Source organism: Elioraea sp. (genome assembly GCF_022842375.1).
In the GTDB taxonomy this organism is placed as follows: domain Bacteria; phylum Pseudomonadota; class Alphaproteobacteria; order Acetobacterales; family Acetobacteraceae; genus Elioraea_A.
The window spans coordinates 1-44,573 of sequence record NZ_JALHPR010000031.1; the positions used below are offsets into that span (position 1 = coordinate 1).

Sequence of the window (44,573 nt, forward strand, 5' to 3'; positions counted from 1 at the left end):
CGGCGGCGGCGGCTGTTCGCCCGGGCGGAGCAACAGGAACGCGGCGATGCCTGCGGCCAGCACCGCGGCGCCGCCGCCGGCGATCAGCCCGACAGGGGCGCCCTTCTTGTGCGGCGCGGCTGCCGCTTGCGGCATCGGCTGGGCGGCCGCAGGTCGCGCGGCGGCGGGTGCAGGGCGTGAGACGACCGTTGCCTCGGCATCGTCACCGCCGAGCAGGCCCAGGAGCGGGTCGGGTGCGTCGCCCTCTTCCATCGCCGAGTCCAGCGCGGCACGGAAGGCCTGGGCGTTCTCGAACCGCTCGCCGGGCCGCTTTGCCATCGCACGGCGAACCACGGCATCGAGCGGCGCCGGAACCTGGCCCGCGATCTCCGACGGGCGCGGCGGCTCGACGTTCAGCACCTTGTGCATGATGGCGGTGAGATTGCCCTCGAACGGCTTGTCGCCGGTCAGCAACTGATAGAGCACCACGCCCGCGGAATAGAGGTCGGTCCGAAGGTCGACGGGCTCGCCGCGGAACTGTTCGGGCGACATGTAGGCCGGCGTGCCGAGGACGGTGCCGGCCTGCGTCATCGTCGAGCTCTCGATGCGCGCGATGCCGAAATCGGCCACCTTCACCTGGCCCGCCTTGGTCAGCATCATGTTGGCGGGCTTGATGTCGCGGTGCACCACGCCCTTCTCGTGGGCGTGGCCGAGCGCGGCGAGCAGCTCGTCCATCACGCGCACGACCTGCGGCAGCGGCAGGCGCTCACCGGCTTCGAGGCGGTTCTTCAACGATCCGCCATCGACATGTTCCATCACGATGTAGGCAAGCTCGCCCTGCTCGCCATAGTCGTAGACGGCAACGATGTTGGGGTGCGAAAGCCGCCCTGCCGCCTGCGCCTCGCGCTTGAACCGCGCGATCTCCTCGGCGGCCTCCGCGTCATGCGCCTCGAGGCGGACGGTCTTGATCGCGACGATGCGGTCGATCACCGGGTCGCGGGCGCGCCAGACGGTGCCGGCGGCGCCCTTGCCGATCGCCTTCTCGATCTCGTACTTGCCGAGACGCTCGAGCTCCATCCGCCACCCGTTCCCGCTGAGGAACTGCCCCTATACCGCGCAACCGGTTAATGCGGAAGGATCGCCCTTCACCCGGCCGGCCTGCCGAAGCGGCCGCCATCGCCGATCATCGCGAAGCCTGCCCAGAAGAACGGATGCGCGAACACGGGCGGCAGCCGCCCGGCACCGGCTTCGGCGATCATGCCGAGCTGAGCATCGCGGAGCGCATCGGCCGCCAGCGCCGTGCCGCCGGCCAGCCTTCGAAGCGTGTCGGCCACGAGGAAGGCCGAAGCCGTATCGTCGACCGACCAGTGGGTGACGATGAGGCCACGCGCACCGGCGAAGAAGAAGGCGCGCGCGAGGCCCGACAGGCTCTCGCCTGCAGCCCCACCAGCCTGCCCGGCAGGCCCGCCCGAGTTGCAGGCCGACAGGATCGCGAGGTCGGCATCCATAGCAAGGCCGAGGATGTCGCTCGCCGTCAGGAACCCGGCCGCGGCACCTGCGCCCGCGGGCGTCGAGGCGAGTATCGCGGGTTCGGAGAGGCAGCGGATCTCAGCCGGGAGCACGGCGTGGGCGGCGAAATGCACGATGCGGTAATCGGCGAGCCTGCGCTGTCGCACCGCATCGGGAACGAAGGCAGCCCCGGTAACGACATCCGAAGTGGGGGCGGCAAGCAGGCGTCGTGCTGCCTCCACCTCCGCCCGCGTGCCGGGCAGCGCGCCGAGCGCGCGCACGGAAGCCGCATCTGTCGCGCAACGGTCAGGCGGGAAGCTCGCCGCCACCTGCTGTGTCGAGGCGGGAACAAAATCGCCGAACCCGAGATAGGGGTTGCGCGCGCGCGATGGTGTCGTGGCGCGGCGAAGGCTGACGAAGCTCTGCACCGAGGGAACATGCGTCACTGCCATCCGCGCGAGCAGCCAGTCAGGTGCGGCACCCGCCGCCGGCGCGGTGACGGGCAGCAGGCCGAAGGGAAGCGACAGCAGCGGGCCCGAGGGAACGACGACCAGGCGGTTGGCTGCCGTCACGCGCGCCTCGACGCCTCCGAACAGCGCACGCCACAGCGCATGTGCGGAGGCCGCGTCGAACTCCGGCACGCGGGGCGCTCCCCCTGGCCCGTCAAAGCGAAGCTCGGTTGACGCGCGGATGCGGCCGACCAGCGCGGCGAGTTCCGCCTCCTTCTGCGTGATCCGCCCGGCAGCGATGCCGCTTCCGTCGAGCAGAAGGAGGTGGCCGCCCGCCGCACCCGGGACGATCAGCGCGAGCGCCTCGCCCGGACCGAGGCGGGCGCGCGCCTCCTCCGCCGTCGTGGTGCCGAGCACGAGCTGCCGGTACCCCGGTGCTGCCGCCTGGACCTCCTCCTCCGCCGCGGCGCGCTGGGCCTGCGCTTCCGCGATCTCACGATCGAGCGCGGCGATGGCACGCGCATCACGCTCGGCCCCGGCGGGTTCCGCCGCTGCATCGCGCTGCGCGAACAGCGCCGACAGCCGCTCCTCTGTGTCCTGCAGGCGCCGGATCGCCGCGCCCACGCCGCTGTCGCCCGAGGACGCGCCGAGCCTGGCGGTCGCCTGCGCGATCAGCCGTGCGGTCAGCCCGCCACGGATCAGCTGTGCCGCCTCGAACATCTCGGCAGCGATCGGTGAAGGGTCGCGCGCCGTGGCGGCTTCCTCGGCCAGCACGTCGAGATAGGGCATCACGGCATCGTCGGAGAGGCCGAGGCGGCGCTCGCGCAGGATGCGCGCACCGTCGCGGAAGGCGGCGAGCGCCTCTGCCCGCTGGCCCGATGCGGCAAGGGCAGCGCCGGCCTGGAACCGGGCGATCGCGACGGGCCGCTCCTCCGGCAGGGCGCGGGAGAACAGGCGCGCACTCTCGCCGAACAGCGTCGCCGCGCGCGGCTGGTCGCCCCGGCTCGACACGGCCTCGCCTTCGGTGCGGGCGGCGCGCGCGACGAGGATGGGGTTGTCGGGCGCGAATGTGCGGACGAGGCCGCGCACCTCGCGCGAGACTGCCTCGGCTTCCGCCGCGCGGCCCTGGCGCCGCAGGATGATCGCGGTGTAGCGGCGCGCCTCGGCGTAGGCAGCGATCGTCTCGAGCATGATCGGGTTGGCGAGCAGCGACCGGTCCGCCGCCGCTGCCTCGGCCAGTGCCACGGAGGCTGAGGCCCGCGGCCCGCCCTCACGGCTTGCCAGCACTCCTGGCGGCAACTGTGCGGCAAACCCCGCGGTCGCGCGCGTGATGAGCCGCTCGGCCTCGGCGAGGTTGCGCTGGTTGCCCGCATGCATCGCCCGATAGTGCAGGAGCCGTGGTGCGAGCAGGCCATCGGCCGAACGCGGGGCCTGCGCCGCGGCGCGCGCGAACAGCGCATCGGCCTCGAGCATCCGCCCCTGGTTCGAGAGCTGGAGTGCTAGCGCCATCGCGGCCGTCGCCCCGCCGGGGTTGTCGGGGCCGAGCACCCGCTCATGCAGCGCAAGTGCCGCGCGATAGGCATTCTCGGCGGCTGCGAAATTCTCGACGCGGTTGAGCTCCGAGCCGAGCCGCATCAGGTCCTCGAAGCGACCGATATCGGTCGAGGTGAAGCTTTCGGTGGCGAGACGGTTGGCGACGAGGGCGAGTGCGGCCGATCGTGAGCCTGCCGTCTCGGGCACCGATGCGCCGCCGAGCACCGCGGCGGCTCCCTCGATCGCGGGCAGGGCAGGGAGCACGCCATCGGCCATCACCACGCCGGCGGAGGTGCGCGCGAGCACCGCGAGATGCGGCCAGCCGCCCGCCCGGCGCGTGCACTCGAACAGCAGCGCCTGGTCACCACCCAGGATGGTGGTCTGGCGTGGTGTGCCGCAGGAGGCGCGGCTGTCGAGGCCACGGCGCCAGGCACCGTCGGCGGCGAGCGCGGCGAGATCACCGCCCGGCGCGAGGAAGAGCCGCGCCGAGGGCTGCTGCCAGCCGCCGCAGAAGAGCTCGAAGCCACGGGCACCCTCTGGGTCGCCCTCGCGGTGGCGGGCGGGCTGGATCACGCAGGCCTCGCCCTGCGCATTCAGCCCGACAGGGCGCGAGGCGGCGGCAACGGGGCCGCGCCCGCCCGTGACATAGGCCTCTGGCGGCGGCGTGTCGCAGCCCGCGAGAAATGCGGCGAGACCGAGCGCTGCCAGCCGGACGATGCTCAAGGATCCTCGTCCGCCACGTCGGAGAGCGGCAGGTCGATGTCATCGCCGACGCGATCGGCGGTCAGCACCGGGAAGTCGCGCGGCTGCGTGCTGACGAAACTGATGGTGGTGGGGAAATTCAGGCAGTTCGGGCTGCTGACGGGGCAGTTGTTCAGCCGCGCGGTGGCCGAGGCGTCGGTCGTGCGGCCGAGGCTTGCCGCGTTCGGGCCGCAGACGCCGTTGACGCAGCCCGAGAGGTCGGTCGCACCGCGCAGGATGACGAGGCCGAGGCGAGCGACGTTGATCGTGCCCGTTGCCGTGCCACGGTCGACGATGATGAACAGCGCCGAGGAGGGAGCGACGAGATTGCCGAGCCCGATCGGGTTCGCGGTCTGGCCGAGGGGGGCGGTGAAGCGCTCGATCTGGGTGAACTGCGCGGCGTCGGGCAGGCCGCCGACATCGCCGCGCACGCGCGAGGCATCCGTCAGCTCGCCCGACGCGCGCGAGGACACCACGACGGTCGGCCTGTTGCCGGGGCTGAGCGGGTTCACGCGCGTCGTGCCAGTGAACTCGACGGGGCCCGACGCGGCGAACACGACGTGGTCACGCGCCAGGTAGGTGCCCCCCGTGACCGAAAGGGCCGGGCCGCCGCTGCCCGCGCGCAGGTCGATCAGCGGTGCGGAGAGCGTCTGGTCGCCGACCGAGAGGGCACCATCGGCGAACAGCAGGATTCCCGGGGCGTTGCTGGTGGTGATGTCCGCCCCGACCGCGATCGCGCCGCCGCCCTGGGTGGTGACCGTGACCGCGCCGCTGCCGCCATCGACAGCGCCGGCGATCGCGAGGTCGGCGGCATTGACGAGGGTGAAGCCGCCGCCGCCCGTGTTCGTCCAGCCTGCCAGCGTGGCGATCGTGTTGCCGCTGGACCCGAACACGGCGCCGCCGTTCGACGTGCCGGCGAGGGTCGCCGCGGCAAGCCCGCCCGTGGCCGTCTGGCTGATCGCGCCGTCGACCGCGAGGACGAGCGCGCCTGCCGTCTCGACGCGCCCGTCGACCACCAGCGGGCCGGTGCTGCGAAGGCCGATGCGGCCCCCCGCGGCATCGCTCACGGCGCCGAGCGAGGCGATGGCGTTGTTGGCCTGCTCGAGCGTGATACCGCCGGCGGCCGACGCCTCGAGACGCGCGGCCGAGATCGCGTCGTTCTGGGTGATCGTGCCGCCGGAGGAGAGGGTCAGCGTACCGTTGGCCGCGACGGCGCCGTCGAGCACGAGCGGTGCGGCGGTGGCGAGCCGAACATCGCCGGCCGACGCGCTGACGGGGCCGAAGGCGTCGATCGTGTTCGTGGCGGAGAACAGAGAGACGCCGCCGGGCGCGGTGGCCGTGACGCGCGGGGCGGTGATGCTGCCGGCCGCACCCTGGGTGATCGACACCGACGAAGCGAGGTCGAGCCTGGCGGCGAGCGTGACGGCGCCGTCGAGTGCGAGAGCCGTCGTCGTGGCGAGCGCGAGCCCGCCCGCGCCGTCATTCCATTCGCCGAGGCCACGGATCGCGTTGGTGCCGCTGACGAGCGTCGTGCTGCCGATCGCCGACCCGGTGAGTGCCGCGGTGGCGATGGTGGTCCCGCCCGCCTGCGCCAGGGTGCCGCCGACGGTCAGGGAGAGGGGGCCTGCGAGGGTTACGTCGCCGGTGATCGAGAGCGGGCCTGCGCTGCGCATCGCGAACCCGCCGGTGCCGTCGGTCCACGGCCCGAGTGCGGCGATGGGATGTGCCGTGGTGCCGAGGTCGCTGCCGCCGATGGCGCTGCCGGTCAGCACGGCGGCGGTGAGCGTCGTGCCGGCACCGGCCGTGATCGCGCCGCCGGAGGCAAGCGAGAGAGCGCCCAGGGTCGAGATCGCGCCGTCGAGCGCGAGCGGGCCGGTCGTTCCGAGTGCGAGCCCACTCGTCGCGGAGAACTGGCCGAGCGTGCCGATGCTGTTGGCTGCGTCCGCGAGTGCGAGGTTGCCTGCGCTGCCGGTCAGCCGCGCGGCGGTGAGCGTGCCGGCGCCGGTCTGCGTCACCGCGCTGCCGGCGGTGAGGCTGAGCGTTCCGCCCGCTGCGGTCACGGGGGCCTGGATCGCCATCGTCGTGCCTGAGGCGAGCGTCACTGCGCTGCCCTGCACGCCGGCCTGGATCGACAGCGGGCCCGAGGTGGCGAGGCTGACGGGGCCGGTGGCAGCGGTCGCGCCATCGATCACGGCGAGGGAGTTCGTGGTGTTGCCGAGGGCGATGGCCCCGCCTGCGGTCGCTCGCAGCCGCGAGGCGGAAAGGCTGCTGCCCTGCGTGATCGCACCGCCCGACACCAGGTCGAGCAGGCCCGCGCGCCCGATGACGTTGGTCGCACCCGTCACGGTGATCGGGCCGGAGGTTGCATTGCCGATGCGCAGCGTTCCGGTTCCGGCATCGACGCGCGCAAGCTGCACCTGGCCGAGCACGAGGCCGCCGCCGCCGCCGCCGAGCGCGATCGCGCTGCCCGGCGTGCGGGGAACGATGCTGACCAAGCCGTTGGTCGCGCGGAGCGCGCCGGCGACGTTGAGCGCATCGGTCGTGATCGCCAGCGTTCGCCCGGTGCCCGCGGCAAGCGTGCCGCTGGCCGAGAGGCTCGGCGTGGTGATCGTCGCGTCGCGCCCGGCGGTCACGCCGGCGAGCGAGGCGAGGGTCGTCGCGGTGATGGCGACATCGCGGCTGGCCCCGATCGTGCCGGATGCGGACAGGTCCGGGGCCGAGATCGTCACGTCGTTTCCGGCGGTCACGCCGGCGAGCGAGGCGAGGGTCGTCGCGGTGATGGCGACATTGCGGCTGGCCCCGATCGTGCCGGATGCGGACAGGTCCGGGGCCGAGATCGTCGCGTCGCGCCCGGCGGTCACGCCGGCGAGCGAGGCGAGGGTCGTCGCGGTGATGGCGACATCGCGGCTGGCCCCGATCGTGCCGGATGCGGACAGGTCTGGGGCCGAGATCGTCACGTCGTTTACGGCGGTCACGTCGGCGAGGGAGGCGAGGGTCGTCGCGGTGATGGCGACATCGCCATCGGCGGCGATCGTGCCGGTTGCCGAGATCGTGGCGCCCGACAGCGTCACGTCACCATCGGCTGCGCTGATCCCTGCGAGGGTGAGCGACGTGCCGGTGACGGTGACGTCGCCCACCGCGGCGGTGACGGTGCCCGTGGTCACGCCGTCCCCGGTGATGGTGACCGGCCCGCCGCTCGATGAGACGCCGGCGGTGGTGATGGTGCCCGTCGTCGCGGTGATGGAGACGCCGTCGAAGCCGCTCGCTGGACCAGCGAGGGCAACGTCCATGTCGCCCGTGACGGTGAGCGTGCCGCTTGACGCGGTGACACCCTGTGCCGTGACGCTGCCAGCCGTCGCTGTCACCGTCGCATTGGTTTCGGCGGAGACGTTGCCCGACAGCGCCACGCCGGCCTGCCCCGTGACCGTGACGGCGCCGCCCGAGGAGGTCGCGCCAGCGGCAGCGACCTGGCCCGCAGTGGCGGTGATCGTGACACCGCTCGCACCCGAGGCAGTGCCTGAGAGGGTGACGTTGTTCGCCGCCGTGATCGAGACAGGCCCCCCGAGGGCGGAGACGGAGGCCGCGGCGATGCTGCCGCCGCTGGACGCGAGCGTCACGCCATCGAAACCGCTGACGAGGGCACCGAGCGACACGCCATTCGCGCCGCTGATCGATGCGACGCCGCCGGTCGCCGTGACGGGGGCGTCGACGGTGGTCGTCAGCGTGCCGCCGCTGCTCGCGAGCGTCACCGTGCTGCCCGTGACGGCACCGGTGACGGAGAGGCCGGCGGCACTCGACACGACGACGGGGCCGCCAGAAGCGGTTGCGCCTGCAAGCGTCGCGAAGCTGTTGTCGGTGCGGTTGAGTGTCAGCCCGTCGGACCCGGCGGAGGCCGTGACGCTCGAGGCTGTGATGCCGGCGCTCTGGCTCAGCCCGGCGCCCGCCTGGAAGCTCGCGCTGCCAGGCACCACCACCGGTCCGCCGACGTCGAGCGCGCCAATGGTCCGGAAGGCGAAGCTGCCGCCGCCCGCGGCGATCGTCGCCCCGGCAAGCACTGGCACGGTGTTGGCTGCCGTCGCCAGCGCGATGGCGGACCCTGTGCCGGTGACGGAGACGGTGACGGAGGGTGCGGTGATCGTTCCGGCAGCGGTCTGGGTTATGGATCCCTCGGCGGCGAGCGTGACGCCGCCCGTCGCACCAACCGGGGCGCGGAGCGCGATGCCGCCGGCGGTGTTGCCGAGGGAGAGCGTTCCTGCCGCCGTCACCGCGCCATCGACCGCGAGGCCGTCGGGCGCGGGGGCCTTCGTGACGAGGTTGAACGCCCCGGCCGTCGTCGTCGAGGCGAGGAGCGTGCCGACGGCGTTCTGCGAGTCATTCAGCGTCACGCTCGACCCGGACGCGGCGAGCCGCGCGACGGTCAGCGGGCCCTGCTGCGTCACCGCCCCGCCTGAGCGGAGGTCGAGCGTCGTGGCGCGCGGCGAGGCGATGGTGAGGCCGCTGGCCAGGGTGATCGCGCCGGTTGCCGCGCCGTTGCCGACCTGGAGCGTTCCGGTGCCGGTCGAAACCCGTGCGAGCAGGGCGGCGTCGACGAGGAAGGCGCCACCGGCCCCGACGACGTTGCCCACCGCCATCGCCCGCCCCGCGGTGAACGGCGCGAGGGCAACCCTGCCGCCAGTTGCTCTGACGTTGCCGGTGAGCGTGAGGCTGTCGGCGGTGAGCGAGGCGGTGCGGCCGGCGCCGGCGGTCAGGGCAGCGGCGGTGAGCGCCGGTGCGGCGAGCGTGAGATCGCCCGCCGTCGTCACGCTCGGCTCGATCGTCAGCGGCACGCTGCTCGCGAGGCTGATGCTCCCTGTGCTGGAGAGCGTGGTGACGAGGGGAATGGCGTTGCCGGCGTTGTTGAGCGTGATCCCGTCAGGGCCGGTAACCTGCAGGCTCGCGACCGAGATCGTTCCGGCGGTGGACTGCGAGACCGACGCACCGGTGCCGGTGGTCAGCACGAGTCCGCCCGCGGGAGCGGTGATGGCCGCGTTGACGGCGATGTCGTTCGTCGCCAGCAGCGTCAGCGTTGTCGCGGCGGACCAGCTGACGGGCTGCAAGACAGTGATCCGCCCCGAGCCCGAACCGTCGACCGCCGTTGTCAGCGTGACGTTGTTCAGCCCCAGCGCCTGGGCGAGATCGGCGGCGCTGAGCTGCACGCCAGCGACGTCCTGTCCTGGCACGAGGACGCCGTTCTCGAAGGTGGCGCCGCTCGTCTCGTTCGTGATGTCGATGCTGATCGGGTCGAGCAGCCACTGGCCCATCGCTCCGCGCGGGGCGGAGGTGTCGATGCGCGCGCCGATGAGCGAGACGGTGCGCACGCCGGAGGTCTCGACGAAGCCACCGTTGCCGCCCTGGGGGCCGCCGCGCGCGGTGAGCGTGCCGTGGATGAAGGCGGTGTCGTCGGCCCACACCACCACCGTGCCGCCGTTGCCCGCGGCCGTGGCATCGGCGCGGATGCTCGCGCCCTGCGCGACGCTGGCACGCTCAGCCCGTGGCGTCGGGCCAGTGCCCTGCACGCCGCCGCCGACCAGGACCTGGCCGCCGCCGGAACCGCCTGAAGCATCAATCCGCGCGCCCTGGCCAACGGTCACCTGACGCCCCGTCACCGTCACCGCGCCGCCGCGCGCCGTGGCGGAAGTGACGTCGACCGTCCCGCTGACACGCGCCTCGCCGCCGCGCGCGGCAACCGCGACGCGCCCGCCCTCGCGCGCGGTGATCGTGCCGCCGGCCTCGACGAGGGATTGCACGAGCTGGCCCGCGGCCTCGGCCGTGATCAGCACCGTGCCGCCCTCGGCCGCAATGGTGCCGCTGTTCGACGCAGCCGGGCCACCGGTCGCCGTCGTCGGCCGCCGCACTTCGAGCGAGAGCAGCCCATCGCCGTGCAGGTCGAGCGCATAGGTCTCGGCCCCACCGATCACGACGCGGCCGAGCTTCGCCTCGATCGTGCCGCGGTTGGCGGCCTGTGGTGCCACGAGCGCCGCGAGCCCGCCCTGGGCAACGGTGATGCGGCCCTCGTTGGTCACCTGCGCGCCCGGCCGCGGCGCCTGGTCGAACACCATGCGGCCGGCCATGAAGTTCTCGTTCGAGATGTTCGCCGCCGACGCCACGAGGGCGCCGACATCGACGCGCGCCGTCGGCGTGAACACGATGCCCGACTGGTTGACGATCGCGACCTGGCCGTTGGCGCTGATCCGCCCCGCGATCACGGAGGCATCGGGGCCGGTGACGCGGTTGAGCGCGATCGCCGCGGCATTGGGCTGCTGGAACTGCACATGCCCGCCCTGGCCGACGGAGAAGCTGTTCCAGTCGATCGCGGTGCGCTGCGTCGTCTGCGTGATCACGCGCGTCGCGGCATCGGGGGCGGCGATGGTGGCCGAGCCCGCGACGACGCGCCCGCCCGTCGGCATCGTTGGAGGCTGGGGAGGGAGCGGTTGTGCAGGTGTCGGCGCCTGAGCGTGCGCGGGGCCGAGCAGCGCGGCCGTGGCGACGGAGGCGAGCAGCACCGCGCGCATCGCCCGCGCGGCATGGCCGTCACCACCGTCAGCGCCGTCTCCGGCCCGTGCCACGCGCCCCTCCTTGCCCCGGTGCAGTGCGCCCTGCGTGTTCGCCGCAGGGGCGGGTTAACGAAGCGTTAGGAAACCATTGCGGGCGTTCCCGCGCAAGGAACGCAATCGCGGGAAGTGATCCGTGTCACGTCGTTCGGCACATCCGTATGGCGGCGACCACGCGGGTGTCGGTGCGCCGCCTGCAGGCGTGCTCAGAACCGTACCAGCAGACGCCAGTAGCCGGCCCAGCGCTTCAGCTCCTCGTCGGGGTCGCCGGTGCGCTGGGGGTCGAGCGTCAGGCGCCGCGCGGCTTCGAACGCGCCCTGCACGCTGTCGGTGAAGGTGACGCGCAGGCCGCCGCCGAACGAGGCGATGCGGCGGTTGATGTCGTCTGGCTGCACCTCGAAGGCCTGGCCGAGATCGTAGAACCCGTAGAGCTGGTAGCCGATCGGCCGCGTCGCATCCGGCAGGGCGGCATCGGCGAGGCTGGTGAACTGCAGCTCGATGCTGCCCGCGATCGCGCGGTCACCGGTGATCTCGCCGTTGTAGAAGCCGCGGCCAAAGCGCGTGCCGCCGAAGAAGAACTTCTCCGAGGGCGGCAGGATGTCATCGGTCCACTGCGCGCCGAGCGTGCCCTGGAGCGCGAAGCTGCTCGCCTCGCCGAAGCTGAGCAGCGTCTGGGTCCGCGAGAGCTCTCCCGAGATCTTGAGAAAGTCGACCACGCTGCCCTGCCGGCCGGGCAACGGGTTGTCGTTCCGCTTCGCCCCGAGCCCGGCGACGCCGCGGCTGATGCGGATCGACGCCGAATTGGTGGCAGACCGGCTGGCACCGGCGAGCGTGTCGAGCAGCACGCCATCGAACCCGCCGCGGAAGATCCTGAGCTGGTCGTCGCTCACCCGCTCCGGGTTGTCCTCGCCCACCTCGACCTTGTTGTCATAGCCGTCGAAGGCGCCGACGGCGAACAGGCTGTAGGCGCGCCGGCGAAGGATGGGATAGGTCAGCGCCGCGCCGAACACGCGCGTGGCACCGGCATAGCCGAGCTGGCGAAGCTCCTCCGACGGGCCTGAGTCGCCGCCGCCGAAATAGGCGCGGAGCTTGAGCCCGCTGCCGCCGAGGAAGGTCTCGAACCCGGCCTGGCCGAAGCGAAGGGTGCCGCCGGAGGAGTAGTAGGCCAGCGCCTCCGTCCTCTCGCCCCAGGAAGTGAAGCTGTTCAGCCCGAATACGCCGATCGCCTGCTCGGGGCCGGAGAAGCGCGGGCCGCGGTTGTCGGCCGTGAGGAACCCGTCATAGGCGGACCGCGTGACCTGCGCGACGAGCTGCAGCGCGCCGGGCTCGCCATTGGCGGGGCGGAGCACGGCGCGCACCGAGATGCCGGGAATGTCCTGCACCAGCAGCAGGTGCCGTTCGAGCGTGGCGATGTCGATCGGCTTGTGTGCGGTCAGCCGGTTCAGGAAGCGCAGCACCTGCACCCCCGCAGGCCCGACGTCACCGTCGAGCAGAACCTCGGCGATATGGCCTTCGGTGACCTGGAGCGTCAGCGCCGCGCCCGCTTGCCCGGGATCGAGCACGGCGCGGACGGCGCTGAACACATAGCCTTCCGCCCGGTAGAGGGCGAGCAGCCTGTCGCGCGCGCTGGTGATGCGCGCGACGGGAACGGCAGGGCCGGTCAGCCCCTCGAGGAAGGGGGCGAGGCGGGAGGCGCTGAACACCGTCGCCCCGGCGATCGAGGCAGCAGCGACGGCGACCACCCCGGCAGGCTCGGCCGGCAGGGCGCCCGGGGCGGCGGGCGATGCCTCGGGCGCAACGCCTGGCAGCGCCGGGGTCGGCAGCATGCGCTGCACGGGCGATCCCGGCGGGGCGGCTAGCGGGGCCTGGGCCATGGCATGACGATCGCCGCCCGCCACGCCCCCCAAGGACGCGACCGCGACCAGAAGCGCCAGGTGATGCCGGATTCGAACCGCGATGCCCATGCTTCTCCGTCGTTGCCGCCCCCACGGCGAGAGGACAATGGCCAATGGGGCGCGCCACGCCAAGTGCCCGATGGCCGATCGGTGCACGGGCGCGTAACATCGTGGCACCCGCAACACGCTCCGGACGCATCCATGGCCGCTGCCCCCGTGATTCCGCTCGACCCCGCGCGCCGAGATGCCGCGATCGCCCGCCTGCGCCCGCTGTTCGGCGAGCGGCTGTCGACCGCCGCGGCGGTGCGCGAGCAGCATGGGCGTGACGAATCGTGGCACGCGCCCGCCCCGCCCGATGCCGTCGTGTTCGCGGAATCGGTGTCTGACGTGCAGGCGGTGGTGCTGGTCTGCGCAGCCGAAGGCGTGCCGGTGATCCCGTTCGGCACGGGAACGAGCCTCGAGGGGCATGTCGCCGCGCTCCGGGGCGGCATCAGCCTCGATGTGTCGCGGATGAACCGCATCCTCCGCCTCTCGCCGGAGGACATGGACGTGACGGTCGAGCCTGGCGTGACGCGGAAGGCGCTGAACGCGCATCTGCGCGACCAGGGGCTGTTCTTCCCGATCGACCCCGGCGCCGATGCCTCGCTCGGCGGCATGGCGTCCACCCGCGCCTCGGGCACCAACGCCGTGCGCTACGGCACGATGCGCGAGGCGGTGCTGTCGCTCGAGGTGGTGCTGGCCGACGGGCGGCTGATCCGCACCGCCAGGCGAGCGCGGAAATCCTCCTCCGGCTATGACCTCACGCGGCTCTTCGTCGGCTCGGAGGGAACGCTCGGCGTGATCGTCTCGGTCACGCTCAGGCTGCACGGCATCCCCGAGCGCATCGCCTCCGCGGTGTGTTCCTTCGCCGACATCGGCGGGGCGGTGGCGGCGACGATCGAGGCGATCCAGGCGCAGGTGCCGCTCGCGCGGATCGAGCTGCTCGACGAGGTGCAGATGGATGCCTGCAACCGCTTCTCGAAGCTCGACTACCCGGTGGCGCCGACGCTGTTCCTCGAGTTCCACGGCAGCGACGCCGCGGTCGAGGAGCAGATCGCCACCGTCGAGGCGATCGCCGCCCATCACGGTGGCGGATCGTTCCGCTTCGCCCATGCCGCCGAGGAACGGAGCGCACTGTGGCAAGCGCGGCACGAGGCCTACTACGCGGCACTGGCGCTGCGCCCCGGTGCGAAGGGCTGGCCGACCGATGTGTGCGTGCCGATCTCAAGGCTCGCCGAATGCGTGCTCGCCACCAAGGCCGACCTTGCCGCGAACGGGCTGCTTGCACCGCTGGTCGGGCATGTGGGCGACGGCAATTTCCACCTCGTCTTCCTCGTCGACCCCGACAACGAGGCAGAGCTCGCGGCGGCGGCGGCGGCGAATGACAGGCTGGTGATGCGCGCGCTGGACATGGACGGCACCTGCTCTGGCGAGCATGGCGTCGGCTATGGGAAAATGCCGTTCCTGCTCGCCGAGCATGGCGAGGCGCTGGCGGTGATGGGGGCGGTCAAGCGTGCGCTCGACCCCGCCGGCATCATGAACCCTGGCAAGATCGTGCCGCTTTCGCCCTCCTGGCCGCTCAACGGGTGAGGGGGGCGGGGGCTCTCAACGCCTGATCGGCGGCGAGCGCTGTCAGTGCCTCGCGTGCCCCTCGGGCAAGTGCCGCATCCCCTGCCGCACGCCCGGCCGCCTCGGCGGCGGTGAGCCAGGTGCGGGCATCGCGTGCGTTGCCCTCCGCCGCCGCACTCCGCCCGGCGCGCAGCCAGAGATCACCTGCCGCACGGCCATCCCCCATTGCGCGCGCGGCTTCTGCTTCCAGCGCCAGCGCGCGCGCCATGCCTGGATAGTCGCGCACCTCCTGGCGCGCGGCGGCAGCGGCGGCGAAGCGTGCGCGGGCCGATGTCGTGTCTCCACTGAACAGTGCGCGTCGGCCATCGAGTTCGGCGCGGTCGGCCCTGCTGTCGAAGTCCGGTCCGTCGGGGATTGCGGCCCGGGCGGTATCAAGTGCGGCAGCATCGCGCGCATCGGCAGCGACCAGGCCCTCGATGAAGCGGGCGCGGGGTGCGCCGTCACCGGTCGTGATCGCCCGGGTGAGGGTGACGGCACCCGCCCCGTTGCCGAGGCGCCAGAGGGCAGCGGCTTCGGCGAGCGTCAGCGCATCGGGAATGGCGGCCCCACGGCGGGCAAGGTCAGCGCGCGCCTGTGCTGCCGTCGCGCGCGCCGGCTCGCTCTGCCCGAGGCGAAGCTGGGCGGCGGCAAGCCCCGTCGCATTGTCGGCGATCGGGCCCGCCTCGTCGCGCGCATAGGCACGCGTCAGCGCCTGCTGGAACAGCTCCGACGCCTGCTCGGGCCTGTCCTGCCGCCAGGCGAGCAGGGCCGCGCGGGACAGGCGATCGAGCGTGGGGTCAGGCGGATCTGGCGGGATCGTGCCGCCGCAGGCAGCGAGCACGACAAGAAGGGGAAGGGCGCGCCTCATGGCCGCACCTCCGTCGGCGGCACGCGGGTGGGTTCGGGCGCGCCCCTGCCGCCGCCGAGGATCGGGTTGGCGCGAAGTGCGACGAGCAGGCGTTCGAGCTCGAGCGAGGCCTGCTGTACCTGCGTCAGCAGCCCCGGCAGCACCGCGGTGGCGGAGGCAACGTCGCGCGCGATCCGCGGGGCCTGCGGCGTGGCACGGGCAAGATCCGCGCTCGCGCTCCTGACATTGGCGAGCGCTGCCTCGGCCGTCGAGAGAAGGCCGGGAAGCCCCTCGGCGGCCGTGCCGGCGGAGGCGACGACGCGGCGCACATCGGCCACCGCCGCGTTCGCCTCAGCCAGCGTGCGGTCAAGCTGTGCGGCGGCGGTCTCGAGTTCGCGCGCGAGCGTATCGTCGGCCAGCAGCCGCCCGACCGTTCCCTGGCCCTCGGCGAGGCGATCGACGACCACGGCGCTCGCCTTGGTGATGCGCGCAAGGTCATCGACCATCGGCACGAGCTTGGCGCGGAGCTCCTCGATCAGCTGGCCGATCGTCTCGGTCGGGGCCTGCTCGCGCGTGACCTCGAGCACGGCGTAGTCCCAGTCGAGCATCTCGCCGGTGCCGCGCGTGATCTCGAGGAACGAGGCCCCGGCGACGCCGAACTGGCGGCGGATGAACACGCGGCTGTCGCGGCGGACGAAGGTGTCCATCCCCTGGCTCAGCCGCACCTGGGCGTAGAGTTGCTGGCGCGGATCGATCACGATCCGCCGCACATCGCCCGCGCGCGTTCCGAGCACCTCGACCGACGCGCCGGCCGAGAGGCCCGACGTCCCCTCGGGCGGCAGCACGACACGCAGCGTCAGCGCAGGCGTGAGCAGCGGGCCGAGCACGCCGGCCTGGAGCACGGCGCCGACGAAGACAGCGATCGCGGCGAGCACGAGCCCACCGACCCATTCGTTGACATGGCGCATCGAGGCGGGCCCGCTCATGGAAGCTTGCTCATGGCGCGCGCACGCCGATGGGCAGCAGCATGCCGTGCATCAAGCGCAGCCGCTCCGTCACCGGCACGGAGCGGTCAAGCGCGACGGCATTGCCCTGCGTGAGCCACAGCACCGCGCCGCCGCGGTCGCGCACGGCGCGGATCGCCGCCATCAGGATGCGCAACAGGTCCTCGCCACCTTCGGCCGTCGGCTCCTCGAGGATGACGAGGGAGGGCTCGTTCAGGAAGGCGCGGGCAAGCCCCGCGCGGTGCAGGTCGGCCGCCGACATGTCGTCTGCCAGCGCCGTCGGCAGGCCAGGCAGGCCGAACGTGCTGGCAAGCCGCGCCGCCTCGTCCCTCAGCGCCCGGCGCGATCGCCCGGTGTGGTAGAGTGGTGCGAGCAGGATGTTGTCGGCGACCGGGAGATCGGGGATCCAGGCGCCTGCGGCGAAGAGCCGCCCGATCCGTCCGCGCATCGCCCCGGCATGCTCGGACGCGACCTCCGCCCAGTCACGGCCCTGGAACAGCACGCGGCCTTCGGCCGCGCGGTTGAGGCCGACGGCCGCGTCGGCGAAGGCGCGGCGTCGGCGCGGCCCGCGCATGTCGGCGAGAACGAGGCTGCCCGGCATGAGGGTGACGGTGACCGGCGCGGTGAGTCCGCCGGCCGGCTCGATCGCGAGCCGGGCCTCGATGAACGAGAGCACGGGTGTCCCTGTGTCCATCGCCTCAGAGCACCATGCTGATGATGCCGGAGACGGCGAGTGCGGCGAGCACCATCAGCGCGAAGCCTTGCGGCACGAGCTGCGTCGGCCGCAGGGCGAGCGCGGGGGCGCCGAACACGATGGCACAGGCGACGAGGGAAACGACAAGGCCGATCATCAGCCCCTTCAGGGGCAGGAGGATGAAGTTCGACGGACCCATGGCGCGCAGCACGTTGTCCAGGAAGTCGAACAGGCTCAGTTCCGCCGGGCTGATCGCGAGCGCTGCTCCCCATCCGGCAATCAGCGCGGTGGCAACGAACAGGATCGTCAGCGTCACGCCGGCCACGGCGGAGGCGAGCACGCGCGGCATCACGAGCAGCGACAGCGGGTCGATCCCCTGCGCGTCGAGGGCCGCGATCTGCCCGCCGCGAGAGAGCGTGCCGAGCGCGATCAGCGTCGCGGTGCCGGACCGGCCGAGCACGAGCAGGCCGACGACGATGGGCGCCACCTCGCGCACCAGCACGGTAGTCAGCAGTGGGCCGACGAGGCTCTCCTGCCCGAACGTGCCGAGCCAGTAGAGCGCCTGGAACACCATGCCGAGCCCGACCAGTACGGCGGCGACGAGGACCGAGGGCAGCGCGCGCACGCCCGCATCGTAGACGGCGTGGCGGAAGGAATCGCGCACTGGCCGTCGCCAGGAGGTGGCGCGGAATGCGTGCGCGGTAACGGCGGCACCGAGGCCCGCGACGAAGGCAAGCCAGCGCGCGGCATCGACCGTCGGCTCGCCGACGGCGGCCAGCCGATCGCGAACCCATGCGAGCTTGCGGCTGCCCGCCGCGGCAAGGCTCATGCCCGACCGGCGAGCAGGAAGGTGGCCATCTCGCCGGCACCTGGGACCCAGAACCGGCCGCGTGGGCGGAACATGAACCGCTCGCCGATCCGCGCATGCACGGCCTCGGTCAGCTGTACCGACCCTGGCGGGGCGGAGGCTGCCATCGCCTCGGCCGCGCGCACCGCCTCGCCCCAGATGTTGTAGGTGCGCGCCCCGGTGCCGACGGTGCTGCCGATCACCGGCCCCGTATCGATGCCGATGCGGAACAGGAGCGCGTGGTCGAGCGAGGAGAAGAGCTGCGCGCAACGCTCGGCGACATCGAGGCCGAGGCCCACGATCGCCTCCGCTGCCCCGTCCGCGCGGTTGCCGAAGCCATCGGCGACGACGACGCTGTCGCCCATCACCCGCACATAGGCGATGCTGCATGCGGTCGCCGCATCCTCGACGATCCTCACCACCTGGTCGACCAGCGCGCAGCCGCCGGCCTGCGCCACGGGCTCGGCGAGGGCGAGGGCATCGGACAACCTCAGCACCATCACCGTGACGGCTGGAAACACCTCGGCCGCAAGACCGCGCTGGTCGAGCCTGCTGGCCGCCGCCCTGGCAGCGACCTCGCTGATGCGTTCGGGCGCGAGCGCACCGTTGCCCCGCGCCTGGGCTGCTGGCGGTGGCGGCAGCGGGACGGCTGGGCCGCCGCCGCCACCGCCTGCTGCCTGCCGCACCAGGCTGGGCTCGGCGCGCGCAGCGGAAGGCCGCGCCTCGGAGGTCGTGAGGCGTGATGCCGCGATGCCGGCGATGGCAAGGGCGAAGCCGGTCGCCTGTCCCTGCGGCACCAGGGCCGTCGCGCGATCCTCGACGAGAAGCACGCCGACCAGCCCGTGCCCGCGCATCATCGGCACGACGAGAACTTGCTGCGTGCCTGCCTCGGCGAGCAGCGACACGGCGAGTTCGGTCGTGCGCGGATCAGCCGCGGCGTTGGCCACCTCGAACGGGTCGCCGCGCATGATGGCCGCGAAGAAGCGCGGGTGCTCATCGCGCCGAAGCCGCTGGCCGGCGCCATGCACGCCAGCCGCCGTGTCATAGATGTCGTCGCACCGGAGCGAACCGCCATTGCCGGCGACCTGCCAGAGGCTTGCCCGGCGCGCCTGCAGCGTGTCGGAGAGCGCGCCCGTCAGCAACGCGAGGCCCTCGTCGCGCGAGGGATCGTACACCGAGGGCGCGCGTGCGAGCTGCGACAACGTCTGCACCTGGGCTGTCATCGTGCGCGTCCTGCGCTCGAGCATCCGTTCCATGCTGTCCGCCCTGAGGCCCTGGCGGATCAGCAGCACCGCGAGCCCGAGGGCCACGATCACCACGATCGCGCCGACCACCGCCGTCAACCGGCTGGTCGAGCCGACGAAGCCGACGAATTCCTCCTCCGGCGCGGTAATGAGGAGCGACCAGCTGCCGTCGCCCGCCTCGTTCATGCGCGCCCAAATGGCGATGTGCGAGGTGCCGTCGATCGCGAAGGTGAAGCGCTGATGGCCGTTCACTCGCATCAGGCTGTAGGCGCGCAACAGCACGGGGTCGTTCAGCGCGTCGAGCCGCGAGCGAATGATCTCGCCACCCTGCTCGATCACCGCGCGACCAGCATCCGGATAGGCGACGACGCGGCCGTCACGGTCGACGATCATCGCCCGGCCGCTATGGCCGATCGACAGCGTGCGGAGGAAGGCGCTCAGCGCATCGAGGCGGATGTCGACGCCGAACACGCCGCGCAGCTCGCCCGCCTTGCGGAACGCGACGGAGGCGGTGATGCCGGGGGTACGGTCGGTGAAGAAGACGTAGGGATCGGTCCAGGCCACGCCCGGCCGCTCGACAGCGCCGGTGTACCAGGGGCGCGTGCGGGGATCGAACGTATCGGTCGGATCGTCCTCGCGCGCGATCTCGTTGTTGTCCCCGTCACGGCGGATCCAGGTGACACTGCGCGGCCCCGGCGCATTGTCGATCACCTTGGTGTCGATGCCGCCCCGCTCGTTCCGCCGCTGCAGCACGTAGTTGCCATTGGGCGCGGCGAGGGAGACGAGGGCGATCGAGGGCACGTTGGCGAGCAGGTGCATCGCCAGGTTCTCGGCTGTCTGCCGCGTCGTGGCCTCGGCGATCGCGCCTTCGCCGTACACGGCATGGAGCAGCTTCAGCGCCCGCGCCGCAGGGTCGAGCCACTGCGCGACCTGCACCTCGATTCGCTTCTCGAGGCCTGCCAGGACGTCGTCGGACAGCGCGAGCGCACCGCGGCGGTTGCTCTCATGGCTGGCGACCAGGAGGCCGATCACCGAGAGGAACAGCAGCGATGCGGCGACGATGGGTGCGATCACGCGGGTGAGCCGCCGTCGCGCCGCGCGGCGCTGCTCGGCGGGATCAACCCCAAGATCAACGAGTTCGGCCTCGCTCATGCGCCGATCCTGCGCGCAGGCTGGCCGCCGAGGCAAGGCCGCGGGGAAGGGGGGGCTCGCCTGCCCCCCCCAGCCGCGCCGCGGTCAGCCGATCAGGCTGTCGACCGCGTAGGTCGTGCCGCCGGCAGTGAGGAAGGCCACCCCGAAGAGAAGGTCGGTGCCCTCGTCGCCGTTGGCGAGATCGCTGTCCGCCACCTCGATGCCGCCACCGGCGAGTGCGGTGATCGTGTAGCCGCTGAGCGGGCCGTCATAGCGGGCCGTGTCGCGGCCGGTGCCCTGGAGAACGTCATCGCCCTCGCCGAGGCGGACGGTGGCGGTGGCGAATGCATCGAAGAAGCTCCGCGCGAAGCTCTCCGCCGCATAGGCCCTGCTTGCCGCCGTGATGGCCACGACATCGTCACCAGCGCCGGTGTCGATCGCAAAGAGGTTCGACCAGACCCGCTCGTTGCTGTCGGCACCGATGACGATCGCATCGTCGCCAGCGCCGGTCTCGATCGAGCCGCGCTTGCTGCCGTCGATCACGAGCGTGAGATCGGTGCCGCTGTCGCCGAGCGCGACATTGACGTCGACCCAGCCCTCGATGGTGAGTGCCCCACCGGTGAAGTCGGTGATCGACAGCACCTTGATCGCGTTCCACGGGGCCTTGTGCGCGAGGGTCGCGGCGCCGTCGTCCCAGGTCAGGGAAACGAGCGCATCGTCGCCGTCGAGGGTCACGCCGTTGGCGAACGCCGCGCCGAACACGTCGACGTCGCCGTTCTCCTCGGCGAAGCGGCCGAGCGTATCGCCGGTGCTGTCATCGTCCGACGCGCTGTCCTGCGCCTCGTCGGTCGTCCCGTCGACATAGGAGAGGTTCTCCGCGGCGCCCTCCCATTCCGTCGTGGGGCGGCCGGAGAAGAGGGCGGTCTGGAACAGCGCGAGGTCGAGGACCGCGCCATCGCCACCGAAGGAGATGGCAGCGACCGCGGGGTCATGGTCGGAGCTGCGGCCGGGGTCGTTGACTGCCCACTGGCTGTTCACGTGGATCGGGTCGAACACCGTGATCGGGCGGAGCGCCGCGGTGACCAGCACATGGTCGAGCACCTGGTGGTTGCCGTCGAACACGTACTCGTAGCGCTCGCCCTCGGCGAACTGCTCCTCGAACATGTTGAACATGATCTGCTCGCCCGCCGCACGCCCGGTAACGATGTCGAGCGCATCCTCCCAGTCGAACTCGTTGAGGTCGCCCAGCACCATCACGGCTGCGTTCGCGTCGGCGGCGAGGATGTCGGCGACGTACTGGTACACGACGGCCGCCTGGGCGACGCGCTGGTCCTCGGAACCGTTCACAAGCGGCTGGATCGAGCCGAACTGCGGCGACGATCCGCCCTTCGAGGACCAGTGGTTGTTGATGATGGTCACCGTCTCGCCGGCGAACACAAAGTCGGCGCGCAGCGGGATGCGCGTATCGAACCAGGCATTTCCGTCGGCAAGGTTGGGGTCGAGCACCTGCGCGACGCTGTCCTCGACCAGGGCGACACGCTCGGGATTGTAGAGATAGCCGACGCGGATGTTCCCGCCCGGCGCGCCTCCCGAAGTGTTGTTGGCGGGTGCGATGTCGAAGAACGCGTAGGTCGGACCGCCTGCCTCGGCGATCGCCTCGGTCAGCGCCTGATAGACGAGCGAGGCGTCGGTCACGCCATCGTTGTCCGGACCGGAATTGTCCTGGATTTCCTGCAGCGCGATGATGTCGGGCGTGTTCATCGCCGTGACGATCTGCTCGGCGAGCAGGTCGAACTTGGTGTCGGACGGATCGAGGTTCTCGACGTTGAACGTGCCGACCAGCAGCGTGTCCGCCGTGGCCTCGAGGGTGGTTTCCTCGCGCGCGAGATCGCCCGGCGTGACGGTGAAGGCCGCGGTCGCGAGCACCTCGTAGTTGCCGCGGCTGTCATAGTCCATCACGCCGACGACGGTGCCGAGGCTGTCGCCGACATTGGTGCTGAACGTAAAGCTGGGCAGGATGCCGGTATCGGCCTGCACCTGGATGCGCTCCGGGTTGCCATCCGTCTCGGTCAGCGTCAGGCCGCCGCGGCTGTTCAGGTTGGTGGCGAAGTCACCGTCATCGCCGACCACCCAGGTCTCGCCCGGGTTGCCCGCGCTGTTGAACGACGGGGCGACCACGAGCGCGTCCCTGATCTCGACGCGCATGCCCTCGTGGCTCTCGTAGAAATCGACGCCGTCCTCGGTTGGGTCGTAGGTGGTGAATCCGTCATTGTCGATGATCTCGGTCGGCGGCAACCGCCCGCCCTCGCCGAGCAGGGTGGCTGCGGGCAGTGCGTTGCCGGTGCTGCTCACCGTGATCTCGGGCCCGTTGCCGAGCTGCGTGATGGTGAGGTGGCCCGCCGCGGAATTGCGCGCGAACTCGAGAACCGTCGCCGTGACCGTCACCGCATCGCCAGCGGCCACCGTGGGGCGGGAGCCGGTGAAGACGAAGATGCCGTCCGAGGTGGCGATGTTGCCGTCGCCTACGGGGTCCTGCATGTAGAACCCGTTGCTGTCGACCGCGGTGACGATGCCGGTGGTGGCGACGCGCTGGTTGACGAGCGGCGAGGTGTGGCCTGCGCCCTGGATCGTCATGATGGTGGCCGGGGTCGCGCCGCCGGCGCCGGGGCCGCCACCATCGCCGACGAGCGCGTTGGCCGCCCCTGGGGTGTTCAGCGCCTCGCCCTCGACCGGCGTGCCGGTGAAGCCCGTGATGCCGGCGAGGTCAAAATCATTCCGGACCCAGTCGGACGCCGTGCCGGTATTCACGCCGTCCGGCACGCGTGAGGCGCCGCCGGGCGCGAAGCTCGACAGCCCGTCATAGTTCTGCCCGAGCACGACTGCGGCGTAGGTGAGATCGCCGGCGCCGCCATCGTTCACCGCGACGGCATCGATGATCTCGCCCCAGGGCGTGGCGTCGAGCGTGCCGTCGTTGTTGGTGTCGAGGTCGGTGCCGACGCTGCCGGTGAAGTCCTTCACCAGCAGCAGCGTGATCGTGCCGTTCTCGATCGTGTTGGCAGGCAGGGAGAAGAGGAGGAGGCCGTTCGCACCGGTCGTGCCGGTGATGGCGCGCACGCTGTCGATCGTGCCGGCAGAGGCCCCGCTGTCGCCCTCGATCTGCAACAGCGTATAGCCCGACAGCGTGGTGTTCGGGCTGGCGATGATCTCGATGTACTCGACATCGGTGCCCGCGGTCGAGGCGCTGAACTCGTTGATCAGCACCGGTGCCGGCGGCGCGTTCAGTACGCCGGGGGTGTTCTCGGCCTCGCCATCGACCAGCGTTCCGATGAAGCCAGGGATGCCGGCAAGGTCGAAATCATTCCGCACCCAATCGGCAGCCGTGTCGGTATCGGCGCCGTCGGGCACGCGCGAGGCGCCGCCGGGCGCGAAGGGAGCGCCGTCATAGGCAACGGTGAGAACCGGCGCGCCGCCATAGGTGAGGTCGCCGGCCCCGCCATCGTTGACCGCGATGCTGTCGACGATCTCGGCCCAGGGCGTGGCATCGAGCGTGCCGTCGTTGTCGGTGTCGAGGTCGGTTCCCGCGGCCCCGGTGAAGTCCTTCACCAGCAGCAGCGTGATCGTGCCGTTCTCGATCTCGTTGGCGGGAAGGGAGAACAGCAGCAGCCCGTTGCCGTCCGTCGTGCCGGCGATGGCGATCACGCTGTCGATCGTGCCGGCGGCGGTGCCGCTGTCGCCCTCGATCTCGACCAGCGTGTAGCCGGTGAGCGCGGTGTTCGGCGTGCTCAGGATCTCGACGAACTCGACGTCCGTTCCGGCGGTCGACGCGCTGAACTCGTTGATCACGATGGCGATCGGATCCATCTGGCTTCTCCCGGCCACTTGGCAGTAACGATATCGAAACACAATGGTCAAAGAGAAAGGGGGCAGAGGCCCCCTTTCCCTCGGATCAGGCGAAGACTTCGTCGGCAGCGTAGGTCGTGCCGCCGAAGCGGAAGAAGGCGATGCCCGAGAGCGTGTCGGTTCCCTCGTCGCCGTTCTCCAGGTTGATGTCCTCGACCGAGAACCCGTCCTCGGTGGCGGTAATCACGTAGTCCTCGATCGCGCCCTCGTAGACCGCCGTGTCGCGGCCCGTGCCGGAGTAGTCGTCGTCACCCTCGCCGAGTTTCACCTCGACGGTGGCGAAGGCATCGAAGAAGCTCTGCGCGAAGCTCTGCGCAGCGTAGGCCTCGGTTGCCCCGTCGATGGTCACGCTGTCATCGCCGGCGCCGGTGTCGATCACGAACAGGTTCGACCAGACCCGCTCGTTGCTGTCGGCACCGATGACGATCGTGTCGTCGCCCGCGCCCGTCTCGATCGACCCGCGCTTGGAGCCATCGACCGTGAGCGCGAGATCGGTGTCGAGGGCGCCGAGGTTCACGTCGACGTCGACCCAGCCGGCGAGGGTGAGGGCTTCGCCGGTGAAGTCGCTCACCGTCAGCACCTTGATCGCGTTCCATGGTGCGGCATGCGTCAGCACCGCCGCACCATCGTCCCAGGTGAGGGAGATCAGCGGATCGTTGGCGAGCACCGAGACGCCGTTGGCGAAATCGGCCCCGAACACCGCGACGTTGCCGTCCTCCTCGGAGAGGCGGGCGAGGGGGCCGGTCGTGTCGTTGCCGTCGTCATCGGTGAGGGCGAGGCTCACGAGCCCGCCCGTCCACAGCAGCTCGGGACGGCCGGGGATCGTCGCATCCTGGAACAGCGAGAACTCGATCACGGCCGGTTCGCCGAAGTCGATCCCGTCGAGCACCGTGTCCTCGCGGAAGGCGAGGTTCTGGATGCGTGTATCGGCGTCGCGCCCCGTGTCCGCCGCGCCGAAGCCTTCGTCGGGCGTGGCAAAGAACGTTGCGAGATACTCGGCCAGGGCGTTCTGCTCGTAGCCGGGCACGTCGAAGCCGGGCGTGGAGGCGGGCGCGAACAAAGGCACGTCCGTCGTGCCAGGCACGCGCGCGGTGGTGAAGGGATAGCCATCGCCACCGCCGGCGAGGAAGTTCAGCGTGGTGATGTTGATCTTCGTCTCGGCCGGCACGATGAGAGCGCCGTCCTTCGCCAGGGCGAGGGCCGGTGTGCCATCCTCGCCGAGAATGGCGAGAGAGAGGATCCTGTCGCCCGCCGGCAGGCTCGTGTCGTAGCTGAAGGAGAGGCCACCGACCTGCGGGAAGCGCCCGTTGGTGGTGCCCGCGTTCGCCACGCCATGCTCGAGCAGCGCGAGCAGGCCTGCTGCGGTGCTTTGCACGATCACGAGTGCGTTGTTGAAGGCGAGCGCCGTCTCGATGTCGAGTTGCGTCACGCGCCCACCCACCGGCGGCTCGGGACCATCGACGCCGAGCGGCAGGCCGATGCCGTCACGGATGCCGCCGCCGTTCTTCAGCGACACCATCGGTGCGTCCGGCACCGTTCCTGGGGTATCGGCCAGGAACTGCTTCGCGGCGAAGAGGTTGGCGTCGGCTGTCAGGTTGCCGAAATTCGTCTCCTGGTTACGCACATCGCCGCGCAGGCCGTTGAGGAACACATCGGTGAAGCCGGCGACGTTGGCGAGCTTCTCGCCGATGATCGTGTTCACCGCGTCGGTGAGCGTCTTCACCTGGCCGCCGAGCGTGCCGTCGGCGTAGGGGTTTTCCGCACCCCACAAGCCGGCGACCACCGCGTCGGTGGCGGCATAGGCGCCGCTGTAGTCGCTCGCCGTCGGGTCGGTCATGTTCAGGTCACCGACGATGATCACGCCATCAGCGTCGAAGGTGACGACGAGACGGCCGAGGTAGTTGTACTGGCCATCCGTGTTCACCTGCAGCACCGGCAGGCCATCGGCGCCGGTCAGAACCAGCGGGTAGGGGTTCACCGCAACGTCGCCTGGCTTCAGTACATCGGACGGGTTCGCGAAGATCGCATCCGACCCGCCGCTGAGGATGATGTCGACGTTCGTGAGCAGGCCGGCGAGCTCCTGCTCGTTGCGCCAATCCTGGAGGTGACTGACGAGGATGATCTTGGTCACGCCCGCGGCCGTCAGCGCATCGATCTCGCCCTGAAGCTGCGACGCAAGCAGGGGCATGTTGTCGCCCGTCGCCCCGCCCTCGACCGTCACCGTGCCGGGGGAGGAAATGGAGGCGAGACGCTGCGTCGTGGCGCCCACGATGCCGATCGTCTCGCCGCCGACCTCCACCGTGGAGAACGGTGCGAGCTTGGGCTTGCCATTGGCCGGCAGGTTGGCCGCGATCGCGTCGCCCGAGGAGAGGTCGGTGATCGTGAAGGCGAGGCTGTCGAGCAGCGCGGCGGTGAAGCTGTCGGACAGGTCGGCATTGGCGAGGAAGTTCAGGTTCGCCGTGAGCGTGGGGTAGAGAGCGCCGATGTTGGTGATGTCGCCGAGCTCGAACAGGGCAGGGTCGCCCGACAGCGCGGCGTTGGCGGCGAACTCGATGATGCGCGCGATCTGCGCCGTGCCCTGGTCGAACTCGTGGTTGCCGATCGCCGACGCATCAATGCCGATGACGTTCAGGATCGCCTGGTCGATCGCGCCGGGGGTGAGGACGAGGCCGGTGAGGCTGCCGCTCGGCAGGCCGAGCAGCTCCTCGTACACCGCCTGAAGCGCGGGCTTCAGCGCCGCGGCGTTGGCGGGAACCTGGGCGTTGTACCAGGGCGAGGGGATCCAGTTGTCGCCGCCCGAGAGCTTCAGCGTGTTCGGCGCGTCATCGAAGAAGTCGAACAGGGCGGCCAGCCGCGGCGCATCGGCGATGGCGTTCGTGTTGCCCTCGAAATCGGCGTGGTGCAGCAGGGTGAGGGTGAAGGTCTCCCCAAGGGCATAGGCCGTCGTCGTGGCCGATGCCTCGTTCGGCACGATGAGGGTCGCCGGCGTCGTCGCGGTTTCGGGGATGACGGTGATCGCCTCCGGCGCCCTGTCGCCGGCGGTCGAGAGGCTGCCGGCAAAGGTGAACTCCGTCGGCCCGTCCATGCGGAAGGCGAGGGTGGTGTTGGCGCGCTCAAGCCCGACGAAGAGGTAGTCATTGCCGCCCACCGTCGCGATCGCGACGCTCTCCGGCTCGACGCCCTTGTTGTCGTCGCGGTTTTCGTCATAGAGCGCGGGGAAGCGCGTCGCGATGATCTCGTCGAGCATGTTGCCGCTGTCGAACACGAGCTCGCCATCGGTGCTCCACACCGTGAAGCTCCGGCCGCCGAAGGCATAGATCGCGTCGAAATCCGTGTCGCCGTCGGTATCGCCCGTCGCGTTCGTCACCGTGAGGCGGCCAAGGTTCACGTTCTGCTTCAACGTTGCGGCATCGGGAAATACGGCCGGGTCGAGCTGGTAGGAGCCCGAGCCGACGCGGACCTCCTCGGTGAAGCCGGTATAGTCGCGCGCATCGCCCTCGTTGGCGGTGATCAGGTACCCTGTGCCGCCGAACTCGGCGTAGACGATGCCGTCGGGCTGATACATGCCGAGGACGCGGTAGTTCTGCGGCAGGAACACGTTGTCCTGGTCATTGACCGAGAACGCGTTGTCAGGAAGCGAATGATCCTTGAAGCCGAGCGGCATGATCCTGGTGAACGTCGCACTGGCGATGTCGAGCACCGCGATCGCGTTGGCTTCCTGCAGCGTGACATAGGCCGTCGCGCCGTCGGACGAGATCGCGATGTATTCCGGCTCGAGGTCCTGCGCCACCGTCGCGTTCGGCCCGAAGATGCGCACGCCCGCAGCCTTCAGCGCATCCATCTCGCCGTTGAAGCCGGTGAAGCCGGCCGTCGTCACCGCCCCGGTCGCGACGTCGATGATCGAGACCGAGCCTTCCGGGTCGACGCTGTCGGCCTGGTTGTAGCTGTTCGGCTCGCCTTCGTTCGCGGTGAGCAGCTTCGTGCCGTCGGGCGAGAAGGTGATCATGTCGGGCAGGGCGCCGACCTCGGCGACGTAGCGCTGGGTCGCGCTGAAGGCGCCGCCGGCGAAGCTCACGTCGAGCACGAGCACCTTGCCGGGGTCGGTCCTGGGAACCGCCTCGAGGGCGACGGCGACGACGCCGTCCTTGGCCGCGACGCTGTTGACGGCGCCGAGGCCGGCCGTGGCGATCGTCCCGACCAGGGTTCCGGCCTGCGTGAGCACATCGACGCCGGCTGGGGCTGCGATGAAGATCAGGCCCGTCGCGTTGTCGAAGGCCGCAACCTCTGCGTTCTTCGCGGCGGAGGCGATGACGTCATGGTCGAAGGTGAAGGCGGTCGTCGAGACGAGTTCGATGGACATGCGTGATGGCTCCCCCTGAGCGATTCCCGGATGGCTTGGCCGGGAAGGTGCCTCGCGCTCGCGAAGTCTGCCGCGTCGGAACTGTTAAAGGAGTGTTAAGGTTTGGCGGTGGACGGGACGGTCGCCCTGACCGGACAATCCAGGGTCGTGATCCGTGCCGGCCGGTCCTGGCCCTGCCCGCCGCGCTCTGCTTGGCGGGGCGGCTTGGTTCCGCCATGATCCCCCGGCACAACAGGCGGCGTCACAACCGGCGGCGTCGCGCCGCAAACATGAGAGCGCCCCGGATCCTCACGTGCCACCAGAGTCCCCTTTCCCCCCCAGGTCCTCGCAGCCGCGGCCGCTGGTCAGCCTCGTGCCGCAGAGCGGCATCCAGATCGTCGACCTCCGCTGCGACCTCGCCGCCCTGCCGCGGCTGACCCGCCCGTTCTGGGAGGAGGAGCTGCGCGAGGACCCCGGCCCCGATGGCCGCCCGCGCATCATCCTCCGCGCGCTCGAGGCCGACCCCGACGGCACGCTGTTCGACCCGGTGACGGGAACCCGCCCGCCGGATGACCGCATCTACCAGATCGGCCGCACCCAGGCGCTCGAACCCGCGCTCGGAACCTGGACGCCGCTGCCCTATTTCCGCGTCACCGGACCGCGCCCCGATGGCGGCCTCGCGCTCGACGATGGGCCGGCGAACTGGGCGCGCATCCGCATCGTGCCACTGCCCGCCCCTGACAGGGCCGGCAACACGCACGCCATCACGCTCGCCTTCGACACGGGCCTGATGGCCCGCCAGCCAGGCCGCCCCTATGTCGCGCTCGCGCCGACGCCCGAGGAGACCGAATATGCCCTCGCCGTCACCGGCGCGCAGAATGCGTGGTTCCTGAAGGAAGCTTGGGTCGACCAGTGGCTGGATGCGAATTTCCGCGAGGCGCGCCAGGCTGCCCGCGGCGGCCGGCCGCTGCGGCCAGAGGACCTGCCCTGGCGGGCCGAGCACTGGGCGCGGGTGCTCACCCTGCTCGCCATCCTCGACGAGGCTGGGTTGATGCCCAGGGTAAAGGTGATGGCCTCCTCGGGCCCCGTCGCCGCCTATCGGCCGATCGACGTCGACCTTGTTCTCGACATCGGCAATGCGCGCACGTGCGGCATCGTGGTCGAGGACCACCCCGACCGTCCGCTCGACCTCAACAACGGCTACGTGCTTCGCCTGCGCGACCTCTCCGCGCCCGAGCGCACCTACGACCAGCCCTTCGAGAGTCGCGTGGAGTTCGCCCGCGCCTCCTTCGGGCGCGACGCTGCCTCCCGCCGCTCCGGCCGCCCCAACGCGTTCCACTGGGCAAGCCCCGTGCGCGTGGGCCCGGAGGCTGTGCGCCTCTCGGCCGACGCCCGCGGCAACGAGGGGGCGACGGGCCTCTCCAGCCCCAAGCGCTATCTCTGGGACACGCGCCCCACCGCCCTCGCCTGGCGGTTCAACGGCATCGGCTCCGACGGCACCACGACCGAGCCTCCCGTCACCGGCCCCTTCATGGAGCATGTGAGCGAGGAGGGCGAGGTTCTCGAAACCATCCGCCACCGCCTCGCCGCCGCCTCACGCGCGCGGTTCAGCCGATCATCGCTGACGATGTTCATGCTGACCGAGATCCTGATGCAGGCAGCGGTGCAGATGAACGCGCCGGATATCAGGAGCCAGCGCGGCTCCGTTCACGTGCCGCGGCGCCTTCGCCGCCTTGTCCTCACGCTGCCGCCCGCCATGCCGCTCGCCGAACAGCGCATCCTGAAGGACCGGGCGCGGGCCGCCGTCGACCTCGCCTGGCGGCTCATGGGGTGGAGCGAGGAGGGGGCCGATGCCGCCCTGCCGCGCCCGGCGCAGAAGCCCGAGATCATCGCCAACCTCGACGAGGCGACGGCCACGCAGCTCGTCTGGCTCTACAACGAGTGCCGCTGGAAGCTCCGCTCCGACCCGAAGCTGCTGTTCGGGCTGAAGGGCCGCGTGCGGCCGCGCTACGGCGCGCAGCCCTCGCTCCGCATCGCCTCGATCGACATCGGCGGCGGAACGACCGACCTGATGATCGCCACCTACACGGCCGGTGACGGCCAGGCGATCACGCCCACGCAGAACTTCCGCGAGGGCTTCCGCATTGCCGGCGACGAGGTGTTGCAGGCGGTGATCCAGACCATCCTGCTGCCGCAGCTCGAGGCAGCGCTCGCTGCCGCCGGCACCACCGGCCCGAAGGCGCTGCTGCGCGAACTGCTCGCAGGCGCAAGGGCTGGGCAGAGCGAGCAGGAGCGGCATCTCGCGCGCCAGTTCGTCGCCCTCGTGCTCGAACCCATCGGACTTGCGGTGCTGCGGGCCTACGAGGGCTTGCGCGGGCGGGAAGGGGGCGAGGTGCTCCGCGCCGACGCGGCCGCGCTGCTCGCCGGGCTTCCCGCCGGCAGCCGCGCCATCGCGCATCTCGATGATCAGGCCGCAGCGCGCGGGGCGAAGGGTTTCTCGCTCGATACCGTCACCTTCTCCGCGACCGCCGCACAGGTCGATGCCGTGATCGTCGCTGCCCTCGGCCCCGTCCTCGCCGAGCTGACCGAGGTGGTGCACGCCTTCGATGTCGACGTGCTGCTGCTCTCTGGCCGCCCCTCGCGGCTGCGCGCGGTGAAGGACATGGTGATCAGCCGCCTGCCGGTGCCGCCGCACAAGGTGGTGGCGATGGACGGCTACGCGATCGAGCAATGGTTCCCCTTCCGCGATGCCGCCGGCCACGTGTCGGACCCCAAGACGACGGCGGCCGTCGGCGCGATGATCTCGGCCACCGCCGAGGGGCGGCTCGAGGGTTTCCTGCTGCGCGCCTCCAAGCTCGGCATGACATCGACCGCGAAGTTCATCGGCCTGATGGACCAGACGGGGCAGATCCGCGATGCCAACGTGCTGCTGCGCGACGCTGACCTTGCCGCCAAGCCGCAAGGCGAGGGCGCCTCGTTCCGCATTCCCTTCGCCGCACCAGCCTTCCTCGGCTTCCGCCAGCTCGACCTCGAACGATGGACGGCAACGCGGCTCTACCGCATGGAATTCGCCAACCCAGCCTCGGTCCGCCGCCTCTCGCTGCCGCTGACCGTGACGGTCGAGCGGGCGGAGATCGACCCCGAGCGGGCCGATGCGGAGCTGAAACGGGAGGATTTCCGCATCACCGAGGTGGTCGACGCAGAGGGCGACAATTTGCGCACGTCGGAGGTGACGCTGAGATTGCAGACGCTCGAGGAGGAAGCTGGCTACTGGCGCGATACGGGGGCGCTGAGCGTGCCATGAGCCAGGTGATGACGAGCGAGGAGGATGCGGCCCTTGCCGCCCGCTGCACCAAGGTGGCCGAGGCGGCGACCGGCGCGCTCGGCTGGATTGGCGAGAACGCGGCGATCGTGCGCGAGGCGGGGCCTGCGCTCGCGCGCGATTTCCGCCGCTTCGGGCTGGCCGCGCGCAAGCTCGCGGCGGCCGCGCAGCGGCCGATGTGCGTCTCGGTGTTCGGCCCCTCCCAGGCGGGCAAGAGCTACCTGATCTCGGCGCTGGCGCGGAAGGGGACGAGCCCCGTCAATGCCGTGTTTGAGACCGAAACGGTCGACTTCGTGCGCCGGATCAACCCCGAAGGTGGCAAGGAGGCGACCGGGCTTGTCACCCGCTTCACGATGCGGCCGACACCGGGACTTCCTGGTGCCCCCGTCGCGGTGCGCATGCTGACGCAGACCGATGTGGTGAAGATCCTCGGCAACTCCTTCCTCGAGGATTTCAACCGCGACAAGGTCGCCCCGCTCACCCCGGAGGTGCTGGCCAAGCACCTCGAGTCCTTGCGCGCCCGCGCCAAGGCCGCGCCCGCCCAGGGCATGCACGAGGACCTGGTGTTCGACCTGCAGGAGTATTTCGAGCGCTACTTCCGCGGCCACCCCGTCATCCTCGCCCTCGGCAGCGCCTATTGGCGCGAGGCGGCGTCGCTCGCCCCATCGCTGTCGGTGGCCGATCGCGCCGAGCTCTTCGCCCCGCTCTGGAACCTGCTGCCGGCCTACACCACCACGGCGCGGCGGCTGACCGAGGCGCTCGAGGCGCTCGGCGATCCTGACGAGGCGTTCCTGCCGCTCGCAGCGCTGCTGCCGCGCGAGATCAGCGTCATCAACGTCGACACGCTCGATACGCTGGCGGAACCGGATGCCGCGAACCCGCTCACCGTCGCGACACGGGCTGGGCGGAGCGCGAGCCTGCCGCGCGCCATCGTCACCGCACTGATCGCCGAGTTGCGCCTGACGCTCGCCGAACAGCCGTGGGACTTCATGGGCGCGACCGACCTGCTCGACTTCCCCGGCGCACGCTCACGCGAGGTGCTGAACGATCCGGTGGAGTATCTGTCCGACCCGACGAAGCTCGCCCCCCTCTATCTACGCGGCAAGGTGGCGTATCTCTACCAGCGCTACGTCGCCGACCAGGAGTTGACGGCGATGCTGCTGTGCATCGGCCCGTCGAACCAGGACGTGCGCACGCTGCCAGGCATGGTGCGCGAATGGGTCGATGCCACGCATGGCGCGACACCGGAGGAGCGGGCGAAGCACCCCACCGCGCTGTTCCTGGTGCTGTCGAAGTTCGACATGGAGTTCGAGGAGGCACACGGGAAGTCCGACGTGGGCGAGAGCCTGGGGATGAACCGCTGGACCGCGCGCATCCAGGCCAACATCACGCGCTTCCTCGCCCTCGATCACCAGTGGCCGGTTGAGTGGGTGCCGGGCCGTGCGTTCGACAACACGTTCTGGCTGCGCAACCCGAACTTCATCGCCAAGGGCCTGCTCGACTACGACGCCGACCGGCGCGAGGTGGCACTCCGCGAGCCTGAGCGCATGGCGCGGATGCGCGAGGAGTTCATCGCGACGGAAGCCGTGCGACGCCACTTCGCTGACCCGGCGAAGGCGTGGGACGAGGCGATGGCGCTGAACGACGGTGGCATCACCTGGCTCGCGACCAGGCTCGCCCCGGTGTGCAACCCCGCGCTGAAGCGCGGCCAGGTCGCCGCCAGGCTCGGCGTTCTCGCGAAGGCGATGGCCGGCAGGCTCGATCCGTTCCATGTCAGCGACGATCGCGAGGCGGAACGGACCAAGCGCCGCACCGAGGGTGCCCAGGCCGCCCGCGCGCTTGCCGGTGCCGCGGCCGCGCAGCGCTTCGGGCTGGTGCTGAAGGCGATGATGGTGGACGCCGAGGCGCTGCAGGCCTCGTTTACCCGGCTCGTCCTTGCCGCCCCCGAGGAAAGCGCGCCTGCCCCCATCGTCGGTGCCGCGGTGGCCGAGGCCGATCTTGCGGGCGAGCTCGCCGGCCTGTTCGGGGAGGAGCCTGCACCGCCAACCCCGCAGGCGCGTGCACGCGACATGGCCGACAGGCTGGCGGAAGCCGCGCTCGAGGAATGGGGTGAGCGTCTCGGCGCCTTCGCCGACGATCCTGCCACCGCTACCGTTCTGCGCCTGCCGCGCGAGGCGTCGGTGTTCGTCGCGACTCAGGTGGAAACCGGGGCGGCGACGCGTGGCCTGCGCGAGGAGATCGCCCGCCGCATCCGCGCGCTGTCGAGTTTCCACGAACGCCTCTCGGAAAGCCTGACGCGCCCGGTGATGGTGGCCGAGCGCGCGATCAACGATCACGTCGCCTGGCTCGGCTTCGACGCCGATGCCGAGGCGCAGCGGCCGAAGGTGCAGCGCGACGGGCGCGCGATCTTCGCCGCGCGCGAGGCAGCGGAGACCGTCCCCGTGCTTGGCGCCACGCCGCTGCCGTTCGAGACCAACTTCACGATCGACTGGATCACGGGGCTTGCGAAGCTGATCGACCTGAATGTCGACCATGCCTTCGGCGGGCGCGTCGACTCCGATGCGAATGCGCGGCTCGGCCGGCTGCTCGCCACGCTGCGCACGGCGGCCTGAGGGCAGGCGCCACCATGGCACCGCCGCTTCGCGCAGAAGCCGACACCGCCCGCCCGCTCGGGCATGCGCGCATCGTCCTCCGTGGTGTTGCCACGGGCGGCGACCTCCGCTTCTGCCTGCTGCGCGAGGGCTACGCCGCCGGACATCTCGGCCCGCGCGGCTGGCAGGTGGGCGAGGCGGTGCTCGACCCGCTGGCCGTCGAGGAGGAGGGCGGCGCACCCGTTCTCGTGCTGCCGCCAGCCCTCGTGCGCCATGTCGAGCCCGGGCCGCTGATGCTGCGGCTGCCGGCGCTCGGGCGCGACCTCGCGCTGTTCTGGCCTGCCGATATCCCCGTTTACGACACGGGCGACGATGCGCTCGCGCTTGGCGGTGCGAAAGCGCCGCCGCCGCCCGCGCAGAAGCCCAAGCGCCCGGCTCCGGTGGATGACGAGACCACCCGCGTTGTCACGCCGCCGCCACCGCCGCCGCCACCCCCGGTGGAGCCCAGGCCGCGCTGGCCCCTCGTGCTCGTGGCCCTGCTCGTCCTCGCCGCGGGCGCCGGCGGGGCGTGGTGGTGGTGGAGCACGCGCGAGGTGCCGCCCGTCGCGGCGGTTCCTCCAGCCGGCCCGCCGCCGCAACCCGCCGCGCCGGAATGGCCGGAGGGAACCGATGGGCTGACGCCGGCCGAGGTGGTAACGCGCGCGCCGAGCCCCGCCGGCATCCTCGCCGTCGCCCTCCGTCGCCAGGCGGCAGGGCGGCATGACGATGCACTGCTGCTGTTCGAGGAAGCGGCCGATCGCGGCATCGCGCCGGCTCTCACTGCCCTCGGGCGCCTTTACGATCCGAACGGCTTCGTCGCCGGCCGCCCCTTCACCTCGCCCGATATGCGCCAGGCGGCTGACTACTATCGTCGCGCGGCACTCGCGGGGGACACGCAGGTGTTGGCCCATCGCGAGGCGCTGAAGGCGTATCTTGAGGCCGCTGCCGCCGTGGGCAACGTGACGGCAGCCGAAGCGCTTCGGGAGTTCTGGCCGTGATGCTGATCCGCCGCCTGCTGTTGGCACTCCTCGTCCTCGCACCCGCTCACCTTGTTCCAGGCGGGGCCGAGGCGCAGCAGCGCCGGCCGATGACGATCGAGGGAACGACGACGCTCTACGAACGCGTCATCACCCGCCCCGGTGCGACGCTCCGCCCGCGGCCCGACGCGACGGGCCGCGCCATTCCGGGCTTCAGCGTGTTCTACGTCTACGCCCGCGGCGGCGAGGGCGAGGCCGCGTGGCTCGAGGTCGGCGAGGGGGCGGACGGGCGCACTGCCGGCTTCATCCGCGCCGACCGCGCAATCCCGTGGCGCCACACGATGGTGCTGGCCTTCACCAACCCGGCGGGGCGTGACCGCGCGCTGTTCTTCCGCGATGGCGAGACGGTGCGCGAGGCCTGGAGCGCGCCCGACCGTGCCGCGCGCGGTGCAGCCTTCCGCGCCGCCGCCGAGAGCCCTGACGGCACCGGCCCGGTGATCGCGAAGGAGCCGGAGACCTTCGTCGACATCACGCGCAACTTCTACCTGCTGCCCGTCCTTTCCGCGCGGATGATGGAGCCCGAGCGCGGCCCCTCGGCACGGCTGCTCGAGGTGATCAGCGCTCCGGCGCGCGAGGCCGCACCCCGGCAGAGCCCCGAGGCGCTGCGCGACTTCAAGGGTGCCGTCGTGTTCGTGGTCGACACCACGATCTCGATGGAGCCCTACATCGCACGCACGCGGGAGGCGATCGCGCGCGTCGTCAAGCGCATCGGCGACACGGCGGTGCGCGACAATTTCCGCTTCGGCATGGTCGCCTATCGCGGCTCGACCGCGGGGCGGCCGCGGCTCGAATACGTCACGCGCCTAGTCGCCGCACCGGATTTCCGCGAGGCGCCCGATGCGCTGCTCCGCCGCGTCGAGGGTGTGCGTGAGGCGGAGGTGTCGTCCGGCGCGTTCGACGAGGATGCGCTCGCCGGCATCACGACGGCGCTGGACGAGGTGAAGTGGTCGGAATTCGGCGGCCGCTATGTCGTGCTGATCACCGATGCCGGCGCGCGCGAACCGCCTGACCCTGCGGCGACGACGGGGCTCACGGTCGAGAACGTGCGCACGCTCGCACGCTCCGAGATCAAGCAGGTGGCGATCTACGCCATCCACCTCCAGACGCCGGAGGGGCGCGAGAACCACGCGAAGGCCGAGCGGCAGTACCGCACGCTGACCGACTTCCCGGGCGTCGGCCCGCTCTACTACCCCGTGCCGGAAGGGCGGGTGGAGGATTTCGGCGCGGTGGTCGATACGCTCGCCGATGCGATCCTCGCACAGGTGGCGCAGACGGTGGGGCGCCCGATCGCCGGCATCGCGCCGGCGCAGGGTGCCCAGCCGAGCCGGATCGCGGAGGAGACCGCCGTTGTCGCGCACGCGATGCGGCTCTCCTATCTCGGCCGGGCCAACGCCGCCTCGGTTCCCGATGTCGTGCGCAGCTTCACGGTGGACGAGGACTGGACGAACCCCTCGCCGATCCGCCGGCCTGTGGAGGTGCGCGTGCTGCTGACGCGCAACCAGCTGTCGGACCTTGCCGCCACGCTGCGTGGCATCATCGAGGCGGGCACCGCGGGGCGCCTCGCTCCCGAAACGTTCTTCGGGCGCCTGCGCGGGCTCGCCGCTGCCCTCTCGCGGGATCCGAGGCGCATCGCCGAGCTCCAGCGCGTCGCCGGCGTGTTCGGCGAGTATCTCGAGGGCCTGCCCTACCGCTCCGCCATCATGGGCCTCTCGGAGGATGAGTGGGTGACGATGGGGGCAGGTGCGCGGCGCGAGATCATCAACGGCCTCTCGTCCAAGCTTCGCCTCTACGAGACCTTCGCCCGCCAGCCGGAGCTCTGGGTGAACCTCGACGGCGCGCGCAACCCGAACGAGGCGATGTATCCCGTCCCTCTCTCGGCCCTCCCTTGACTGCATCGCCGGCCCTGCTGATCCAGGGCCTCGCGCGCACGAACGGGGAAGGGGGCGGCGCCTTTGTGCTGGAGGTGGATCGTTTCGTGCTCCGCGCGGGTGAGGCGGTGGCCGTCGCCGGGCCCTCCGGCTCCGGCAAAAGCACGCTGCTCGACCTCGCCGCCCTTGCCGTGCCACCTGATCGCGCCGCCGCGCTGTCGCTCGCCGGCACCGATGCCGCAGCCCTCTGGCGCGCGGGTGACGGCGATGCGCTGGCGAGGCTGCGTGCCCGCGGCATCGGCTACGTGCTGCAGACCGGCGCGCTGCTGCCCTTCGTGAGCGTGCGCGCCAACATTGCCCTGCCGCAGCGCCTTTCCGGCCGCAAGGACGAAGCACGGATCGCAGCACTCGCCCACACGCTCGGCATCACCGAAACGCTCGCCCGCAAGCCGGCGTCCCTCTCGGTCGGGCAGCGGCAGCGCGCGGCGATCGCGCGAGCGCTCTCGCACCGCCCCGCGCTGGTGCTCGCCGACGAACCCACGGCCGCGCTCCACCCCGAGATGGCCGACACCGTGCTCGACCTCCTGGTACGCGAGACGGCCGCCTCGGGTGCGGCCCTGCTGCTCGCCACGCATGATCCGGAACGGGCGCTCCGCTTCGGCCTGCCCGTGGTGCCATTGGTGCCGGTGCATGGGCAGAGCCGGACGACGCTCACCCATGGCTAGCGCGCGCCTCGCGGCAGGTCTCGCCCTGGCCGATGCGCGGCACGAGGCGCGGCTGTCGCTGGCCACCATCCTCGGCATCGCCGCCATCCTGGCACCCCTGATCGTGCTTGCCGGGTTGAAGGCCGGGATCGTCTCGGCGATCCGCGAGGGGCTGACGGAGAGCCCGCGGGCGCGCGAGGTGGTGAACATCGCCAACCGCAGCTTCGATGCGGCCTTCATCGCGGCCATGCGGGCGCGGCCCGATGTCGCCTTCATCGTGCCGCGCACACGCACGCTCGCCGCCGTCGGCGGCTTCGCCCGCCCCGACGCCGCCGACGCACCCGTGCGGGCGGAGCTCCTCGCCACCGCGCCGGGCGATCCGCTGCTGGCCGGGCTCGCCGCGCCCGAGGGCCGCGCGGTGGTGCTCTCGGCCCCGCTTGCCGAACAGCTCGGCGTTGCCGCAGGTGCCGCGATCCGCATGCGCGTCGACCGCATCGTAGCGGGCGCGCGCGAGACGCTGGGCGTGACCGTCATGGTCGCCGGCGTCGCGCCGCTCGCCTCCTTCGGGCGCGAGGCGGCGTTCCTGCCGCTGCCGCTGCTCCTGCTCGCCGAGGATTTCCAGGATGGGACGATCGGCCCCGACGCGCCGGAGGCCGATGCAGCCCCCGCACCCGACCGCGCCTATGCCGGGTTCCGCCTCTATGCGCGGCGGCTCGAGGATGTCGTGGCGATCGACAGCGCGTTGCGCGCGCAGGGCATCGAGGCGGAGACGCGGGCGGAGGATGTCGCTGCCCTGCTCGCGCTTGACCGTAACCTCGCGACCCTCTTCGCCGCCATCGCCGCACTCGCGGGCGCTGGCTACCTCGTCGGCCTCGCCGTCGGGCTCTACGCGAATGTCGAGCGCAAGCGGCGCGACCTCGCGCTGCTGCGGCTGATGGGGCTGCCCGCACGCGGGCTCGTGGTGTTTCCCGCCACCCAGGCGGCGGTGTTCGCGCTCGCGGGCGTCGCCGTCGCCGCGGGCTTCGCGGTCGGGCTCGAGCTCTTCATCAACCGCCTCGATCTCGCCGTGGCGGAGGGGCATCCTGTCTCGGCGATCGGGGCGGGTGACATCGCCATCGCTGCTGCGGCCACACTTGCCGGTGCGCTGGTCGCTGCCGTGTTCGCGGCGCGGCGTGCGCTCGCGATCGCACCGGGGGAGGGGATGCGGGATGCGTGACCGTGTGATCGCCGTGCTCATCGCGACGCTGCCGCTGCCCGCACTCGCGCAGGCCCCCTGGCCGCCCGCGCAGTGGAACCCAGCCCCGCTCGCCGATGACCTCGTGCTGCCGCTGCCCTGCGGCGGCCGCATCGCCTTCCGCCCGGTCGAGACGCCGATGGGGCAGGGTCCGCTCGCCGACCGCGCCGTCACCCTCGGCCAGCCCGAGACGGGCAGCGACTATGCCGAGTTCCCCCGCCGCGCCCATGTCGCCGGCCCCTTCGAGCTTGGGGGAAAGCGCGTCACCTGGCTCGGCAAGTACGAGATCACGCGCGACCAGTATGCCGCGGTGATGGAGGGAACCTGCCCCACGCCGTCCGACGCCGGCCGCGCGCCGCGGGCGGAGGTGTCGTGGTTCGACGCGGTGGCCTTCTCCGCGAAGCTCTCCTCCTGGCTGATGGCGAATGCGCGCGCGCAATTGCCGAAGCGTGGTGACGCTGTGGCCTTCGTCCGCCTGCCGACGGAGGAGGAATGGGAATACGCCGCGCGAGGCGGCGCCTCGGTGGGCGAGGGGGAATTCGCGGCAGCGACGCCGCCCTTCCCCGATGGGCTTGTCGCGCATGCCTGGTTCGCCGGGCCCGCCTCGGCCGATGGCCGCGCACGGCCCGTGGGAAGCCTGAAGGCCGGCCCGCTCGGGCTGCACGACATGCTGGGCAACGTCGCCGAATGGGTCGTCGAGCCCTATCGCCTCACCGTCGTCGGGCGCCCGCACGGCCAGCCTGGCGGGCCGGTCGCGCGCGGCGGGCATTTCCTGACCGACCAGGGGCGGCTGCGCTCCTCACTCCGCGAGGAGTATCCGCCGTTCAACCCGCGCACCGGCGCGCCGCTCGCGCTCCGCATGGTGGGGTTCCGCGCGGCACTTGGCCTCGTCGTGACGGTGGACGATACGGCCCCGGACGGATTCGCCCGTGCCTTCGCCGCGGAAGCGGTCGGCCGGCAGAGTGCCGCCGAGAACCCCGCGGAACTGCTTGCCGCGTTGAAGCGCGACACGGCCGATCCTGCGGTGCGCAACGGGCTCGCGCGCGTCGAGACGGCGCTGGCCGAAGCGGCGCGGGCGCAGGCGGAGGAACAGGCGGCAGCCCTGAAGGCGCAGATCGAGGCGGCGGCGACGCTTGCCCGCCAGGTGGCTCTCGCGCGCGGCAACGTCGCGGTGTTCACCGCGCTGAAGGGCCTGCTCGACGGCATGGCCGTGGTGGTGCCGGAGAACGCGCGCGGCACCGTCACGGCGGCATCCGGCGCGCTTGAGCGCCGCGTCGCCGACACGCCAGCCGCGACCGCGCAGGTGCTCGATGCCTATCTCCGCGCGGTGCGCGAGGGTGGCGGCGCGCAGGCAGCCGCGATCACGGCGCAGGCGCGGATCGTCGAGGGCGAGATGCGCACGCGGCGCCTCGCGCTTGGGCCCGAGCTGGCCGCGCTCGCGGCCCGCCACATGCAGGCAGCGAACGCGGGCAGGCTGCCGTCGGCTGACGTGGCGGAGCGCGAGATCCTCGCCGCCGCCGGCCTCGGTGCCGCCCCTCGCCGCTGAACGGGATCAGCCGGCGCGGACGGAGGCGAGGAACCCGCGTGCGGCGGCATCCAGTGCACTGGCCTGGTTGCCGAGGGCCTCTGCGCCATCGCGGACATTCGACGCTGCCTGCACCGTCTCCGAAGCCGCGATCGTGACGCCGGCGATATTGGCCGACACCTCGGCTGTGCCAGCCGACGCCTGCTGCACGTTGCGCGCAATCTCGGCCGTCGCGGCACCCTGCTCCTCGACGGCCGACGCAATCGCCGTCGTCACCTCGCTGATCGCCGAGATCGTGCCGCCGATGCCGGCGATCGCCGAGACCGCAGCCTCGGTCGCTGCCTGGATGGCGGAGACCTGGGCGGCGATGTCCTGCGTCGCCTTGGCCGTCTGCCCGGCGAGCGCCTTCACCTCGCCCGCGACGACGGCAAAGCCCTTGCCCGCCTCGCCGGCACGCGCCGCCTCGATGGTTGCGTTGAGTGCCAGCAGGTTGGTCTGCCCGGCGATGCCCTCGATCAGCCGCACCACCTCGCCGATCTTCTGCGCCGCCGCGGCGAGCCCCTGGACGGTGGCGTTCGTGCGCTCCGCCTCCGCGACCGCGCTGCCGGCGATCTCGGCCGAGCGCGTCACCTGGCGGCCGATCTCGGCGATCGAGGCGGAGAGTTCCTCGGCTGCCGCAGCGACCGTCTGGACGCTGACCGAGGCCTGCTCGGAGGCAGCGGCGACGGCTGTCGCGCGCGCCGTCGTTCCCTCTGCCGTGCCGGTCATGCTCCCTGCGGTCTGGCGCATCCGCCCTGCCGCCTCGCCGATGCCGGCCACGGCGGTCGCGATTGAGGCATCGAACCCGTCGGCCAGCGCGCCGAGGGTGCGCGCGTTGCTCGCCTTGCCCTCCTCGATGTAGATCGAGATGGCATAGTCCATGTCGAGCATTACGGCCTTGATGATGGCCGTCTGCGTTGCCTTCAGCGCCGCTGGCTTCCAGCGATGGCGATCGACCGCAAGCGACATGAGCTCACCGAGAGCAAGCGCGTAGCCGCCGATGTACCAGCGCGGCTCGAGGCCGATCTTTTCGTGCACGCGCCCGATGCGGCGCACGCGGGCGGTATAGTCGGCGTCGAACTTCCCCTCGAACATGCCGAGCCAGTGCCTGGCCTGCGCGTTCCGCGCGCGGGCGATGCCATCCGCCCCGCCGAACATCGCGGCAAGGGCGGGGTGGGTACCGATATGGTCGTAGAACCGGCCGAGCACGGCGGCGGAGTTCGCCTCCATGACCGGCCGGAAGGCAGCGAGCGCCGCACGGGCATCGGCATCGATGCGCAGGAACCGCAACCGCTCCTCGACGTGCAGCGTGTCGTCGTTCATCGCCATGCCATCCTCATATCGTTTCGGGCCCGGTTCCTCCTGCTCATGCAGGGGTCGGGCTTCGAGATGAGGATCGGCCTGTGCGCTGAAGAAAACGTTACGGGCGATATGGCTATTTGACGGAGGATAAGAGATCGCTGACTCAGAGCCTGCCATAGGCCTCGAGCGCGCGGTTGAGCTCGCTGCCCTGGCGCTCGAGCCGCTGGGCCGTCGCTGGGTCGGGCTGTGCCTGCCGGGCGGCGGCAGCGCGGTCACGGTCGAGTTGGTCGATCCGCGCCGACAGTGCCGCGCCCTGCGCCTCGGGGCGGCCAGCGCGGGATGCGGCAAGATCGCGCCGCATCTGCGCGATCGACCGTTCGAGGGTGGCGAGCCGCCGCTCGGCATCGCGCACGGCGGACGCCGAGGCGGCCTGTCGCTGCTCCGCCTGCACGGCAGCGGCGCGGGCCTCGAGGGCGCGGGTCTCTGCCGTCTGCGCGCGGCTTTCGACGGCGCGAGCCTGGCGCTCGTCCTCGCCGGAGGCGGCAGCACCGATGCCCGAGAAGAACCCGCGCTCCGCGGCCGGCGTGTTGGTGGCGCACGCGGCGAGGACGAGCAGGAGGAGGGGGGCGAGGGCGCGCGCGATCATGCCGCCGGCACCTGGGCAAGCGCGCCCTGGAGTTCGCGCGCCGCGTCCTCCATCCGACGGCGGCTCTCGGCCACGCGGGCGGCCTCGGCCCTCACGCCGTCCTGCGCCATCGCGTTCTCGACCTTGCGGGAATGGGCGATCGCATCGTTCATCAGGCCAAGGTCGGCCTGCGCCGTCTGCGCCTGCGCGCGCACCTGGGCCGCCGTTGCCTGGCCCGCCTTGAACCGGGCCTGGAGCTGGGCGAGGCGGGCCCGGTTCTCCTTCGCCACCTGCTCGGCTGCGATCGCGGTGCGCTCGAGGTCATTGGCCTCGCGGTTCGCCGCGGCGAAGCGTGCGTTCGCTGCCTGCTCGCGCGTGGCGTAGCGCTCGTTCCGCGAGGCGATGTAGTAGCCTGCCGCACCGCCGAGTGCCGCACCCGCGGCGGCGCCGAGCGCTGCACCGCCGGCGCGGTTGTCGCGCCCGCCAAGCACGGCGCCGAGGATGCCGAGGGCGATCGCGCCGACCACCACGCCGGTGCCGACCGTATCGTTGAAACGGTCCGTCTGGCTGCGCAGGTCCTGCTGCGCGGGGCTCAGCGGCTCTCCCCCCGCATTGGTGGCAGCGCAGGCCTGGAGCAGGAGTGCGGCTGCGGCGATGAGGGCGATGGGGCGAAAGCGGGAAAGCCGGGCGAGCATGGTGTGTTCAGCGGGCTGGAGGGACGGCGAAGACCTCGACGCGGCGGTTGGCCGCCGCGCGCGGGGTGGCAGGGGTGAGCGGCTGCAGCGGCCCGAACCCCTGCGGGCGCATGCGCTGGCGGTCAACGCCACGCTCTGCCAGGAAATCGACCACCGAGGCGGCGCGGAGGTCGGACAGCGCCATGTTGCGGCCGAGCCTGCCGGTGCTGTCGGTGTGGCCGTTCACGTCATAGGTGAAGCCCTCGAGCACGGGGTCGGCCAGCGCCTGGGCGAGGGGTTCGAGCACCTCGCGCGCGTCAGGGCGGATCGCGTAGCTGTTGAGGTCGAAATTCACCGTCAGCACCACGCCGCGCGTGGTCATCTGCGAGATGCGCTCAGCCTGCGGGTTGGGCGACTGGCAGGCGGCGAGCAGCGCCAGGGCCGCGACGAGGAGGCCGCGGCGTGCGAGACGCCTGGGCATGCGATCAGCGCGGGCCGAGGGCATCGACGATCTCCCGCGAGGTCGGCCTGCGGCCGCTGAGGTCGGTCACCGGCGCGCCATCGCGGCGGACGAGGCCGAGCCGGTCCATCACCGCACCTGCGTTGGGCGGCGGCGTATCCTCGCGGTCGAGCAGGTTGCGTGGCAGCGGATAGGAGCGTTCGAGGGCATCGAGCACCTGGGCGCGCGCCTTGGGATCGGTGCCGGCAAGCGCGCCCTCGGTCGGCGCGACGCCAGCCCGGCGCAGCACGGCGGCAACCGCGCTGTCGGCAGGTTGCGCGGACGCAGCGATCGGCAGGACGAGCGCCAGAAGTGCGGCGGAAAGGCGGAGTGGAAGCCATGTGCTCATGATGCGCGCAGTGTAGCACCAGCATCGTGGCGGCGGCATGTCGAAGCCGCGGTGACGGCAAGACACGTCAGCGTGGGCAGCCGATCGTGTAGCTCCAGCGTGTCGTGAACCCGTAGCCCGTCACCACCACCTCGACCACGTTCGCCTCGGGCCCGCCGCCCGTCGGCCGATACGGGAAGGTGATGGCGCCGACGCCGCTGACCGGGCGCCGGGTCGAGCTGATCAGCGCGCCCCGATAATAGACGTCGATCTGATCGGGCTCGATCCGGGTGTTGTAGTTGAGCGTCACGTTGCCCGGCTGGTTGCCGAGATAATGCCGCGTGCGCGTGACCCCACGGCCGCCGGACTGCGTCTCCATGTCACACGGCTGGGCATCGGGCGGGCGCACGGGCGGCGGCTCCGGCCGCGGGGGTGGC

25 protein-coding genes are annotated in these 44,573 nt (G+C 71.6%); 8 read left to right on the forward strand and 17 right to left on the reverse strand.

Annotated features, from left to right (window positions below):
* The 4 genes from Q0C38_RS19700 to Q0C38_RS19715 all read right to left on the reverse strand — a co-directional run.
* Positions 1-1,056 (reverse strand): serine/threonine-protein kinase (locus Q0C38_RS19700; protein WP_291298838.1); only part of this gene is annotated, 1,056 nt, incomplete at its 3' end.
* Positions 1,057-1,124: 68 nt separating this feature from the next.
* Positions 1,125-4,193, reverse strand: a complete 3,069-nt coding sequence (locus Q0C38_RS19705) for a CHAT domain-containing protein (RefSeq protein ID WP_291298839.1) — start codon at positions 4,191-4,193, stop codon at positions 1,125-1,127.
* Positions 4,190-10,816: a filamentous hemagglutinin N-terminal domain-containing protein gene (locus Q0C38_RS19710; protein ID WP_291298840.1), complete on the reverse strand. Its 6,627-nt coding sequence runs from the start codon at positions 10,814-10,816 to the stop codon at positions 4,190-4,192. Before Q0C38_RS19710 ends, Q0C38_RS19705 begins: the two co-directional genes overlap by 4 nt.
* Positions 10,817-11,007: 191 nt before the next feature.
* Positions 11,008-12,627 (reverse strand): ShlB/FhaC/HecB family hemolysin secretion/activation protein, encoded by a 1,620-nt coding sequence (locus Q0C38_RS19715; protein WP_291298841.1) that lies wholly within the window; start codon positions 12,625-12,627, stop codon positions 11,008-11,010.
* Between the two features lie 270 nt (positions 12,628-12,897).
* Here Q0C38_RS19715 and Q0C38_RS19720 point away from each other — a divergent pair, with 270 nt between their 5' ends.
* Positions 12,898-14,325: an FAD-binding oxidoreductase gene (locus tag Q0C38_RS19720; RefSeq protein ID WP_291298842.1), complete on the forward strand. Its 1,428-nt coding sequence runs from the start codon at positions 12,898-12,900 to the stop codon at positions 14,323-14,325.
* Here Q0C38_RS19720 and Q0C38_RS19725 read toward each other — a convergent pair.
* The 7 genes from Q0C38_RS19725 to Q0C38_RS19755 all read right to left on the reverse strand — a co-directional run bounded on the left by Q0C38_RS19725 (position 14,315) and on the right by Q0C38_RS19755 (position 28,370).
* A complete protein-coding gene (locus Q0C38_RS19725) occupies positions 14,315-15,211 on the reverse strand; it encodes a hypothetical protein (RefSeq protein WP_291298843.1) in 897 nt (298 codons plus the stop codon). The two genes, Q0C38_RS19720 and Q0C38_RS19725, sit on opposite strands and share 11 nt — an antisense overlap.
* Positions 15,208-16,176 carry an MlaD family protein gene (locus tag Q0C38_RS19730; RefSeq protein ID WP_291298844.1) on the reverse strand — a complete coding sequence of 323 codons (969 nt, stop codon included), beginning with the start codon at positions 16,174-16,176 and terminating at the stop codon, positions 15,208-15,210. Before Q0C38_RS19730 ends, Q0C38_RS19725 begins: the two co-directional genes overlap by 4 nt.
* Positions 16,177-16,186: 10 nt before the next feature.
* Complete coding sequence (locus tag Q0C38_RS19735; RefSeq protein ID WP_291298845.1) at positions 16,187-16,888, reverse strand: ATP-binding cassette domain-containing protein; 702 nt, start codon at positions 16,886-16,888, stop codon at positions 16,187-16,189.
* 4 nt (positions 16,889-16,892) lie between these two features.
* Positions 16,893-17,717 (reverse strand): ABC transporter permease, encoded by an 825-nt coding sequence (locus Q0C38_RS19740; RefSeq protein WP_291298846.1) that lies wholly within the window; start codon positions 17,715-17,717, stop codon positions 16,893-16,895.
* Complete coding sequence (locus tag Q0C38_RS19745; protein WP_291298847.1) at positions 17,714-20,131, reverse strand: cache domain-containing protein; 2,418 nt, start codon at positions 20,129-20,131, stop codon at positions 17,714-17,716. Before Q0C38_RS19745 ends, Q0C38_RS19740 begins: the two co-directional genes overlap by 4 nt.
* Positions 20,132-20,215: 84 nt before the next feature.
* Positions 20,216-23,971 carry an endonuclease/exonuclease/phosphatase family protein gene (locus tag Q0C38_RS19750; protein ID WP_291298848.1) on the reverse strand — a complete coding sequence of 1,252 codons (3,756 nt, stop codon included), beginning with the start codon at positions 23,969-23,971 and terminating at the stop codon, positions 20,216-20,218.
* Between the two features lie 85 nt (positions 23,972-24,056).
* Positions 24,057-28,370, reverse strand: a complete 4,314-nt coding sequence (locus Q0C38_RS19755; RefSeq protein ID WP_291298849.1) for a choice-of-anchor I family protein — start codon at positions 28,368-28,370, stop codon at positions 24,057-24,059.
* Positions 28,371-28,722: 352 nt separating this feature from the next.
* Between Q0C38_RS19755 and Q0C38_RS19760 the strand changes: the two genes are divergently transcribed.
* From Q0C38_RS19760 to Q0C38_RS19790, 7 genes are read left to right on the forward strand one after another with little or no spacing between them, the layout of a single operon-like run.
* Positions 28,723-31,653: a virulence factor SrfB gene (locus tag Q0C38_RS19760; protein ID WP_291298850.1), complete on the forward strand. Its 2,931-nt coding sequence runs from the start codon at positions 28,723-28,725 to the stop codon at positions 31,651-31,653.
* The gene (locus Q0C38_RS19765) at positions 31,650-34,283 is read left to right on the forward strand and encodes a virulence factor SrfC family protein (RefSeq protein WP_291298851.1); all 2,634 of its coding nucleotides are present in this window, start codon (positions 31,650-31,652) and stop codon (positions 34,281-34,283) included. The genes Q0C38_RS19760 and Q0C38_RS19765 overlap by 4 nt, the downstream gene beginning before the upstream one ends.
* Positions 34,284-34,297: 14 nt before the next feature.
* Complete coding sequence (locus Q0C38_RS19770; RefSeq protein WP_291298852.1) at positions 34,298-35,299, forward strand: hypothetical protein; 1,002 nt, start codon at positions 34,298-34,300, stop codon at positions 35,297-35,299.
* On the forward strand, positions 35,299-37,227 hold the full coding sequence (locus Q0C38_RS19775) for a vWA domain-containing protein (protein ID WP_291298853.1): 1,929 nt from the start codon (positions 35,299-35,301) through the stop codon (positions 37,225-37,227). Before Q0C38_RS19770 ends, Q0C38_RS19775 begins: the two co-directional genes overlap by 1 nt.
* A complete protein-coding gene (locus Q0C38_RS19780) occupies positions 37,224-37,931 on the forward strand; it encodes an ABC transporter ATP-binding protein (RefSeq protein WP_291298854.1) in 708 nt (235 codons plus the stop codon). The genes Q0C38_RS19775 and Q0C38_RS19780 overlap by 4 nt, the downstream gene beginning before the upstream one ends.
* Positions 37,924-39,126, forward strand: a complete 1,203-nt coding sequence (locus tag Q0C38_RS19785; protein ID WP_291298855.1) for an ABC transporter permease — start codon at positions 37,924-37,926, stop codon at positions 39,124-39,126. Before Q0C38_RS19780 ends, Q0C38_RS19785 begins: the two co-directional genes overlap by 8 nt.
* Entirely contained in the window at positions 39,119-40,690 is a 1,572-nt protein-coding gene (locus Q0C38_RS19790) for an SUMF1/EgtB/PvdO family nonheme iron enzyme (protein ID WP_291298856.1), read from the forward strand. Before Q0C38_RS19785 ends, Q0C38_RS19790 begins: the two co-directional genes overlap by 8 nt.
* Positions 40,691-40,696: 6 nt before the next feature.
* Here the strand turns inward: Q0C38_RS19790 and Q0C38_RS19795 are convergent, their stop codons facing one another.
* The 6 genes from Q0C38_RS19795 to Q0C38_RS19820 form a co-directional block, all read right to left on the reverse strand.
* Positions 40,697-42,037 carry a globin-coupled sensor protein gene (locus Q0C38_RS19795; protein WP_291298857.1) on the reverse strand — a complete coding sequence of 447 codons (1,341 nt, stop codon included), beginning with the start codon at positions 42,035-42,037 and terminating at the stop codon, positions 40,697-40,699.
* Positions 42,038-42,173: 136 nt separating this feature from the next.
* Positions 42,174-42,656, reverse strand: a complete 483-nt coding sequence (locus Q0C38_RS19800) for a hypothetical protein (RefSeq protein ID WP_291298858.1) — start codon at positions 42,654-42,656, stop codon at positions 42,174-42,176.
* Complete coding sequence (locus tag Q0C38_RS19805) at positions 42,653-43,330, reverse strand: glycine zipper 2TM domain-containing protein (protein WP_291298859.1); 678 nt, start codon at positions 43,328-43,330, stop codon at positions 42,653-42,655. Before Q0C38_RS19805 ends, Q0C38_RS19800 begins: the two co-directional genes overlap by 4 nt.
* Before the next feature lie 7 nt (positions 43,331-43,337).
* Complete coding sequence (locus Q0C38_RS19810) at positions 43,338-43,790, reverse strand: OmpA family protein (protein ID WP_291298860.1); 453 nt, start codon at positions 43,788-43,790, stop codon at positions 43,338-43,340.
* Positions 43,791-43,794: 4 nt separating this feature from the next.
* On the reverse strand, positions 43,795-44,157 hold the full coding sequence (locus Q0C38_RS19815; protein ID WP_291298861.1) for a hypothetical protein: 363 nt from the start codon (positions 44,155-44,157) through the stop codon (positions 43,795-43,797).
* A gap of 67 nt (positions 44,158-44,224) precedes the next feature.
* Positions 44,225-44,573 (reverse strand): hypothetical protein (locus Q0C38_RS19820; protein ID WP_291298862.1); only part of this gene is annotated, 349 nt, incomplete at its 5' end.

Excerpts from the sequence above, each read along its gene's own strand:
- Q0C38_RS19715 (WP_291298841.1), bottom strand. The coding sequence starts at position 12,627 with ATGCTGCCGACCCCGGCGCTGCCAGGCGTTGCGCCCGAGGCATCGCCC.
- Q0C38_RS19720 (WP_291298842.1), top strand. The coding sequence starts at position 12,898 with ATGGCCGCTGCCCCCGTGATTCCGCTCGACCCCGCGCGCCGAGATGCC.
- Q0C38_RS19725 (WP_291298843.1), bottom strand. The coding sequence starts at position 15,211 with ATGAGGCGCGCCCTTCCCCTTCTTGTCGTGCTCGCTGCCTGCGGCGGC.
- Q0C38_RS19730 (WP_291298844.1), bottom strand. The coding sequence starts at position 16,176 with ATGAGCGGGCCCGCCTCGATGCGCCATGTCAACGAATGGGTCGGTGGG.
- Q0C38_RS19735 (WP_291298845.1), bottom strand. The coding sequence starts at position 16,888 with ATGGACACAGGGACACCCGTGCTCTCGTTCATCGAGGCCCGGCTCGCG.
- Q0C38_RS19740 (WP_291298846.1), bottom strand. The coding sequence starts at position 17,717 with ATGAGCCTTGCCGCGGCGGGCAGCCGCAAGCTCGCATGGGTTCGCGAT.
- Q0C38_RS19745 (WP_291298847.1), bottom strand. The coding sequence starts at position 20,131 with ATGAGCGAGGCCGAACTCGTTGATCTTGGGGTTGATCCCGCCGAGCAG.
- Q0C38_RS19750 (WP_291298848.1), bottom strand. The coding sequence starts at position 23,971 with ATGGATCCGATCGCCATCGTGATCAACGAGTTCAGCGCGTCGACCGCC.
- Q0C38_RS19755 (WP_291298849.1), bottom strand. The coding sequence starts at position 28,370 with ATGTCCATCGAACTCGTCTCGACGACCGCCTTCACCTTCGACCATGAC.
- Q0C38_RS19765 (WP_291298851.1), top strand. The coding sequence starts at position 31,650 with ATGAGCCAGGTGATGACGAGCGAGGAGGATGCGGCCCTTGCCGCCCGC.
- Q0C38_RS19770 (WP_291298852.1), top strand. The coding sequence starts at position 34,298 with ATGGCACCGCCGCTTCGCGCAGAAGCCGACACCGCCCGCCCGCTCGGG.
- Q0C38_RS19775 (WP_291298853.1), top strand. The coding sequence starts at position 35,299 with ATGCTGATCCGCCGCCTGCTGTTGGCACTCCTCGTCCTCGCACCCGCT.
- Q0C38_RS19785 (WP_291298855.1), top strand. The coding sequence starts at position 37,924 with ATGGCTAGCGCGCGCCTCGCGGCAGGTCTCGCCCTGGCCGATGCGCGG.
- Q0C38_RS19790 (WP_291298856.1), top strand. The coding sequence starts at position 39,119 with ATGCGTGACCGTGTGATCGCCGTGCTCATCGCGACGCTGCCGCTGCCC.
- Q0C38_RS19795 (WP_291298857.1), bottom strand. The coding sequence starts at position 42,037 with ATGGCGATGAACGACGACACGCTGCACGTCGAGGAGCGGTTGCGGTTC.
- Q0C38_RS19800 (WP_291298858.1), bottom strand. The coding sequence starts at position 42,656 with ATGATCGCGCGCGCCCTCGCCCCCCTCCTCCTGCTCGTCCTCGCCGCG.
- Q0C38_RS19805 (WP_291298859.1), bottom strand. The coding sequence starts at position 43,330 with ATGCTCGCCCGGCTTTCCCGCTTTCGCCCCATCGCCCTCATCGCCGCA.
- Q0C38_RS19810 (WP_291298860.1), bottom strand. The coding sequence starts at position 43,790 with ATGCCCAGGCGTCTCGCACGCCGCGGCCTCCTCGTCGCGGCCCTGGCG.
- Q0C38_RS19815 (WP_291298861.1), bottom strand. The coding sequence starts at position 44,157 with ATGAGCACATGGCTTCCACTCCGCCTTTCCGCCGCACTTCTGGCGCTC.